Origin of the sequence: Bradyrhizobium rifense (genome assembly GCF_008123425.1) — a bacterium.
Classification (GTDB): Bacteria; Pseudomonadota; Alphaproteobacteria; order Rhizobiales; family Xanthobacteraceae; genus Bradyrhizobium; species Bradyrhizobium rifense.
Genome location: NZ_VSSS01000016.1, coordinates 166,485 through 222,465, shown reverse-complemented (window position 1 = coordinate 222,465; position 55,981 = coordinate 166,485). Strand labels below are relative to the sequence as shown.

The 55,981-nt window shown below is 64.3% G+C and carries 52 protein-coding genes and 1 other RNA gene (1 of these 53 running past the window's edge); 21 read left to right on the top strand and 32 right to left on the bottom strand.

Annotated elements, in window-relative coordinates; all coding sequences use genetic code 11:
• Positions 1-8 precede the first annotated feature (8 nt).
• Complete coding sequence (locus tag FXB40_RS10500; protein ID WP_148772124.1) at positions 9-848, bottom strand: protein-disulfide reductase DsbD domain-containing protein; 840 nt, start codon at positions 846-848, stop codon at positions 9-11.
• 142 nt (positions 849-990) lie between these two features.
• Here FXB40_RS10500 and FXB40_RS10495 point away from each other — a divergent pair, with 142 nt between their 5' ends.
• The gene (locus FXB40_RS10495; RefSeq protein ID WP_148772123.1) at positions 991-1,635 is read left to right on the top strand and encodes a YqgE/AlgH family protein; all 645 of its coding nucleotides are present in this window, start codon (positions 991-993) and stop codon (positions 1,633-1,635) included.
• 78 nt (positions 1,636-1,713) lie between these two features.
• Here the strand turns inward: FXB40_RS10495 and FXB40_RS10490 are convergent, their stop codons facing one another.
• Positions 1,714-2,601, bottom strand: a complete 888-nt coding sequence (locus tag FXB40_RS10490; protein WP_148772122.1) for a TauD/TfdA dioxygenase family protein — start codon at positions 2,599-2,601, stop codon at positions 1,714-1,716.
• A 97-nt stretch (positions 2,602-2,698) separates the two neighbouring features.
• The gene (locus FXB40_RS10485; RefSeq protein WP_187436769.1) at positions 2,699-3,478 is read right to left on the bottom strand and encodes an SDR family NAD(P)-dependent oxidoreductase; all 780 of its coding nucleotides are present in this window, start codon (positions 3,476-3,478) and stop codon (positions 2,699-2,701) included.
• Positions 3,479-3,576: 98 nt separating this feature from the next.
• On the opposite strand from FXB40_RS10485, the gene FXB40_RS10480 reads away from it, so the two are divergent.
• Both FXB40_RS10480 and FXB40_RS10475 read left to right on the top strand, forming a co-directional pair.
• The gene (locus FXB40_RS10480; RefSeq protein ID WP_148772121.1) at positions 3,577-4,314 is read left to right on the top strand and encodes an SDR family NAD(P)-dependent oxidoreductase; all 738 of its coding nucleotides are present in this window, start codon (positions 3,577-3,579) and stop codon (positions 4,312-4,314) included.
• Positions 4,315-4,432: 118 nt separating this feature from the next.
• Positions 4,433-4,807 (top strand): CsbD family protein, encoded by a 375-nt coding sequence (locus FXB40_RS10475; protein ID WP_148772120.1) that lies wholly within the window; start codon positions 4,433-4,435, stop codon positions 4,805-4,807.
• 155 nt (positions 4,808-4,962) lie between these two features.
• Here FXB40_RS10475 and FXB40_RS10470 read toward each other — a convergent pair whose 3' ends face one another.
• Positions 4,963-6,675: an SGNH/GDSL hydrolase family protein gene (locus FXB40_RS10470; protein WP_148772119.1), complete on the bottom strand. Its 1,713-nt coding sequence runs from the start codon at positions 6,673-6,675 to the stop codon at positions 4,963-4,965.
• Between the two features lie 149 nt (positions 6,676-6,824).
• A complete protein-coding gene (locus FXB40_RS10465; RefSeq protein WP_246207492.1) occupies positions 6,825-8,174 on the bottom strand; it encodes a lytic murein transglycosylase in 1,350 nt (449 codons plus the stop codon).
• Between the two features lie 252 nt (positions 8,175-8,426).
• On the opposite strand from FXB40_RS10465, the gene galU reads away from it, so the two are divergent.
• Positions 8,427-9,302 carry a UTP--glucose-1-phosphate uridylyltransferase GalU gene (gene galU, locus FXB40_RS10460; RefSeq protein ID WP_148772117.1) on the top strand — a complete coding sequence of 292 codons (876 nt, stop codon included), beginning with the start codon at positions 8,427-8,429 and terminating at the stop codon, positions 9,300-9,302.
• Between the two features lie 5 nt (positions 9,303-9,307).
• Here the strand turns inward: galU and FXB40_RS10455 are convergent, their stop codons facing one another.
• Positions 9,308-10,804, bottom strand: a complete 1,497-nt coding sequence (locus FXB40_RS10455; protein ID WP_148772116.1) for a sensor domain-containing diguanylate cyclase — start codon at positions 10,802-10,804, stop codon at positions 9,308-9,310.
• A gap of 145 nt (positions 10,805-10,949) precedes the next feature.
• Here FXB40_RS10455 and FXB40_RS10450 point away from each other — a divergent pair, with 145 nt between their 5' ends.
• Entirely contained in the window at positions 10,950-11,231 is a 282-nt protein-coding gene (locus FXB40_RS10450; RefSeq protein ID WP_148772115.1) for a DUF7662 domain-containing protein, read from the top strand.
• Here the strand turns inward: FXB40_RS10450 and FXB40_RS10445 are convergent.
• Positions 11,228-14,104 carry an EAL domain-containing protein gene (locus tag FXB40_RS10445; RefSeq protein WP_187436767.1) on the bottom strand — a complete coding sequence of 959 codons (2,877 nt, stop codon included), beginning with the start codon at positions 14,102-14,104 and terminating at the stop codon, positions 11,228-11,230. The genes FXB40_RS10450 and FXB40_RS10445 overlap by 4 nt on opposite strands.
• Positions 14,105-14,269: 165 nt before the next feature.
• Positions 14,270-15,268 (bottom strand): NAD(P)H-quinone oxidoreductase, encoded by a 999-nt coding sequence (locus FXB40_RS10440; RefSeq protein WP_148772114.1) that lies wholly within the window; start codon positions 15,266-15,268, stop codon positions 14,270-14,272.
• 111 nt (positions 15,269-15,379) lie between these two features.
• Here FXB40_RS10440 and FXB40_RS10435 point away from each other — a divergent pair, with 111 nt between their 5' ends.
• The gene (locus FXB40_RS10435; RefSeq protein WP_148756366.1) at positions 15,380-15,571 is read left to right on the top strand and encodes a DUF1192 domain-containing protein; all 192 of its coding nucleotides are present in this window, start codon (positions 15,380-15,382) and stop codon (positions 15,569-15,571) included.
• A gap of 515 nt (positions 15,572-16,086) precedes the next feature.
• Positions 16,087-16,596 carry a protease adaptor protein RcdA gene (gene rcdA / locus FXB40_RS10425; protein ID WP_148772113.1) on the top strand — a complete coding sequence of 170 codons (510 nt, stop codon included), beginning with the start codon at positions 16,087-16,089 and terminating at the stop codon, positions 16,594-16,596.
• Positions 16,597-16,983: 387 nt separating this feature from the next.
• Here rcdA and rpmE read toward each other — a convergent pair whose 3' ends face one another.
• Positions 16,984-17,211 (bottom strand): 50S ribosomal protein L31, encoded by a 228-nt coding sequence (rpmE, locus tag FXB40_RS10420; RefSeq protein WP_007599895.1) that lies wholly within the window; start codon positions 17,209-17,211, stop codon positions 16,984-16,986.
• Positions 17,212-17,411: 200 nt separating this feature from the next.
• Between rpmE and FXB40_RS10415 the strand changes: the two genes are divergently transcribed.
• The gene (locus FXB40_RS10415) at positions 17,412-19,241 is read left to right on the top strand and encodes an ABC transporter ATP-binding protein/permease (RefSeq protein WP_148772112.1); all 1,830 of its coding nucleotides are present in this window, start codon (positions 17,412-17,414) and stop codon (positions 19,239-19,241) included.
• On the opposite strand, the gene FXB40_RS10410 is transcribed toward FXB40_RS10415, so the two are convergent.
• Genes FXB40_RS10410 through FXB40_RS10400 form a run of 3 tightly spaced genes read right to left on the bottom strand, consistent with a single transcriptional unit; the run spans position 19,202 to position 21,885 of the window.
• Positions 19,202-20,455: a pyridoxal phosphate-dependent aminotransferase gene (locus FXB40_RS10410; RefSeq protein ID WP_148772111.1), complete on the bottom strand. Its 1,254-nt coding sequence runs from the start codon at positions 20,453-20,455 to the stop codon at positions 19,202-19,204. The genes FXB40_RS10415 and FXB40_RS10410 overlap by 40 nt on opposite strands.
• Positions 20,452-21,195 carry an HAD hydrolase-like protein gene (locus FXB40_RS10405; RefSeq protein ID WP_148772110.1) on the bottom strand — a complete coding sequence of 248 codons (744 nt, stop codon included), beginning with the start codon at positions 21,193-21,195 and terminating at the stop codon, positions 20,452-20,454. Before FXB40_RS10405 ends, FXB40_RS10410 begins: the two co-directional genes overlap by 4 nt.
• The gene (locus FXB40_RS10400; protein ID WP_187436766.1) at positions 21,196-21,885 is read right to left on the bottom strand and encodes a GntR family transcriptional regulator; all 690 of its coding nucleotides are present in this window, start codon (positions 21,883-21,885) and stop codon (positions 21,196-21,198) included. It abuts the gene before it with no gap.
• A gap of 106 nt (positions 21,886-21,991) precedes the next feature.
• On the opposite strand from FXB40_RS10400, the gene FXB40_RS10395 reads away from it, so the two are divergent.
• Positions 21,992-23,317, top strand: coding sequence for an MFS transporter (locus tag FXB40_RS10395; RefSeq protein WP_148772108.1), 1,326 nt, complete (start codon positions 21,992-21,994; stop codon positions 23,315-23,317).
• A 253-nt stretch (positions 23,318-23,570) separates the two neighbouring features.
• On the opposite strand, the gene FXB40_RS10390 is transcribed toward FXB40_RS10395, so the two are convergent.
• The 5 genes from FXB40_RS10390 to FXB40_RS10370 all read right to left on the bottom strand — a co-directional run bounded on the left by FXB40_RS10390 (position 23,571) and on the right by FXB40_RS10370 (position 26,823).
• Complete coding sequence (locus FXB40_RS10390; RefSeq protein ID WP_148772107.1) at positions 23,571-23,840, bottom strand: hypothetical protein; 270 nt, start codon at positions 23,838-23,840, stop codon at positions 23,571-23,573.
• A gap of 67 nt (positions 23,841-23,907) precedes the next feature.
• Positions 23,908-24,354 carry a GNAT family N-acetyltransferase gene (locus FXB40_RS10385; RefSeq protein ID WP_148772106.1) on the bottom strand — a complete coding sequence of 149 codons (447 nt, stop codon included), beginning with the start codon at positions 24,352-24,354 and terminating at the stop codon, positions 23,908-23,910.
• Positions 24,354-25,382: a peptidoglycan -binding protein gene (locus tag FXB40_RS10380; protein WP_148772105.1), complete on the bottom strand. Its 1,029-nt coding sequence runs from the start codon at positions 25,380-25,382 to the stop codon at positions 24,354-24,356. Before FXB40_RS10380 ends, FXB40_RS10385 begins: the two co-directional genes overlap by 1 nt.
• A 30-nt stretch (positions 25,383-25,412) precedes the next feature.
• Positions 25,413-25,784, bottom strand: a complete 372-nt coding sequence (locus FXB40_RS10375) for a VOC family protein (protein WP_148772104.1) — start codon at positions 25,782-25,784, stop codon at positions 25,413-25,415.
• 16 nt (positions 25,785-25,800) lie between these two features.
• Complete coding sequence (locus FXB40_RS10370; RefSeq protein WP_187436765.1) at positions 25,801-26,823, bottom strand: flagellar motor protein MotA; 1,023 nt, start codon at positions 26,821-26,823, stop codon at positions 25,801-25,803.
• Between the two features lie 181 nt (positions 26,824-27,004).
• Here FXB40_RS10370 and FXB40_RS10360 point away from each other — a divergent pair, with 181 nt between their 5' ends.
• Together FXB40_RS10360 and FXB40_RS10355 are read left to right on the top strand one after the other, a co-directional pair.
• Positions 27,005-27,814, top strand: coding sequence for a DUF1295 domain-containing protein (locus tag FXB40_RS10360; RefSeq protein WP_148772102.1), 810 nt, complete (start codon positions 27,005-27,007; stop codon positions 27,812-27,814).
• A complete protein-coding gene (locus FXB40_RS10355; protein WP_148772101.1) occupies positions 27,811-28,839 on the top strand; it encodes an SAM-dependent methyltransferase in 1,029 nt (342 codons plus the stop codon). Before FXB40_RS10360 ends, FXB40_RS10355 begins: the two co-directional genes overlap by 4 nt.
• A gap of 210 nt (positions 28,840-29,049) precedes the next feature.
• Here the strand turns inward: FXB40_RS10355 and FXB40_RS47740 are convergent, their stop codons facing one another.
• A complete protein-coding gene (locus FXB40_RS47740) occupies positions 29,050-29,274 on the bottom strand; it encodes a hypothetical protein (RefSeq protein ID WP_187436764.1) in 225 nt (74 codons plus the stop codon).
• A gap of 290 nt (positions 29,275-29,564) precedes the next feature.
• On the opposite strand from FXB40_RS47740, the gene FXB40_RS10350 reads away from it, so the two are divergent.
• From FXB40_RS10350 to FXB40_RS10335, 4 genes are all read left to right on the top strand, one after another.
• On the top strand, positions 29,565-30,758 hold the full coding sequence (locus FXB40_RS10350; protein ID WP_148772100.1) for an efflux RND transporter periplasmic adaptor subunit: 1,194 nt from the start codon (positions 29,565-29,567) through the stop codon (positions 30,756-30,758).
• A gap of 6 nt (positions 30,759-30,764) precedes the next feature.
• Positions 30,765-33,920, top strand: a complete 3,156-nt coding sequence (locus FXB40_RS10345) for a multidrug efflux RND transporter permease subunit (RefSeq protein WP_148772099.1) — start codon at positions 30,765-30,767, stop codon at positions 33,918-33,920.
• 113 nt (positions 33,921-34,033) lie between these two features.
• Entirely contained in the window at positions 34,034-34,285 is a 252-nt protein-coding gene (locus tag FXB40_RS10340; RefSeq protein ID WP_148772098.1) for a hypothetical protein, read from the top strand.
• 194 nt (positions 34,286-34,479) lie between these two features.
• Complete coding sequence (locus FXB40_RS10335; protein WP_148772097.1) at positions 34,480-35,607, top strand: AAA family ATPase; 1,128 nt, start codon at positions 34,480-34,482, stop codon at positions 35,605-35,607.
• Between the two features lie 250 nt (positions 35,608-35,857).
• Here FXB40_RS10335 and FXB40_RS10330 read toward each other — a convergent pair whose 3' ends face one another.
• From FXB40_RS10330 to FXB40_RS47735, 9 genes are all read right to left on the bottom strand, one after another.
• The gene (locus tag FXB40_RS10330; RefSeq protein WP_148772096.1) at positions 35,858-36,643 is read right to left on the bottom strand and encodes an inositol monophosphatase family protein; all 786 of its coding nucleotides are present in this window, start codon (positions 36,641-36,643) and stop codon (positions 35,858-35,860) included.
• Between the two features lie 84 nt (positions 36,644-36,727).
• A complete protein-coding gene (locus tag FXB40_RS10325; protein WP_148772095.1) occupies positions 36,728-37,816 on the bottom strand; it encodes a tetratricopeptide repeat protein in 1,089 nt (362 codons plus the stop codon).
• An 8-nt stretch (positions 37,817-37,824) separates the two neighbouring features.
• Entirely contained in the window at positions 37,825-38,493 is a 669-nt protein-coding gene (locus FXB40_RS10320; protein WP_148772094.1) for a thiamine phosphate synthase, read from the bottom strand.
• A 3-nt stretch (positions 38,494-38,496) separates the two neighbouring features.
• Positions 38,497-39,522 carry a class I fructose-bisphosphate aldolase gene (locus tag FXB40_RS10315; RefSeq protein WP_148772093.1) on the bottom strand — a complete coding sequence of 342 codons (1,026 nt, stop codon included), beginning with the start codon at positions 39,520-39,522 and terminating at the stop codon, positions 38,497-38,499.
• 289 nt (positions 39,523-39,811) lie between these two features.
• Complete coding sequence (gene fba, locus FXB40_RS10310) at positions 39,812-40,879, bottom strand: class II fructose-bisphosphate aldolase (RefSeq protein ID WP_148772092.1); 1,068 nt, start codon at positions 40,877-40,879, stop codon at positions 39,812-39,814.
• Between the two features lie 51 nt (positions 40,880-40,930).
• Positions 40,931-42,124: a phosphoglycerate kinase gene (locus tag FXB40_RS10305; RefSeq protein ID WP_148772091.1), complete on the bottom strand. Its 1,194-nt coding sequence runs from the start codon at positions 42,122-42,124 to the stop codon at positions 40,931-40,933.
• 166 nt (positions 42,125-42,290) lie between these two features.
• Positions 42,291-43,298 (bottom strand): type I glyceraldehyde-3-phosphate dehydrogenase, encoded by a 1,008-nt coding sequence (gene gap, locus FXB40_RS10300; protein ID WP_148772090.1) that lies wholly within the window; start codon positions 43,296-43,298, stop codon positions 42,291-42,293.
• Positions 43,299-43,468: 170 nt separating this feature from the next.
• Entirely contained in the window at positions 43,469-45,454 is a 1,986-nt protein-coding gene (gene tkt, locus FXB40_RS10295) for a transketolase (RefSeq protein WP_148772089.1), read from the bottom strand.
• 276 nt (positions 45,455-45,730) lie between these two features.
• A complete protein-coding gene (locus FXB40_RS47735; RefSeq protein WP_187436773.1) occupies positions 45,731-45,877 on the bottom strand; it encodes a hypothetical protein in 147 nt (48 codons plus the stop codon).
• Here FXB40_RS47735 and FXB40_RS10290 point away from each other — a divergent pair.
• The 5 genes from FXB40_RS10290 (at position 45,846) to FXB40_RS10270 (ending at position 48,546) form a co-directional block, all read left to right on the top strand.
• Positions 45,846-46,166, top strand: a complete 321-nt coding sequence (locus FXB40_RS10290; RefSeq protein WP_027530137.1) for a DUF4164 domain-containing protein — start codon at positions 45,846-45,848, stop codon at positions 46,164-46,166. The two genes, FXB40_RS47735 and FXB40_RS10290, sit on opposite strands and share 32 nt — an antisense overlap.
• Positions 46,163-46,546, top strand: a complete 384-nt coding sequence (locus FXB40_RS10285; protein WP_148772088.1) for a cell division protein ZapA — start codon at positions 46,163-46,165, stop codon at positions 46,544-46,546. Before FXB40_RS10290 ends, FXB40_RS10285 begins: the two co-directional genes overlap by 4 nt.
• 204 nt (positions 46,547-46,750) lie before the next feature.
• Positions 46,751-46,911, top strand: a non-coding RNA gene (gene ssrS / locus FXB40_RS10280) — 6S RNA.
• Positions 46,912-47,147: 236 nt separating this feature from the next.
• The gene (locus FXB40_RS10275; RefSeq protein WP_148772087.1) at positions 47,148-47,744 is read left to right on the top strand and encodes a 5-formyltetrahydrofolate cyclo-ligase; all 597 of its coding nucleotides are present in this window, start codon (positions 47,148-47,150) and stop codon (positions 47,742-47,744) included.
• Positions 47,722-48,546, top strand: coding sequence for a TIGR00282 family metallophosphoesterase (locus FXB40_RS10270; protein WP_187436763.1), 825 nt, complete (start codon positions 47,722-47,724; stop codon positions 48,544-48,546). Before FXB40_RS10275 ends, FXB40_RS10270 begins: the two co-directional genes overlap by 23 nt.
• 199 nt (positions 48,547-48,745) lie before the next feature.
• Here FXB40_RS10270 and FXB40_RS10265 read toward each other — a convergent pair whose 3' ends face one another.
• Positions 48,746-49,807, bottom strand: a complete 1,062-nt coding sequence (locus FXB40_RS10265; RefSeq protein WP_148772086.1) for a CobW family GTP-binding protein — start codon at positions 49,805-49,807, stop codon at positions 48,746-48,748.
• A 121-nt stretch (positions 49,808-49,928) separates the two neighbouring features.
• Here FXB40_RS10265 and FXB40_RS10260 point away from each other — a divergent pair, with 121 nt between their 5' ends.
• Positions 49,929-51,026 carry a cyclase family protein gene (locus FXB40_RS10260; RefSeq protein ID WP_148772085.1) on the top strand — a complete coding sequence of 366 codons (1,098 nt, stop codon included), beginning with the start codon at positions 49,929-49,931 and terminating at the stop codon, positions 51,024-51,026.
• Between the two features lie 253 nt (positions 51,027-51,279).
• On the opposite strand, the gene FXB40_RS10255 is transcribed toward FXB40_RS10260, so the two are convergent.
• The 4 genes from FXB40_RS10255 to FXB40_RS10235 form a co-directional block, all read right to left on the bottom strand.
• Positions 51,280-52,623: a c-type cytochrome gene (locus FXB40_RS10255; protein ID WP_148772084.1), complete on the bottom strand. Its 1,344-nt coding sequence runs from the start codon at positions 52,621-52,623 to the stop codon at positions 51,280-51,282.
• On the bottom strand, positions 52,620-54,800 hold the full coding sequence (locus tag FXB40_RS10250; RefSeq protein ID WP_187436762.1) for a xanthine dehydrogenase family protein molybdopterin-binding subunit: 2,181 nt from the start codon (positions 54,798-54,800) through the stop codon (positions 52,620-52,622). The genes FXB40_RS10255 and FXB40_RS10250 overlap by 4 nt, the downstream gene beginning before the upstream one ends.
• An 8-nt stretch (positions 54,801-54,808) precedes the next feature.
• Positions 54,809-55,273, bottom strand: coding sequence for a (2Fe-2S)-binding protein (locus FXB40_RS10245; protein ID WP_187436761.1), 465 nt, complete (start codon positions 55,271-55,273; stop codon positions 54,809-54,811).
• A gap of 656 nt (positions 55,274-55,929) precedes the next feature.
• Positions 55,930-55,981, bottom strand: the end of a protein-coding gene (locus tag FXB40_RS10235; protein WP_148772080.1) for a methyl-accepting chemotaxis protein. It continues 1,373 nt past the right edge of the window; only the last 52 of its 1,425 coding nucleotides appear in the window; the start codon falls outside the window, past its right edge — the gene reads right to left on this strand; it ends in the stop codon at positions 55,930-55,932.

The window sequence follows — 55,981 nt, the reverse complement described above, 5'->3', positions numbered from 1 at the left end:
ACGACGGACTACTCCAAATTCGTATTGAACTCGTACGATTTCTCCGGCCCCACCAGCGTGAACTTCAGCGCGGCGCCGTCAGGCTTGACGCCCGGCGGCAATCCGTCGAGCTCGAAGGAAAATCGCTTCACGCCGGGCGGGCTGTGCTCGACCGGATCAGGAATGGGCAACGACCACTCCGGCGTCGGCCCTTCCACGAACAGATTGACCTTGCTGTTCTCGGGCGCAACGACGTCGACCACCACATTCTTGGGCCCGTCGCGCCTGACGTCGCGGATGGTCAGCGGATTGGGATCGCCGATCGTGGCAGGCTTTGGCACGGTGTCGAGCGCCGTGCGCAGATTGGCATCTTCGGTCGAGGCGACGTTGTTGAAGCCGAGCTCGACATTGGCCTCGACGGGAATGCAGAGCTTTTCGCAGACGGCGTAATTGATCTCGGCGCGCAACGTCACCGGCTTGTCGGCGGCCTTGGCAACGATGCGCAAGGGCAGCACGATCTGGTCGTGATAGCCGATCGAATGGCCGCCCGCGCCGTCGTCGAACTTCAGCGGCGCCGGCCACATCACGGTCACCGCTTCGACATTGTCCGACTTGGAGAAGTCGAACCGCGGCGGCACGCCGGAATCGCCGGGCATGCGCCAATAGGTCTTCCAGCCGGGTTGGAGCTGGAAAGCGATACCGCCGAGCAGCACCGCGCCGCTGCGCGACCCCGCAAGCAACCGCACCGCGGAATGGCCGTCGCGCTGCCACAGTGAAGCATCGTCGGCATGGGCACCCATCGCCAGCGACGACGCAAGCAAGGTTGTCGCGACGCCAAGCGCCGCATGCAGGGGAACTCTTGTCAGCATGGTACGTCTTTACAGGGTCGGCCCTAGGCAAACCATTGAATTGCTTGTGATGGATGCACTTGATTCAAGTCTCTGCAAGCCTTGATTTGACAGCAGGGCGGCCCGACATCAGGATAGGAATTGAAACCGGAGTGCTTCATCCATGGCTCCCACAGGCAAGAGGACGGGCGAAAGCACCCGCAGCTCAGGTGCTGGGCTCCCCAATTCGGCCGGATATCTCGACGGCCGGCTCCTGATCGCGATGCCTGTCATGGGCGACTCCCGCTTCGAGCGCTCGGTGATTTATCTCTGTGCGCATTCGGCCGAGGGCGCGATGGGCATCATCGTCAATCATCCGGCCGGCAGTATCGATTTTCCTGAACTTTTGGAGCAGCTCGGCATCGTCAAGAAAGGCGAGCACATCAAGCTGCCGCAAAATGCCGAAAGCATGAAGGTGCTGGCCGGCGGCCCGGTCGACACCGGCCGCGGCTTCGTGCTGCATTCCAGCGACTTCTATATCGAGCACGCGACACTGCGGATCGACGACGGAGTCTGCCTCACCGCGACCGTCGACATCCTGCGTGCGATCGCCAACGGCTCCGGCCCCAAGCACGCCATCCTCGCGCTGGGTTACGCCGGCTGGGCCCCGGGCCAGCTCGAGACCGAGATCCAGAGCAATGGCTGGCTGCATTGCGACGCGGATGCGGATCTGATCTTCGGCGACGATGTCGACGAGAAATACGGCCGCGCCCTGCGCAAGATCGGCATCGATCCCGGCATGCTGTCGAACGAGGCGGGGCACGCGTAGCGCTTCGTCGATCGACCTTCCGCTGTCGTCCCGGATCTGCGCTGCGCTTGTCCGGGACGACAGCGGTGAGGGACGCCCCTACTCCGCCGCCTGCTGCTGCACCGTCGGCTCGGTCCCCGCCACCGTCGCCCTCCGCATATCGCGGGGCTGCGACTGGTCGTAGCGGCGGACGCGGTGCATGGTCTGGCGGTTGTCCCACATCACGAGGTCATGCAGCTTCCATTTGTGGACGTAGACGAATTCTGCGTTCGTCGCGTGCTCGTTGAGATCGCGCAGCAACAGCCGACCCTCCGGCACGCTCATGCTGACGATCTTGCCGGCATGCGATGAGAGATACAGCGACTTGCGGCGATGCACCGGATGCGTCCGCACCAGCCGCTGCAGCACCGGCTTGAACATCGCCTTCTCGTCGTCGGTGTATTCGGTGAAGCCGAGCGATCCCCGCGAATACATCAGCGAGTGCTCGCAGACGAGATCGTCGATCTCGGCCTTGGTCTCGTCGTCGAGCGCGTCATAGGCCGCGCGCATGTCGGCGAATTCGGTGTTGCCGCCCTTCGGGTTCACCACGCGTGCCGACAGCAGCGAGAATTTTGCCGGGATCGGGCGAAACGAGCTGTCGGAATGCCAGAGGCAATTGCCGAGATTGAACAGATGCGTGCGGCTGTCTTTCGGCAGCGGCTTGCCGTCCTTGCCGAGATTGCTGACATCGTTCAGGCCGGAATCGAGCCGGTAGTCCTTCGCCTTCGTCACTGTGCCGCCGCGGGCATCCTCGCGCTGACCGAAATTCAGTGCAAAGGCCATCTGCTGCTCGTCGTTGATGTCCTGGTCGTGGAAGACGAGCACCGCGTATGTGTCCATGGCGGCCTCGACCTCGCGGGCCTCGCTCTCGGTGAGAGGCTTTCGCAGGTCGAGGCCGGAAACCTCGCCGACAAAATGCTTCTGAAGCTGCCGGATGGCGATCGTCATGGCGTCTCTCCCGCGAACCGCGGGCGGTTGGCCCCGCTCTGTCGGTGAAAAAGCTACTCCCGCGCCGGTTGATGTCAACGCTCCGAGCGCATGGCTCTTACGCGTTGCGCGCCATCAACCCGCCGTCGACCGGGATCACCGCGCCGGTGAGGAAGGACGCCGCCGGCAGGCACAGGCTGAGCGTCATATGTGCGACCTCCTCGGGGTCGCCGTAGCGGCCGAGTGCGGTGCGGCGCTTGGCGTAGATGGTCTTGTGCTCCTCGGAGATGCGGTCGGTGATGGCGGTGCGGATCGGGCCCGGGCAGATGCAATTGACGGTGATGCCCTCGCGGCCGAGCTCGACGGCGAGCGAGCGGGTCAAGCTCGCGACGCCGCCCTTCGCGGCCGAATAGGGGCTGTGCAATGCGGTGGCGCCGAGCGCCTCGGTGGACGCGATGTTGACGATGCGCGGGGACTTCGATTTTCGCAGGTGCGGCAGGGCGGCGCGGATGATGCGCGGATGCGCCGTCAGCATCACCGCGATGCCCTTGGCCCAGGCGTCTTCGTAAGCCTCGTCGTCGATCGCGACGCGGACGGAGATGCCGGCATTGTTGATGACGATATCGAGCCCGCCGAAATGCGCCGCGACGTCACCAACCACGCGCTTGATCTCGCCGCCGTCGGCGACATCGAGCTTCCATGCGTTGGCCGAACCACCATTCGCTGCGATCTCCTTTGCAACCGCCTGCGCGCCTTGCTCGTCATAATCGGTGACGGCGACGTTCGCGCCTTCAGACGCGAACACGCGCGCAGTGGCGCGCCCCATGCCGCTGGCCGCGCCGGTGACGAGAACGGCCAGGCCTTTCACGGAGCGGCTGAGCTCTTTGAATTCGGACATGCTGTTTCCTCGCGGGCTCTTGTTTCTTGTTCTGGGATTGACCAGGCTGGCATCGATCCGCAGACAGGTCAAACAAGCAAAACAAGAGGGAGGCCGCGATGGCGAACGAGCTCGATTTCTCAGGCAAGCAGGTTCTTGTCGTCGGTGGTTCCAGCGGTATCGGCAACGGCATCGCGCAAGCTTTTCGTGCGAGGGGCGCAGCAGTTGCGGTGTGCGGCACGCGTGCTCGGCCCACGGAATATTCTGCGGAGGAAGGCTCCGATCTCACCGGTCTTGCTTATGCGCAGCTCGACGTCAGCAATACGGGGGCGATCGAAGCGTTCAAGCCGTCCTTCGACAAGCTCGATATTCTGGTGCTCGCGCAGGGCGCGGTGATCTATCGCCGCGGCGAATTCGAGATGGCGGGCTTCCGCAAGGTCGTCGAGGTCAATCTGATGAGCCTGATGGCGTGCGCGACGCGGTTTCATTCCATGTTGCGGGATTCGAAGGGTGCGCTGATCATGGTGTCCTCGACCGCGGCCTATCATTCCACCATGGGCAATCCCGCCTACAATGCGTCGAAGACCGGCGCGGTCGGATTGACCCGGACGCTGGGCGAGGCCTGGGCCGAAGATGGCATCCGCGTCAACGGCATCGCGCCCGGTCTGGTCGACACCAAGATGACGAAGGTGACAACCGACAATCCCAAGCGGCTCGAAGGTGCATTGTCACGCATTCCGCTGCGGCGATTGGGCACGCCCGCCGACATGGCGGGCGCAGCACTGTTCCTGGCCTCTCCGCTGTCGTCCTACATCATCGGCCAGACGCTGGTCGTTGACGGCGGACTCATTCTGTAGAGCATGATCCGGAAAAGCGTGCAGCGGTTTTCCGAAAAGATCACGATCAAACAATAGAGCCATTGGAACTGCGCTGCTCCTGATCGGTTACTCCGGTAGACCCCCGAGGAGGAGCATCATGGACAAAGACAGGATCGTCGGATCGGCCAAGGAATTCGCTGGACGCGCCGAAGGCGCCGTCGGCGATCTCGCAGGCGATGCGCAGACACAGGCGTCGGGCAAGGCGCGCGAAGCCGCCGGCACCGTGCAGAATCTCTACGGCCAAGCCAAGGACGCCGTGCGTGACGCGACGGACACCGCCACGAGCTACGCCAAGGATGCTTACCAGAATCCCGGCGACACGCTTCGGGACGGCTCGCAAGCGATCTCGCAAAAGGTGCAGGACAATCCGCTCGGCGCGTTGCTCATTGCCGGCGGCATCGGCTTCGCGCTCGCGCTGTTGATGTCGCGCCCCGCACGCCGCCCGCCGCCGCGCTGGCGCTATTACGGCTGAGTCAAAGCTCGATCTCTGTGCCCCGGACGCGCTGCAGCGCTAAAGCGCTGCTGCGCAGAGCCGGGGCCCATTCTTTGTCGATGTCGAAAGAAGCTGGGTCCCGGCTCTGCGTCGCATCACCAAGGTGCTGCGACGCGTCCGGGACACAAGACCAATTACCGCACCACTTCCGCCGCGCGCCCGATATTGCCGGGCGGACGCGGGATCGCCGGGTTCGGATTCGGGTTGCGCGGCGCCGGTGCCAGTTGACGCGGCGCGGGCTGCGGCGAGCCGAAGCCGAAGAAATCGCGAATTGACGGCTGAGCTTGCGCCGGCTGCTGCGGTGGCGCTGCCGGCTTCTTCGGTGCGAGTTTGGGCGGCGCGATCGCGGCGGCAGCGCCCGGCGTGCCGGGAGCTGCTGTGCCACCGTCAGGCGTCGTCGCCGCCATCGGCGTATCGCCCTTGGCCTGCTCGCGGCCGACTTCGCGGCGCGGCCAGGCGTAATCGTCGGCTCGGCCTGCGGGCGCGGCGAGCGGCTCGCCCTTCACCAGCGTCTTTGCGGCCAGCGCATCGACGGATGCGGGACGCGTGCCCGGTCCACCCAGCAATTGATCGGTCGAGATCGAGGCCGCGACCAGCGGCACGATCGGGCCCGCCAGTGGCCGCGGCGCCGGCTTGCCGGGCTCGGCACTGGTGTCCGGCGTGGCCGGTTCGCTCGGCAGCGCGATCGGGCCGGAGCGTCCCGCCAGCAGGCGCGTGATCTCGCGCTCGACATAATGGGCAAGCTTGCGCGCGCCCGGCTTGGTGAAGTAGACGCCGTCGCCGCTGCGCAGCTGGCGGATCTGGCCTTCGAAATCCGGGCCCTTTTGCAGGAAGCGGCCGGCCTCGTCGACAAAGCCGTCCCAGACGTCGACATAGGTGATGCCGGCCTTGGCCGCGCCTTCGCGATAGAGCGAATCCAGGAACAGCATGTCCGCGGTGCCCTTCGGTCCGCGGATCGCGGGCAGGCCGACCCAGAGCACCGGCACGCCCTTGGCCTTGAGGACGTTGGCGAGCTCTTCGATCTTCTTGCTGTAGAGCTCGACCCAGCGGTCGTCGCGGAATTCGTAGAGGCCGTTCGGATTGCGCGCGGTCTTTTCCGGCGCGGCGGCCGGCGTATCGGCGTTGTCGGCATCGTCCTGCGGCAGGTCGGTGTCGACCGGCTTGTCGTCGGGCTTGGCAGCAGTGTCCGGCTTGGCATCGCCCGGCTTGGCGTCACCCGGCTTTCCCGTCGGCTTGGCGCGCGCGCCCTTGTCGTTCTTCTTGTCTTTGTCCTTATCCGCCGGCTTGTCTGTTTTGTCGGGCGCAGGCTCGCGGATCGAGATGCGGTCGTTGAGGCCGAGCATGACGACGATGATGTCGGGCTTCTCGGTTTCCAATATGCCCTTCGCGGCCGCCGCCCAGTCCGAGGGCTCACCCTTCGGCTGGTATTTGATCAGGCCGGACGTGGTCTTGTGCTTGCGGATCACGCCCATGTCGGGCTGCTCGGTGTAGGCGTCTTCCAGGCCGTAGGCGAGCCAGTCGGCCATGGCGTCGCCGATCACCAGCACATTCTTGTCGGGAATGGTGTCGCGCTTGCCAGGTGCCGGCGCACGCGAAAAATCCTGGCGCGGCGCCTGCTGCTGTTGCTGCTGGAACGGTGCGAAGAAATCGCCGCCGAACCAACCGCCGCCTCCACCGTTTCGCGGCGGCGGGGCCTGGCGCTGCGGCGGGCCACCGAAGCCCGGGAAGTTGAAGAATTGCGCCGAAGCCGGTCCCGCGATCGAGACCATGATCGCAAGCGCCGTCCCCAGCGCGATCAGCGGGCCGGTTTCGGTCAGCGCCTTGAAAAAGGATTTTGGCTTCGACATGCGATCTCGGGCGCGCGCAACGGGGTCTGGGACAAGCTCAGTATAATAACGGAATCGGGCGCCAAACGGGCAAATTCTCTTGCAAAATCTTGGGGCAATACACTGTCGATCGGCCAAAATCCCCGCTCAGGGTTACTTTCGGCGCGATTTTACCGCCCGCGCAGCCGGTCCAGCGCGTCGGAGGATGCAAATCCGTCCGCGGGCACCCCGATCGAGGCCTGGAAGTTGCGCAGCGCGTCCCGGGTCTGGCCGCCGAACTGGCCGTCCGGGGTGCCCTTGTAGAAGCCGCGTTGGACCAGCAGCTGCTGGAGTTCCAGCCGCTCGCCCCTCGACAATTCCCGTTCCTGCCGCGGCCAGGGCTGTACGAAGGGCTGGCCGCCGCGCAGGCGGTCGGCGAAATGGCCGATCGCCATCGCATAGGCCTCGGCTGGATTGTATTTCATGATGACCCGGAAATTCTGCAGCATCAGGAAGCCGGGCCCCTGCGCGCCGGCCGGCGCCAGCAGATAGGCTTTTTCCGCCGGATGCGGGAAAGGCTGGTTGGTTGCGCGCTTGAGCCCGAGTTTTTCCCATTGCGCGATCGTCATCGCCTTGGCGCGATCGGCCAGCATGTAGTTGAAGCCCTGCGGCACCACGACCTCAAAGCCCCAGGTCTGGCCGCTTTGCCAGCCGTCCTTCTTCAGATTGTTGGCGGTGGAGGCGATCAGGTCGCTGGCGTTGTCGACGACGTCGCGCCGTCCGTCGCCGTCGCCGTCCACGGCGAAGCGCTTGAAGGCGGTCGGCATGAACTGGGTCGGGCCGAATGCGCCGGCCCAGGAGCCGCGCATCTGCTCAGGGCGCAAATCGCCGCGATTGAGGATCTCCAGCGCCGAGAGGAACTCGTCCTTGAAATAGGCCTGGCGACGACCGACGCAGGCGAGCGTCGCGGTCGATTGCAGCACGCTGCGGTCGCCCATCTGTGTCGAATAATTGGACTCGATGCCCCAGATCGCCGCGATGATGTAGCGGTCGACGCCATAGGCCTTCTCGGTTGCATCGAACTGCGCCTTGTACTTGGCGAGGACTTCCTTGCCCTTGGCGAGGCGGTTGTCATTCACGAGTATGTCGAGATAGTCCCAAATCGATTTGGTGAACTCGGGCTGCGAATCCATCAGGTCCATGATGCGCAGATCGGGCGAAAGGCCCGCGGTGAAGCGCTGGAAGTTTTCCTGCGTGATGTTTCGGCGTGCGGCATCAGGCCACATCCCGGCAACGCAATTGTCAAAATTGCCGGCCGCCTCGCGGATCGCGGCCGCTGTCATCAGCGGATGGCCGGAGGCGCCGTCCTCGCCGCTCCAAGGTTGAGCTCCCGTCTGGGCGCCGCCGGGGCCGGGCGGGGCTTGTGAGGGTGCCGGATTCGGGCCGGAGAAAATGCCGCCGAACAGGTTCGACAGGCCGTTTTGCCCTTGTTGCCCTTGAGCCTGCGCGGACACGGGGAACAGGAGCGCGGCCGCGAGCATTGTTGCGCCGGTCAAAGATAGAGCTACCGCTGTCACCAATTGCCTCATGTCCCACCCGTCCGGCCAAAAATCAGCCATCAGGAGGCCTTGTTACGGTTGCCAATATCTTAACAAAGGTGAAATTTTGCTGGTCACCTTTTTCTCGAATTCCAGGAGACCGAGCCCTACATCCGCCTTTGTTACCGGCTGCAAAACGGCTAGCAAGATGCCATTGCTCCTTTCACGTGCGCCTCAAGGTATTCGATCAATCACATGAAAATCCGCAAAGCTGTATTCCCCGTCGCCGGCCTCGGCACCCGCGTCTTGCCCGCCACCAAGGCGATGCCGAAGGAAATGCTCACCATCGTCGACAAGCCGCTGATCCAGTACGTCTATGACGAGGCGAGGGAAGCCGGCATCGAGCACTTCATCTTCGTCACCGGCCGCAACAAAAATGTCATCGAAGATCATTTCGACAAGATGTTCGAGCTCGACAGCACCTTGGCTGCACGCGGCAAGAAGGCCGAGCAGGAGATTTTGGCGCAGAACCAGCCGGAAGCCGGCGCCGTCAGCTTCACCCGCCAGCAGGCGCCGCTCGGCCTCGGCCACGCGGTCTGGTGCGCGCGCGACATCGTCGGCAATGAGCCGTTCGCGGTGGTGCTGCCCGACGAGCTCGTGCTCAACACGCCCGGCTGCCTGAAGCAGATGATCGAGACCGCGGGCAAGCTCGGCGAAAAATCCAACGTCATTGCGGTCGAGGCGGTGCCCGACCATCTCACCCATCAATACGGCATCTGCGGCGTCGGAAAGCGCACCGGCAAGATGTTCGAGGTCGACGGCATGGTCGAGAAGCCTGCCAAGGGCACTGCGCCCTCCAATCTCTCGATCACCGGCCGCTACATTCTCCAGCCCGAGATCTTCAAGATCCTGGAGACCCAGGAGCGCGGCGCCGGCGGCGAGATCCAGCTCACCGACGCCATGATCGGCCTCGCCAAGTCGCAAAAATTCTATGGCGTCGAGTTCGAGGGCGAGCGCCATGATTGCGGCTCCAAGCCCGGCTTCCTCCGCGCCAACATCGCCTACGGCCTCAAGCGGCCGGAATTGCGTGATGGCCTCATCGCTGAGATGAAGAAGTATCTGGGGCTGTAGGCCCCTTAAGCCACCAGCGACAACTTCGGCAGGCTCGCCACCACCGACTGATTGCGGCCGCCGGCTTTGGCCGCATAGAGCGCCTTGTCGGCGGCGGCGACCAGGATGGCCCAGTCCATGCCGCTGGTCGGCGCGAGGCTGGCGATGCCGCAGGAGACGGTCGATCCCGCGCCGCCGTCGGACCAGCCCAGCACCTTGGCCCGGATGGTCTCGGCGATCCTGAAGGCGTCGGTGGCCGACGTGTTCGGCAACAGCACCGCGAACTCCTCGCCGCCATAGCGCGCGGCGCAGTCGCCGGCGCGGTGCACTGAATCGGAGATGCAGATGGCGATGCCGACCAGCACCTGGTCGCCGGCCTGATGACCAAACGTATCGTTGTAGGCCTTGAAGTGATCGGCATCGATCATCAACAGCGCAACCTGTGTCTTCTGGCGCATGGCGCGGCGCCATTCGATGTCGATGACATGGTCGAACTTGCGGCGGTTGCGCAGGCCCGTGAGCGCGTCCGTCGTCGCCATCTCCTCGAGCTTGCTTTCGGCATCCGCACGGCGGCCGATCTCGCGGGCGAGCACGATGGCCGATCCGAGCACGAACAGTGCGAGCACCAGAACCACGGCGCCGATGCGGACAGCTTCCTTCTGCCACAGCGCGAACACCGTGCTCAGCGGCTTGCCCGCCACCACGAACAGCGGGCCGGTTTCGCCGCTGCGCACATAGAGCCGCGCGGTCGGATCGACCGGTCCCTGTCCCGTAAACGAGCCGCCGGCGCGGAGATTGTCGGCCTTCCAGGCCTGGCGGTCATTCAGATTCTTGCCGATGATGTCGAGATCGAACGGCCGCCGCATCATGATGGTGCGGTCGCGCTTGAGCACGGTGATGGTGTCCTCGGGGTCGAGGCTCAGCCGCTCGAACAATTCGTGGAAGTAAGTGAAGCGGATCGAGCCGGCGACGACCCCCATGAAGCCGCCGTCGGTATCGCTGAGACGCCGGCTCAGCACGATCGAGTAGGCGCCGCGAAACAGCATCGGGCGGCTGATGAAGAGGCCGGCATTGGGATTGTTGCGGTGGACCGTGAAATACTCCTCACTGCCGCGATTATCCGGAACCGGATCGAGCGTGGAAGCATCGATGGCCAGATTGCCGTCCGCATCGAACACCTGGATGGCGCCGAAATGCTTTGCGGTCGTGGCGTGGTCGAACAGGATGAGCTGGCGGATCGGCTTCGAGACCGTGTTGATCTCGGGCAGCAGCATGTTGTTGGCGACCGCCTTCAGCGACAGGTCGTAGATATCGATGTTGCGGCTGATGTCGGCGTCGATCGACGTGGCCAGGTTTTCCAGCGTCTGGCGGGCCAGCGCCTCCTCGCCGCGGCGCATGTCCAGCATGACGTTGACGCAAATGGCGGAAAAGCCGATCACCGTCACGACGGACGAGATGATCAGCAGCTTCGCCGAAATACGCCAGGGCCGGCGGGCCGTGGCTTCGCGCCATCCAGACAGCATCCTTTGCTCCCACCCTAGTGGATGCGCCTGAAATCTTGCGTAGTGTTTAAGCCGCGACGGCGCTGCTGCAATCAGTTAAGGATTGGTTTCCGCCGGTCCTGCTTTTGAGCAGACCAGATCGCGGACAAAGGGATAGAGGACGGCGGTGAACGACTACGACGCGCTACGCGATTACCTGATGCGGCAGAAGCAGACGGAGTTCATGCTGAGCTTCGAAGAGATCGAGGAGATCATCGGCGCGGCCCTGCCGCGGGCGGCGAACCGTGCCTCATGGTGGGATACCTCGCGCAGCCCGGATATCCAGATGCCGCAGCGCGAAGCCTGCCTCGCCGCGGGTTTCAAGGCCACGCGGATGCCGGACGGCCAGACGGTGCGGTTCACGAAGCAGAAGAGTGACCGGCGCAGGCCCGGCGTAAAGAGCGACTAGCTCGCCGCTTCCAGCCGCACTTCGGTCAGTAGCCGCATCGCGGCATCCGCGTCCATCGGCTCGCCGAAGGCGAAGCCCTGCGCGTATTCGCAGCCCAGCTGATACAGCTCGACCGCGTCGGAATCGGTCTCGGCGCCTTCCGCCACCACGTCCATGCCGAGATCATGCGCGAGCGCGATGATCGACTTCAGGATCACCGGCCGCGTGCCGCGGTTGGTGGTGCGGACGAAGGACTGGTCGATCTTGATGGTGTCGAACGGGAAACGCTGGAGATAGGCCAGCGACGAATGGCCGGTGCCGAAATCGTCGAGCGATAGTCCAGTTCCGAGCTCGCGGATCCGCGTCAGCATTTGGGCTGCGTGCTCCGGATTCTCCATCACCAGCGATTCCGTCAATTCCAGCTTCAGCGTGCCGCGCGCCACCGAGGAGCGCGACAGTACGGTGCGGATGTCGTGGATCAGGTCATGGCGCAGCAGCTGCCGCGAAGAGACGTTGACGGAGGCGAAGATCGGCTCGCGCGAGCGCATCGCACGCTGCCAGATCGAGAGCTGCTTTGCGGTCTGATCAAGCACGAACATGCCGAGGTCGACGATCAGGCCGGTCTCTTCTGCGATGGTGATGAATTCCGACGGCGCCATGCGGCCGAGTTTCGGATGATCCCAGCGCACCAGCGCCTCGAAGCCCGCGACCGAGCGATCCTCCAGCCGCACGATCGGCTGATAGAGGATCGTGAGCTCCTGCCGCTCGATGGCGCGGCGCAGCTCGCTCTCCAGCGTCAGGCGATCGGTCTTCCGCGCACGCATCGCGGGCTTGTAGACGTCGATGCGGTCGCCGCCGATGCGCTTGGAATGATACATCGCAAGCTCGGCGTCCTTGATGATCTCGTCCGTCAGTTGAACTTGCGGATCAGAAAGGGCGAGCCCGATCGAGGCGGTCAGGAAGATTTCGCGGTCGTTGAAGGCGATCGGCGCGCGGATGGTCTTGCGGATGGTTTCGGCGAAGGCGGTGATGCGGGCGGGATCCTGCTCCGAGAGCAGGATCAGGCCGAACTGGTCGCCGGCGAGCCGCGCCAGCGTGTCCTGCGGCTTCAGGATGCGGGTGAGGCGGCGGGCCAGCGTCAGCAGGATGGAATCGCCGACCGCGATGCCGACGGAATCGTTGACCTGCTTGAAGCGGTCGAGGTCGATCACCATCAGTGTCGGCCGCAGCGTCGGCATCGACTTGGCGAAATGCGCGACCGCGCCTAACCGGTCCATGAACAGCTTGCGGTTGGGCAGGCCGGTGAGGTTGTCATGCACGGAATCGTGCAGCAGGCGTTCCTCGGCGTTGCGGAGTTCAGTGACGTCGGTGAGCGTGCCGACCACGCGCGAGACTTCGCCGTCGGAGCCGACCACCGGGCGCGCCTTCAGCGCGAACCACATGAAATGGCCGTCAGGGGTGCGCAGGCGGAAATCCTGCACCAGCCGGCCGCGGCGCTGGTCGAGCACGCTGTCGAGCGCGGCGCGGAAACGGTCCTGGTCGAGCGGGTGCAGCACCTCCAGCCAGGAGGCGGCCGGGCCTTCCAGTGTGCCGCGCTTGAGGCCGAGCAGGGCTTCGGTCTCAGGGCTGGTGAACACCTTGTCGGCGGAAACGTCCCAGTCCCAGATCAGGTCGCCGGAACCGGCCAGCGCCAGCGCGCGCCGCTCGATATCGGAGACGACGCCGGTGGTGGCGCCGCCGCCGGCAAAGGCGTGCTGCATCACCGTGAAGCCGATCAGCATCACGATCAGCACGAGGCCGCCGAGCAGCGCCGGGCCGACGATGTCGTTGGTGACGGAACCGGCCACCGTCATGCCGGCCGCGACCACCCAGACCACGAGGAGGAACCAGGTCGGGATCAGCAGCACGGCGCGGTCGAAGCCGTGGGTCGAGAGATAGACGATCAGCGCGAAGCCGGCGAAGGCGATCAGCACCAAAGAGATGCGCGCGATGCCGGAGGCAACGGCCGGGTCGAACAGAGCGAGCGCGACCAGCGAGCCGAGGAACGCGAGCCAGCCCACCGTGATGTGGGAGTAGCGCACATGCCATCGACTGAGGTTGAGATAGGCAAACAAAAACACCAGCAGCGTCGCCGCCAATATCGCTTCACCGGCCGCGCGCCAGATGCGCTCGGCGTTGTTCGACATGTCGAGCACCTTGCCCCAGAAGCCGAAGTCGACGCCGATATAAACGAGCACCGCCCAGGCCAGCGCAGCCGCTGCTGGGAACATGATGCTGCCCTTCACGACGAACAGAATGGTCAGCACTAGCGCCAAAAGACCGGAAATGCCGATCACGATGCCCTGGTACAGCGTGAACGAGTTGACCTTGTCCTTGTAGGCTTCCGGCTCCCACAGATAGAGCTGCGGCAGCTTGTCGGTGCGCAGTTCCGCGACGAAGGTGACGACGGCGCCGGGGTCGAGCGTGATGCGGAACACGTCGGCGGTCGGGCTTTCCTGCCGCTCCGGCCGGTCGCCGGTCGAGGGCGTAATGGTCGCGATGCGCGACAGCCCGAGGTCGGGCCACAGCAGCCCTGACGACACGATGCGGTAATGCGGGGCGACGATCAGACGGTCGAGCTGGTCGTCGGTGTTGTTGGCGAGCGCGAACACCACCCAGTTCTGGCCGCCCTCGCGGGCGCGCACCTCGATGCGGCGGACGATGCCGTCGGTGCCGGGTGCGGTCGAGACCTGGATGCGGTCGGCGTCGCTGCGCTGATGCTCGAGCACGCCGGTGAGGTCGATGGCGGGCGCGTCACCGCGGACGCTGACAGCGTCAAGCGCGCGTGCAGGCGACGCGGCGACAAGAATCATGAGGCCCAGCGCGATGGGCGCGAGGCACCTGATCAGACGCAAGGTCAGTTCTCCGCGTTCGACGCAAACTCTGAGTGCGAGGCTAAGTGCAAGGCTGGCACGTAAAGACGATTTCAGACCGGACGGAATTGGTTCGGCATTTCGCGATAGATGGCACGAAAGCGAGGAAAATCAAAGGGTTTCCGGCGGGTCCGGTGGGCCAGCGGCCTAGACCTCCAACACAATTTTGCCAATATGTGCCGAGGTCTCCATGCGCCGGTGCGCGTCGGATGCCCTTTCCAGCGGGAAAGAGCTGTCCATCAGCGGTTTGACGCGGCCTTCGCGCAAAAGCGGCATCACTTTCGCTTCAATCGCAGCCACCATGGCTGCCTTGTCCGCATTACTACGGGGGCGCAAGGTCGAGCCGGTATGGGTCAACCGTTTCACCATCACCTTTGCGATGTTGACGCTGACCTTGGGGCCGTTGAGGGTTGCGATCTGCACGATGCGGCCGTCGACCGCGGCGGCGTCATAGTTGCGGTCGACATACTCGCCGGCGACCATGTCGAGGATCAGATTGACGCCGGCCTTGTCGGTCTCTTCCTTGACCACGGCGACGAAGTCTTCGGTCTTGTAGTTGATGGCGCGGTCGGCGCCGAGCTTGAGGCAGGCATCGATCTTGTCCTGCGATCCGACGGTGACGAACACTTTTGCGCCGAACGCCTTCGCGAGCTGGATCGCCATGGTGCCGATGCCGGAAGAGCCGCCATGGATCAGCAGCGTCTCGCCGGCCTTCAGGCCGCCGCGCTCGAACACATTGTGCCAGACCGTCATCAGGGTTTCCGGCAGCGCACCGGCTTCCGTGATCGACAGCGCCGGCGGCACGCTCATCGCCTGGGCGTCCTGCGCGATGCAGTACTGCGCATAGCCGCCGCCGGCGACGAGCGACATCACCTTGTCGCCGATCTTGTGCTTTTTGGCATTGCTGCCGACGGCGACCACTTCACCGGCGATTTCGAGGCCGGGCAGGTCGCTGGCGCCGGGCGGCGGCGGATAGGCACCGGAACGCTGCGCCACATCGGGTCGGTTGACACCGGCGGCCTCCACCTTGACCAAGATCTCGTCGGGACCGGGCTGCGGCAGGGCCCGTTGTTCCGGCACCAGCACCTCCGGTCCGCCGGGCTTGGAGATGGCGACCACGGTCATTTGCGCGGGCAGCTTGTCCATGATGTGTCCTTGAGCAAAGGTGCGAGGGGGAACGAGGCCTTTGATTAGCCAGCGCGGTCCGGGCTGGCAACCGCCTCAGCCGTGTGATCCGCGAACGCAGGAGGAACCACGATGCCGACCGAAGACGACGACCGCCCGCGCAAGAAGGTCACCCACGAGATCGGACAGGATCTCTCACTGTTGTCGGTCGAGGAACTGACCGAGCGCGTGACCCTGCTCAAGACCGAGATCGCAAGATTGGAAGAAGCCGCCACCAAGAAGCGCGCCTCGCGCGATGCGGCGAACAGCGTCTTCAAGTCGTAGAACTCGACGCTGGAGCGGGCCTGACCACCATCCATAGTCCTCATCCTGAGGAGACCGCGTAGCGGTCGTCTCGAAGGATGGCCGCGGGCGAGAGCGGGGGCCAGCATGGTTCGAGACGCGCGCGATGCGCGCTCCTCACCATGAGGGGCTGCCGCGCTTTGCCGTTCGTTCCGCAGCACACTCGGCCAGTGACCGACATGGCTAACGAACCCTCAAAAAAATCGTTCGTTTACTCCTGATTAAGCTTTCGAGTTTATGACTGGAACTGTCCTCGTTTGGACACCGAGTGGCTCCTGTCCACTCTGTTTGACGCCTCCCTGTTATCAACTTTCAAAGCCGCCGGTTTTCCGGCGGCTCTTTTTTGCGTCTAGACTCGGTTGAATTCCGAGGAATGACCCGCGGAAACCATATCCGCGCTTGCCGCTGGACTCCGCGGTTCGCTCGCGCAATGATTTGTTCATCATAAGCCGGCGCCAAAGCCGGACGGGTAAACAGTTGCGTAAGGGGCGTTAACCATGGAACGTTTGCAAGCCGACGGCGCTCTCGTTCAACTCAGCGAGCGGTTCACCAATTCTGCGGCCTTTGGCGCCCTGTTCCGTGAAGGCATGGATCTGGTCGAAGAGACCGCCGCCTATCTCGACGGCGCCGGCCGCAACGAGGCCAAGGCGCTCGATCGCGCCGTCAGCCTCACCTATGCGACCGAGAGCATGCGCCTGACCACGCGCCTGATGCAGCTCGCCTCGTGGCTGCTGCTGCATCGTGCGGTGAAGGAAGGCGAGATGACGCTGGTCCAGGCCAACCGCGAGAAGACCAAGGTCAAGCTCAGCGCAGCGGATCCCGGCCCCGCCGACACCATCGAGAAGCTGCCGTCAATGCTCCAGGAGCTGATCCATCGCTCGATGAGCCTGCAGACCCGCGTCCGCCGCCTCGACACCACCATTCACAACCCGCCGGTCGATCACCCCTCGATCGGCAATCCGCTGGTGCCGCATCTCAACGCGCTGAAGGCCGCGTTCGAGCGGTAAGGTCACAGCTGCCGTAGCTGTAAGCCCCGCTCTCGTCGAGTGGGCAAAGGCGCAAAGCGCCGTGCCCACCATTTCTCTCTAAAGACCGCGAAAGTCCGTGGGCACGCTTCGCTTTGCCCACACTACTGGTCTTTCGCCTTGTTCGACGACACGCCCACAAAACCAACACCGTCACCCTGAGGTGGCCGCTTCTTCAGCGGCGCTCGAAGGGCGACGGCCCGGCTCCGTCCCGGCCGTTCATCCTTCGAGGCTCCCCACGCGACGCGCTGCGCCGCGCGGCTCGCACCTCAGGATGACGGGTCTGGTAGCAACGCGACGGTGGTTCCCAAAACAAAAACGCCCCCGGTTTCCCGGGGGCGTTTTTCGTCTCCAGCCTTGCGGCCTGGATCAATCCTTTTTGAGGAAGCCCGAAAACTTCTTCTGGAAGCGCGAGACGCGGCCGCCGCGATCCATCAGCTGGGCGTTGCCGCCGGTCCAAGCCGGGTGCGACTTCGGGTCGATGTCGAGGTTCAGCGTGTCGCCTTCCTTGCCCCAGGTGGAGCGGGTCAGGTACTCGGTTCCGTCGGTCATCACGACCTTAATCGTATGATAATTCGGGTGAATCTCGGCTTTCATGGCAATTCCTAGGGCGACCGGCGCCGCTCGCTTGAGTGATGTCGATGACGGATTTGGCGGCTCTATACCCCACGGAGCCCCCTAAAACAAGTCATTGTGGGACAAGGAGAACCGGGCACCGCTTAAGGGACATCCCGGATTTGCCACAACCGGTCCCCCGGCCTATCTGGAGCAGACTTATCTCTTTTGGTCGGATTCCAATGAGCGCAGTAGAACGGCTTGAAACCGGGCCCGCAGAAGAAGCCCCGTCGATCGAAGCCGAGCTGATCGAGCAGCCTGAGAAGGGCCGCGCCAAGCTGCGGCCGCTGATGGCGCTTGCGCCTTACGTGGCCCGCTATCGCGGCCGGGCGGCGCTCGCCTTCGTCTCGCTGACGGTCGCGGCGCTGACCACGCTGCTGGTGCCGGTCGCGGTGCGTCGGATGATCGATTTCGGCCTGACGCCGGAAGGCATCGCGATGATCAACAGCTACTTCTCGGTGATGATCGCGGTGGTCGCCGTGCTCGCACTGGCAAGCGCGTCGCGTTACTACCTCGTGATGACGATCGGCGAGCGCATTGTTGCCGATCTCAGGCGCGACGTGTTTGCGCATCTGTTGTCGCTCTCGCCGGCCTTCTTCGATTCCGCGCGCAGCGGCGAACTGGTGTCGCGGCTCACCGCCGACACCACGCAGATCAAATCCGCGGTCGGCGCCTCCGTCTCGATCGCGCTGCGCAATCTGATGATGTTCTTCGGCGCGGCGACGATGATGGTGATCACCAGCCCGCGTCTGTCCGGCTTCGTGCTGCTTGCGATCCCCTTGATTGTGCTGCCCCTGGTTGCCTTCGGGCGCTGGGTGCGGCGGCTGTCGCGCAATGCGCAGGATACGCTTGCCGACGCGTCCGCCTATGCAGGCGAGCTGATTGGCGCGATCCGCACCGTGCAGGCCTATACCAGCGAAGGCCTGGCCGCGAAGCGTTTTGGCGGCGAGGTCGAGCAGGCCTACGAGGCCGCGCGCACGTCCACGCAAGCTCGCGCGGTTCTCACCGCCATCGTCATCTTCATCGTGTTCGCAAGCGTGGTCGGGATCCTCTGGATCGGCTCGCATGACGTGCTCACCGGCGCGATCACGCCGGGCCGGCTCGGTCAGTTCGTGCTCTATGCGGCCTTCGCGGCCGCAGGCCTCGGCCAGCTCAGCGAGGTCTGGGGCGAGGTTTCGGCTGCATCAGGCGCTGCGGAACGCCTGTTCGAGATCCTGCACGTGCAGCCCGACATCAGGGCGCCGGCGTCGCCGCGCGCGCTGCCGGTGCCCGGCCGCGGCGAGGTCGGCTTCGATCACGTCAGCTTCTCTTATCCGGCGCGGCCCGACGTCAACGTGCTCGACGCCGTGTCGTTCACGGTGCGGCCCGGCGAGAAGGTTGCGATCGTCGGCCCGTCCGGCGCCGGCAAGAGCACGATCTTTCATCTGCTGCTGCGCTTCTACGATCCGCGGGGCGGCGCGATCTCACTCGACGGCGTGCCGGTGAAGTCTTCCGACCCGCGCGATTTCCGGTCCCGCATCGCTTTGGTGCCGCAGGAATCCAACGTGTTCGCGGCGAGCGCGCGCGAGAACATCCGCTTCGGCCGGCCCGATGCGACCGATGCCGAGGTCGAGCGTGCCGCCGAGCTCGCGCATGCCACCGAGTTCATCCGGCGCCTGCCCGAAGGTTTCGACACCCCGCTCGGCGAGCGCGGCGTGACGCTCTCCGGCGGCCAGCGCCAGCGCATCGCGATTGCGCGCGCCATCCTGCGCGATGCGCCGCTGCTGTTGCTCGATGAAGCCACCTCCGCACTCGACGCCGAAAGCGAGACGTTGGTGCAGACCGCGCTCGAGGAGCTGATGAGCCACCGCACCACTCTGGTGATCGCGCATCGTCTCGCCACGGTGCTGTCCTGTGATCGCATCCTGGTGATGGACCAGGGCAAGATCGTCGAGCAGGGCACGCATGCCGAGCTTGTCGCTGCGAACGGGCTCTATGCGCGGCTCGCGAGGTTGCAGTTCGAGGGGGCGTGAGGCGGGCCTCGCCTCCGATACCGACGCGCCATCTCGACGATACGCTGTCCCGCCGCCACCGCCTCGGTGTGATCTTGAGAAAAATTCAGCCGGATACTGTTCGGGTAGGGACCGAACTCAGTACCGGGCGTCACGATGACGCCTGCCTGATGGCGCAGCAACCGTACGAAATCCGCTAGCTCGACCGCGAGCGGTGGCAGCGTCGGGAACAGATAACTCCCGGCCTGCGGCTCGCGGGTAGCCAGTCCTCCGTCGCGAAGAACACCAAGAAGATCGTTGCGGATCGCTTGATGTTTCAAGATCCGCTCTTCCAGCCAGCCCGCCGGCTCTCGAAACCATGTGCGAAGAACCGCCTGATTGTAGCCTGCGGCGCGCAGCGAGACGATAGCCTGCAGCTTCTCCATCCGCTCGATGACCGCCGGCGCACCGAATGCGATACCCAGCCTGTAGCCGCTCAGCGACTCCGTCTTCGATGGGCCCATGATGGTGATGATGCGCTCCGCCGGCAGTCCGGCGGCGCGGATATGCGCATAAGCCTCGTTCGGATAAAGAAGTCGGGCGTAGAGTTGATCGGCGATGATTGTCACGCCAAACGCGGCGGCGAGCCGGGCGATCTCCACGATTTCTCGCTTGGAATAGACAGCGCCGGTCGGATTGTTCGGATTCGAGAACAGAAATACGCGCGCGCCAGCTTCGAACGCGGCTTGAAGCTGTACGAGGTTGAGACCGGCTTCGTCGGAGCCGCAGAGATAATCCATCGTCACCGGTACCGGACGCCCGCCGAAGAATTCGACGAGCTTTCGGTTGGCAAAATAGTCCGGCTGGACAATCGCCACTTGATCGCCGGGGCTGACCAGCGACGCGACCGCCAGGAACAGGGCGCCTTGCGTGCCCGGCGTGACGATCGTGCCGTCGTCGGCGGAGACGGGCGCGCCTGTGAACGTGGCGAGCGCTTCGGACAGCCCGGCGCGGATGTCGGCCGTTCCGCGGTACTCTGTGTAGGCCTGCCGTCCTCCGGCCGCGAGCGCCTCCAAAAAATGATCGGAAGCACCGGGCGTCGGCAGGAAGGCATCGACGTCACCGTGCGAGAAATCGACCGGGCGTCCGGACAATTTCCGGCCACGCATCAGGTTGCCGACATCTCCCGCGGCCTGACGTACTTCCTGGCCCGGCGCGTGAGCGGTGGCCAGCGCGACGAATCTGTCGATGATCATTGCGGCAATGAGACCGGTCGCGACGCGACTTGCGCCGATTTGTGCAAATCGACCAGCTCGGCAAGCGAGTTGACGGTCAACGACGGATCGGCAGTGGCCGCCAGGGTCGCTCCGGTGCCTTTCTTTCCATGGCGGCGGTTCACCCAGACGGTCGTCAGGCCAAGCCGGTTGCCGGGTGTGATATCGTGGTGCTTGCTTTGGGCGACGTGGAGTATCTCTTTCCTTTCGATCCGGTGCCGCGCAGCTTGTTCGAATGCCGCATCGAAATGCGGTTGGCCGGGCTTGTAAGAGCTCACGTCTTCCGCCGTGACCGTGAACAGGAACGGCACTTCCAGCATCCTGAGCGTGCCTGCGAGCGAAGAATTGTCGACATTCGAGAGGATGCCAAGCGCGAAGTACTGGCTGAGATATCGCAGGCTCTCGACAGTGTCCGCGAATGGACGCCAGAACGGCACGGATCGCGCGAACTCGCCCGCGCGGGCAGGGTTTTCATCCCAGCCAAACTGCTCTTCGATGTCCCGCCACGAGCGTCGGAGCACTTCGGGGTAAAGCAAGGTCGGGCGCGTCTGCTGATGCTTGGCCTGCATGAGAGCGAATGTGCTTACGACGAGTTCCGGAGGGACCTGAGAATTCATCTCCAGGAGCCATGGCTGCACCAGCTTCGATATGGAGGTGTCCCAGTCGATCAGCGTGCCGTAGCAATCGAACGTCAGCAGTTTGAATTTTGAGAATTCGAGCATTTACTTCTCTTCCTTGGAAAGTTCTTCCCGATGCAGGTGCGCCTGCAAGCGCTTGGTCGACGCGTCTGTCTGATCGACAATCAAGCGGCAGGCGTCTTCGATGTCGCCATCGCGAATCTTCGAGACGATGAGGAGATGGCTGTCGACCCAGTCGGAGCTGAGGCCGGAATTGGCCCACTCCGGAAGCAGGTAACGGTTGATCCCCTGGTACAGGCCGCCAATTTGCGCGAGCAGACGCGGCCGCTCGGCACGCTTGTACAGGCTGCGATGAAACTCCCAGTGCAGGTTGGCGCGATCGAGCGAATCCGACGCCTGGGCGGCCCTGGCCAGAACGGCCTCGGAATATTGCAGGTCGGCCGTGGTGAGACGTGGGGCCGAGTGACGCAGCGCATGCGGTTCGAGCAGACTGCGCAACTCGGCGATCTCAAGAAAGTCTTGCTCCGAGATCTGAGAGACGGTCACACCGCGGTTGGGATGCAGCACCGCCAGTCCGTCGGCGATCAGCCGCTGAAGCGCTTCGCGCACGGGCGCAACGCTGACGCCAAACCGCGCAGCGACGTCGTTTTGCTTGAGCTGTGCGCCGCCGGAGATCGTTCCCAGGAGGATCGCACGACGCAACTGCTCGGCGATGAGGTCCGAGGTCGAGAGCTTGACGGCCGAGATGCCGGCGAGGGCGTCGGATAGGGTCATTCTTGACATTCCTGTCATATCGCGTGATCTTAGATTATCGATAATCGAAGATCGATACGAAATCAAGGGCCTTTCGAGGCGCAGTCAGCGCGTAAGGAGTTGAAATATGGCAGAGATCTCTGAGACGACGATAATTGCGACCGATGAGCGAGCCAGTTCGCTCTCCCGGACTGCTCTGGCAGCCACCGTCGGCACCACGATCGAATGGTACGACTTCCAAGTCTACGGCTTGGCCGCGGCGCTCATTTTCAACTCGCAGTTCTTCCCGAACTTCGACCCCTTGGCCGGCACGCTGCTCTCATTCGCCACTTTCGCTGTCGGTTTTCTCGCTCGCCCGATCGGAGCGATTATCTTCGGGCACATGGGTGATCGCATCGGTCGCAAGTCGACGCTCATCACGACGTTCCTGCTGACGGGGGTTGCGACCCTCCTGGTCGGATGCCTTCCGAACTACGCTACCATTGGCGTATTCGCGCCTATCCTCCTCGTGCTTCTCCGCCTCATCCAGGGTATCGGCTTGGGCGGCGAATGGGGCGGCGCCGTGCTGGTCATGACCGAAGGCGAGGCGCAAACGCGCCGCGGGCTCCTGGGCAGCCTTCCACAGTTGGGCTCTCCTGCGGGACTAGTGATCGCGACATTGGTCTTCGCTTCGACCACAGCATTGGTCGGTACTGAACAATTCGCCTCGTGGGGCTGGCGACTGCCTTTCCTCCTGAGTCTCGTGCTGGTGGTTGTCGGCGCGTTCGCCAGGTTCTCGATGCCGGAAAGCCAGGCCTTTGCGAAGGCGAAACGTACGAACGCAATCGCGGCATTTCCGCTGGTGGAAACGTTGCGGACCCAGTGGCGTCAGGTTCTGCTCGCGGGCGGGCTGTTTCTTGTGACCAGCGGCGGCTTCTACGTCTATGTGACCTTCATGGTCGCGTACGGCTCGACAAGTCTCGGCCTGCCCAGGGAGCTGATGCTCAACGGCGTTCTGACATTTGCGATCACCGAACTGCTGATCATTGTCCCGGTGTGCGCGTTTTCCGATCGGATCGGACGCCGGCCGGTCTTCATCGCGGCAGCGATCTTCACGATCCTGTTCGCCTTTCCACTATTTTGGCTGGTGAACACGAAGGTCACGTCGTTGATCTTCCTCGGCATGGCCATCGGCGGAATATCCAACGGTGTCCTGTTCGGAATCATGGGATCGTTCGGTCCCGAATTGTTCAAGACCAGTGTCCGCTACACCGGAGCTTCTCTCGGGTATCAATTGTCAGCCGCACTCGGCGGTGGATTGACCCCTCTGATCGCGACAGCCTTGGTCAAATGGGCCGGCGGAAATTATTGGCCGGCTCCGGCCTGGCTCGCAGGTCTCGCATTGGTGAGCCTTATCGCCGCGATTGTCGCACCCGAAACGCGATCCCGCTCACTGTCCGACGAGATCGGCTGAAAATCGAAGAGAGTGTGCCTGGAAACGGTCGGGCGCACTCTCAACCGCTTGGCCAAAGATCAGTGTGCCGGCCCTTTGTGGTATCTGCTGCAATGGAGCTGACCAAGGGCATCTGGCCCATGATCGATTTGTCTGCCTGTTTTGCCCGACGTGTCAATGTCTTCGGCGCCGTCAGCGTTAGCTGCCGGCGACTGCGGCGCTACTGTGCATGGGGTCGTTTTCGCCAATTTGGTTTTCGCGCACTTGACCGCGCTCACGGGCACTTCGGCGAGCCCATCGGCACGTTCGGCCACGGCCAGTTCTTCCAGCTGCCGCCTTCGCCGATACAGGGTGCTCCGCTGTTGGCCGGAGCCGGACTGTCTGTCGGAGCGGGCGTGCTCGTTGGCGCTGGCGAACTCGTCGTCTCACTTGGCGTCTTGGGCGGCGGCGCGAGGCGCTGGTCGACGTAGATCGTCGACACATAGCCGGCGACGATGACGCCCAGAAAGACCGAAGACCCCTTGGCCAGATCGCTCAGCCGCATCGATCTTCTCCATTTGCTTGCCGGTTGCGACACTAGCAAACCGCGCAGGGCTTCTCCGTGACATCAGTCACGGCCGCCACGCCATCTTCAGCACGGGCCGTCCCGAGGTCGGGTTCACATCGTCGCCGGCATGCGCAAAGCCGTTACGCTCGTAGAAGCGAACGGCGCGGGCGTTGTCCTTGTTGACCAGCAACGTGACGCCGGCGGGTGACAGACGCTTGGCTTCGTCGACCAGCAGCCTTGCCGCGTCCGAGCCCCAATGCTCGGGATCGACCACGAGCTGGTCGAGATAGCCGTCGCCGTCGATGGTGACGAAACCGGTCAGCGCGCCGTCCTGTTCGGCAACCACGATCGCGGCCGTCGGCACCAGCTCGTTGCGCCAGCGCTCGCGCCACCACTCCACCCGCGCGGCAAAATCGATCTGCGGATAGGCCTGCTGCCAGGTGCGATGCCAGAGGTCGATCGTCGCCGCTTCGTCGGCGTCTACGTAGGGGCGGAGGTGGAGCGCGCTCACTACCGCTCCGTCAGCTTCAGCTCGATGCGGCGGTTGCGTTTGTAGGCGTCCTCGGTGTTGGCGGTGTCGAGCGGCTGGAATTCGCCGAAGCCGGCGGCAACCAGGCGCTGGGCGGGTACGCCGAGCGTGATCAGATATTGCACCACCGAGATCGAACGGGCGGCCGACAGGTCCCAGTTGGATTTGAAGTTCGGACCGTTGACCGGCCGCACGTCAGTGTGGCCATCGACGCGCAGCACCCAGGGGATCTCGTTCGGGATCTTCTTGTCGAGCTCGATCAGCGCTGTTGCCAATGTATCGAGCTCGGCGCGGCCTTCCGGCAGCAGGGTCGCCTGACCGGTGTCAAAGAATACTTCGGACTGGAACACGAAGCGATCGCCGACGATTCGGATGTCGGGTCGGTTGCCGAGAATGGTGCGGAGGCGGCCGAAGAATTCGGAGCGGTAGCGCGACAATTCCTGCACGCGCTGCGCCAAGGCAACATTCAGACGAGAACCCAGATCGGCAATGCGGTTCTGCGATTCCTTGTCGCGCTTCTCGCTGGCATCGAGCGCCTCTTCGAGGGCCGCCAATTGCCGGCGCAGCGCGCTGATCTGCTGGTTCAGCACCTCGATCTGCGCCAGCGCTCGCGCCGAGACCGCCTTCTCGGAGTCGAGCGCCTTGCCGAGCTCGGAGCTCTTGCCCTGCGCGTCGTTGCCGGCGGCGGCGAGCCCGTCATAGAGGCCCTTGATGCGGTCGCGCTCGCTCTCGGCGGACGCGAGGCCGGCCTTCAATTGCGAGACCTGGTCGTCGAGCGTCAGCTTGCCGAGCTTCTCCAGCGACAAGAGCTCGTTGAGCTGGGCGATCTTGGCGTTGAGCTGCTCCAGCGCCTTGTCCTTGCCGGTCACCTCCTGCGACAGGAAGAACTGCACGACCAGGAACACCGACAGCAGGAAAACGATCGACAGCACCAGCGTCGACAGCGCGTCGACGAATCCGGGCCAGTAGTTGAAGCCGGTTTCGCTGCGGCGGGTACGGGCAAGAGCCATTCAGGTGCCTTTGCGTTGTCGTTGTCTGCCCTAGTCCTGCGGGAGGTGGCAGACTGCTTCAATGTTGTGGCCGTCCGGATCGAGCACGAATGCTCCGTAGTAGTTTGCATGGTAATGCGGACGCAATCCGGGCGGTCCGTTGTCCTTGCCGCCTGCGGCGATCGCTTCATCATAGAAGCGCTGCACGGTTGCCCGATCGGACGCCGCAAAGGCGATGTGTGCGCCGGTCTGGGTCGGCTCACGCAGGCCGATCCAGAAGAAGGCCTTCGGACGGATGCCATAGCCGGCGAAGCGCTCGCCTTCGGCGTACAGACGCGCGATCCCCAGGGGCTGCAAGGCCTGATCGTAGAATGCCTTCGATCTCTCGATATCGGTGATGCCGATGGTGACGTGGTCCAGCATGGCCGCTCTCGATCAGCTAACTCTTTTCCGGCTGGCGCGCGATGCGCTCCAGTAGGCGGCGGATCTCGCGGTTCTGCTCGCCCTGGCCGTCGGCCCATTCGCGGATCATCTGCTGCTCGGTCCGCATGTGCGAGACCAGCGCCTGGATGGCTTCCGCGAGACTCGCCATCGCCGCAGTGGTGCCGCGGCTGGCGCTGCCTTCCTCGAGCACGGAGCGTAAGCGCTCGACTGCGGCCTGCAGTTCGCCGCTGGCAACCCCACCGCCAGCGGGGGCGGCAACAGTGACGTCGCCGCTGCCGTACTCGCGCACGGTGGTGGCGAGCCAGTCTTCGAGGTCGGTGTAGAAACGGTTCTGCGCCTGGCTCGATTGCAGGTCGAGAAAGCCGAGGATCAGCGAGCCGGCAAGGCCGAACAGGGAGCTCGAGAACGAGATGCCCATGCCGCCGAGCGGGGCGGCCAAGCCCTCCTTCAGCGTGTCGAACAGCGCGCCGGAATCGCCGCCGACCTTGAGGCCGTCGATCACCTTGCCGACCGAGCCGACCGTCTCGATCAAGCCCCAGAAGGTGCCGAGCAGGCCGAGGAAGACCAGCAGGCCGGTCATGTAGCGGGAGATGTCGCGGGCCTCGTCCAGGCGGGTCGCGATCGAATCGAGCAGATGCCGCATGGTGGTCTGCGTGATCGACATCCGCCCGCTGCGCTCGCCGCCCAGGATCATCGCCATCGGTGCCAGCAGTTTTGGGTGCCGGGCCGGCGCCAGGCCGGGGTCGGCGATGCGGAAATTGTTGACCCAGGAGACCTCGGGATAGAGCCGGATCACCTGGCGGAAGGCCAGGATGATGCCGATGAACATCACGCCGCCGATCAGGGCGTTCAGCCCGGGATTGGCGAAGAAGGCCTGGATGATCTGCTTGTAGAGCACCACGCCGACCAGTGTGCACAGCACCAGGAAAACCAGCATCCGCACCAGGAAGACACTGGGGGAGGATAGTTTTGTGTATTCGATGTCGAGGGAGGAGCGGGGCGAGGCGCCAGACGGCATGGCCGGTATCATCCGTTACGAAGCTTGCTTGCATCTGCACTATGGCACAGCGCCAGCCCAAAAAAAGCGCCGGTTGTGCCGATTTCGGGGCCGGTTCGGGAACCCAAAGCTGAAACCGCGCTTTGATTGAGACGTATTTTGCAAAACATCGGCATTCCACAGGCTTAGCTCGGATTTTTGCATGGCGACGTATCTTGCGGGACTGGCGGCCATCGCGCTCTCGCTCGCGGTCCTGATGGCGATCGCCTGGGTTGTACAGCAGCGCACAGGCAATTCCGGCTGGGTCGATGCGATCTGGACCTTTGCGGTCGGGTTGGTCGGCGCGGGCAGCGCCCTGTGGCCGTTCGCGGGCGAGGGGCCCAATGAGCGGCAATGGCTGGTCGCCGGCCTCGTTGCGGTCTGGTCGCTCCGGCTGGGCACCCATATCGCGATCCGCACCACCGGGATTACCGATGACCCCCGCTACGCCGCCTTTGCCGCGGAGTGGGGCCTCAACGCGCCGCGGCGGATGTTCATCTTCCTGCAGAACCAGGCGCTGGGTTCGGTGCCGCTGGTGTTTTCCATTTTTGTCGCCGCGCACGTCCCTGTGCCCGCCTTGCGGATCCAGGACGTCCTGGGTGCCGCGATCCTGCTGATCGGGATCGCGGGCGAGGCGCTGGCGGATGCGCAGCTGCGCCGCTTCCGGCACGACCCCGCCAATCGCGGCAAGGTCTGCGATGCCGGGCTGTGGCGCTGGTCGCGCCATCCCAATTATTTCTTCGAATGGTTCGGTTGGCTCGCTTATCCCGTGATCGGCCTCGCGAGCGGATACCCCTGGGGCTGGGCCAGCCTGCTGGCGCCCATCTTCATGTACTGGATCCTGGTCCACGTCACCGGCATCCCGCCTTTGGAAGCGCAGATGCTGCGATCGCGCGGCGAGCGCTATCGCGCCTATCAATCCCGCACCAGCATGTTCTTTCCAATGCCACCGAGAGAGGGAATGGCCGCATGAGCGTCGTGTCCACGATCATCGGGACTGCCGAACGCGTGCCGCTGCCGGATCTCGTGGTCCGCGCCGCCATCCAGCGCCTGTGCTCGCGCACCGCAACGCGGCTCGCCGCGCACACCGGCGCCGACGATGCCGCCTTCGCCGGACGGATGATGATCAGGCCGATCGCCGAGCACACCGACGCAGCCAACACCCAGCATTACGAAGTGCCGCAAAGCTTCTTCGCGCAGGTGCTGGGCCCGAACCGCAAATACTCGTCCTGCTTCTATAGTAACGATGCGACGACGCTGCGGGAGGCCGAGGAGGAAGCGCTGCGCCAGACCGTCGAGCATGCCGGCCTCGCCGACGGACAGGCCATCCTCGAATTGGGCTGCGGTTGGGGCTCGCTGTCGCTGTGGATCGCGCGGCAATTTCCGCATGCGAAGGTGACGGCTGTGTCGAACTCGCAGTCGCAGCGCGCCTATATCGAGGACATCGCGCAGAGCCGCGGCCTGCTCAACTTACGCGTCGTCACCGCCGACATGAACGTGTTCGCGCCGGAGGGCCAGTTCGACCGCATCGTCTCGGTCGAGATGTTCGAGCACATGATGAACTGGCGCAAGCTGATGACGCGCGTGCGCGCGTGGCTTGCGCCGGAGGGGCGCTTCTTCATGCACATCTTCACCCATCGCGCCGGCTCCTATGCGTTCGACCGCGCCAATCGCGAGGACTGGATCGCGCAGCACTTCTTCACCGGCGGCGTGATGCCGAGCCATCAGCTGATTCGCCAATATGACGATATCTTCGCGATCGAGAAGGAATGGCGCTGGAGCGGCACGCATTATCAACGCACCGCGATCGACTGGCTCGCCAATTTCGATGCGCATCGCGACGCGATCGAAGCCTCCTTGCGCAACGTCTACGGCGACGAGACCTATCTGTGGATGCGGCGCTGGCGCTGGTTCTTTCTCGCCACCGCCGGCCTGTTCGGTTACGCCGACGGATCGGAGTGGGGCGTGAGCCACTACCGGATGAAGGCGGCGGGGTAGGGCGTGCGAATGAATTCCGCGCCGTAGTCCAAGCCTACCTAAGTATGGCGACTTCATACCTGCGCGCGATGGCAGCGACCAGATGTTCGGTGTTACCGATACATCCAGAGTGAAAAGCAACGGAACCGGTCTACGAGCCGGCAGTTGCGGGACAAGGCCGGCGGCGTAGCGCCCATCGGCCTTTCTCCCGATTGAGCCGCGCTTTGCCGCTCAACTGATGCTTACTGACACATCTGGTGCAGCGAGTACGCCATGAGAAACATCGCCGATCTCCTCATGCGGTTTTGGCTGGGAAGCCAGCCCGCGTCCAATACACAGGTTGCGGCTATGGCTGAAAACCGGGATCGATCCAGCATGGCTGATTTTGTCCGCATCCTGCAGGCTTACGATCAAGCCCAGTAGTTCGCTGGATGGGTCGAGCGAAGCGAACCCCATCAAACTCCATCCCCGCAATGACATCGAGCTGACAAGCACGAGCAGTGGCTGCGCCGCCGCGATGTTCTGTCGCAGCGCGCGACGATGGAACCCGACTCACAATCCAGTGAGTCCCCAAAATCAGCCTGAACTCAGCGCGATAGCGCATGTGGCATTGAGCCGCCTGCGAGACGCGTTGCGCCGCAGCAAGTCCATTCTATTTTGATGGCATCAGCCGCGCAGAAATTGTCCAGAACGGGCATTGCGCGAGACGCGTGATCAGTTTCAACAATTTTGGGGCACCCCACTTCATGTCAGGACTTCGAGCGCGATCGGCATGCGTTGCAATGATGCTCGCGGCCTTTGCGCCGCTGCTAGGCGCTTGCGACGAATCCTCCTCCGCCGTCGCCACTGCCCAAACTTCTGAACCCGATGTCAGCGTCGTCACCGTCAAGCCGCAGCCGCGCGCCGTGGTGCGCGAGCTGCCGGGCCGGATCTCGCCGACGCGCGTTGCCGAGGTGCGTCCTCGCGTGTCCGGCATCGTGGTCGAGCGGCTGTTCCGCCAGGGCAGCGAGGTGAAGGCGGGCGATGCGCTGTATCGCATCGATCCGCGCCCGTTCGAGGTCGAGGTGATGGCCAATGACGCGGCGGTCGACAAGGCCGAGGCTGCGCTGATGCAGGCGCAGCAGCAGGCGCGCCGCATCGCGACGCTGACCAGCCAGCGCGCCGCGCCCGAAGCCGAGAACGAAAAGACCATTGCGGCCGAGCGCCAAGCTCAAGCTGAAGTCGAGGGCCGCAAGGCCGACCTCGCGCGCGCAAAGCTCAATCTCGATTATGCCACCGTGCGCGCGCCGATCGACGGCGTGGTCGGTGCGGCCCTCGTCAGCGAGGGCGCGCTCGTGGTGCAGAACGAGACCAATCTTGCGACAGTCCAGCAGCTCGATCCGATCTATGCCGACTTCACCCAGTCGGTGACCGAGCTCAATCAGCTGCGCCGCGCTTTCGAAAGCGGCGACCTCGATCGCATCGAGTCCGATGCCGTCAAGGTGCGCCTCGTGCTCGACGACAACACGATCTATGGACTCGACGGCAAGCTGCTGTTCTCCGAGGCCAAGGTCGATGCGCATACCGGCCAGGTGACGTTGCGCGGCGAGTTCCGCAATCCCAAGCGCGAGCTGTTGCCGGGCATGTATGTCCGCGTCCGCCTCGACCAGGGTCTCGACTCCGACGCCATTGCCGTTCCGCAGCAGGCGGTCCAGCGCAATGGCGGCGGTGGCAGCGAGGTGTTCGTCGTCAAGGACGACAACCGCATCGCGGTGCAGCCGGTGCGCACCGGCTCGGTGCAGGACGGCGTCTGGTTCGTCACCGAAGGCCTGAAGGCCGGCGACAAGGTCGTGGTCGAAGGTTTCCAGAAATTCGCGGCCGGCGACAAGGTCAGGCCGCAATCCTGGTCCGAGGCCGAGGCGAGCGCGGACAACCGCCACGCCCTCAAGGCCGCGCGGTAACGCATCATGGCGAGCTTCTTCATCGACAGGCCGATTTTCGCCTGGGTCGTCGCGCTGTTCATCTGTCTGATCGGCGCGATCTCGGTCCCGCTGTTGCCGATCGCGCAATATCCGATCATCGCGCCGCCCTCGATCTCGATCTCGACGAGTTACCCGGGCGCGTCGCCGGAAAACCTCTACAACAGCGTTACCCGGTTGATCGAGGAGGAGCTCAACGGCGCCTCCGGCATCCTCAATTTCGAATCGACCAGCGATTCGCTCGGCCAGGTCGAGATCATCGCCAATTTCCAGCCGGGCACCGACACCAGCGCGGCATCGGTCGAGGTGCAGAACCGCATCAAGCGCGTCGAGGCACGCCTGCCTCGCGCGGTGATCCAGCAGGGCATTTTGATCGAGGAAGCCTCGAGCGCGGTGCTCCAGATCATCACGCTGAACTCGACCGACGGCAGCCTCGACGAAGTCGGCCTCGGCGACTTCATGATCCGCAACGTGCTCGGCGAAATCCGCCGCATTCCCGGCGTTGGCCGCGCCACGCTCTATTCGACGGAACGTTCGCTACGCGTCTGGGTCGATCCGGCCAAGCTGGTCGGCTATGGGCTGACCGCCGACGACGTCAACAAGGCGATCGCCGCACAGAACGCGCAAGTTGCTTCGGGCAGCATCGGCGCGGAGCCATCGACGGGCAGCCAGCGCACCTCCGCGCTGGTGCTGGTCAAGGGCCAGCTGTCGTCGCCGGATGAATTCGGCGCCATCATCCTGCGCGCCAATGCCGATGGTTCGACCGTGCGGTTGCGGGATGTCGCGCGCGTCGAGGTCGGCGGCCTCAGCTACCAGTTCAACACCCGCCTGAACGGCAAGCCGACCGCCGGTCTCTCCGTGCTGATGTCGCCGACCGGCAATGCGCTGGCGACCGCAAGCGCGGTCGAGGAGAAGATGAAGGAGCTGTCGCGCTTCTTCCCGGCCAACATCTCCTACGAGATCCCCTACAACATCACGCCCGTGGTCGAGGCCTCGATCAAGAAGGTGCTGACGACGCTGGTCGAAGCCGTGGTGCTGGTGTTCGTCGTGATGTTCGTGTTTCTGCAGAACATCCGCTACACCATCATTCCGACCATCGTGGTGCCGGTGGCGCTGCTGGGCGCCTGTACCACGCTGCTGCTCGCCGGCTATTCCATCAACATGCTCTCGATGTTCGGCATGGTGCTCGCGGTCGGCATCCTCGTCGACGACGCCATCGTCGTGGTCGAGAATGTCGAACGCATCATGACCGAGGAGGGCCTGCCGCCGAAGGAAGCGACGCGGAAGGCGATGTCGCAGATCTCGGGCGCCATCATCGGCATCACGCTGGTGCTGATGGCCGTGTTCGTGCCGATGGCGTTCTTCCCGGGCTCGGTCGGCATCATCTACCGCCAGTTCTCGGTGACCATGGTCGCGGCGATCGGCTTCTCCGCCTTCCTGGCGCTGTCGCTGACGCCGGCGCTGTGCGCGACGATTCTGAAGCCTGTCACGGCTGGTCACGGCCATGCCAGGAAGGGCGTGTTCGGCTGGTTCAACCGCATGCTCGAGGGCAGCAAGGAGGGTTACTCCCGCACCGTCGGCTTCTCGCTGAAGCGCACGGGTCGTTTGATGCTGGTCTATGTCGCGCTGCTCGCCGGCCTGTCCTGGGCCTTCGTCAATCTGCCCGGCGGCTTCCTGCCGGTCGACGACCAGGGTTTTGTCACCACCGACGTGCAGACGCCGTCCGACTCGTCCTACGGCCGCACCGAGGCCGTGATCGAAAAGGTCGAAAAATATCTGGCGCAGCGGCCGGGTGTCGACAACGTCACTTTCCTTACCGGCTTCAGCTTCTCAGGTCAGGGCATGAACACCGCGCAGGCCTTTATCACGCTGAAGGACTGGTCGGAGCGCGGGCCGAAGGAATCTGCTGCCGCGATCGTCAACGACATCAACCGCGATCTGTCGTCGTCGATCCGCGATGCCAAGATCTCGGCGCTGCAGCCGCCGCCGATCGACAATCTCGGCAATTCCTCGGGCTTCTCGTTCCGGCTCCAGGACCGCGGCCAGAAGGGCTATCCGGCGCTGATGCGCGCCGCCGACCAGTTGATCGCCGAGGCCAATGCGAGTTCGGTGCTCCAGAAGGTCTATGTCGAGGGCCTGCCCGAGGCGGGCGTGGTCAATCTCGTGATCGACCGAGAGAAGGCCGGCGCGTTCGGCGTCACCTTCGAGGACATCAACAACACCATCTCGACCAATCTCGGCTCGAACTACATCAACGACTTCCCGAACCGCGGCCGCATGCAGCGCGTCGTGGTGCAGGCCGACAGCCGCGACCGCATGAGGACCGAGGACATCCTCAACTACAACGTCAGGAACTCTCACGGCCAGCTGGTGCCGTTCTCCTCCTTTGCGACGGTCGAATGGTCGCGCGGTCCGACGCAGATTGCCGGCTTCAACTACTATCCCGCCGTGCGTATCTCGGGTGAGGCAAAACCCGGCTTCACGTCGGGCGACGCGATCGCCGAGATGGAGAAGCTCGCCGGCAAACTGCCGCGCGGCTTCGGTTACGAATGGACCGGACAGTCGCTCCAGGAAAAGCTGTCGGGCTCGCAGGCGCCGTTCCTGCTCGCGCTCTCCGTGTTCGTGGTGTTCCTGTGTCTTGCCGCACTCTACGAGAGCTGGACCATTCCGCTCGCGGTGCTCTTGACCGTGCCGCTCGGTATCGTCGGCGCTGTGGTCGCGGCGATGCTGCGCGGCCTGCCCAACGACGTCTATTTCACCGTCGGCCTCATCACCATCATCGGCCTCGCGGCCAAGGATGCCATCCTGATCATCGAGTTCGCCAAGGATCTGCGCAAGGAAGGCAAGCCGCTGGTGGAGGCCACCATCGAGGCCTGTCGCCTGCGCTTCCGCCCGATCCTGATGACCGGCCTTGCCTTCATCTGCGGCGTGTTGCCGATGGCGATTGCTCACGGCGCCGGCGGCGCCAGCCAGCAATCGCTCGGCACCGTCGTGATGGGCGGCATGATCGCGGTGGTGATCCTGGCGCTGCTGATGGTGCCGGTGTTCTTCGTCTCGGTGCAGCGCGTGCTGGCGGGTGACCGGGAGAAGGCGGCGGCAAAAGGCGGCGAAGCGTACGGGCCGCCGGCACCGGTGAAGCCATAGGCGCCGACGCACCCGCGCGAATCCTTACGAAAGCTTCACGTTTTCTGACGGAACCGCGCGCGGGCAAATGTGTTTGCCCGCGGGGTTAGGGGTTCCACGGAGAAACCGTCCACATGTTGAAGAAGATCCTTTCCGCTGCCGCTGTCGGCACCGGCGTGCTGATGATGTCGACCTTCACCGCATCGGCGGCGATCGTGTGCCAGGGCCACACCTGCTGGCACACGCAGGAAGCCTATGAGTTTCCGCACGAAGCGGGCGTCGTCGTCCATGAGGACAATTGGAAGTGGGGGCCGCGCGAAAAGTTTGCTTTTAGGGAGCACGAGGGACGCGGCTACTGGCACGGCCGCAAATGGGTGGCGTGGTAATACGCACGATTTGAGACCGGAGGCCGCGATTTGCGGCCTCCCTTTATCGGCGGCATGAGGGCCGGCCACTGACCGCCGGATCGGTCGGCTTGCTTTCTCGGGGTCGTCAATCCAGACTGCATCTCTGGATTGAAAGAGCATGTATTCGCATCGCAGCGCGAATGCACAGCCAACCCGCCGATTGAGAGCATGTGATGCGTCCGACCGACGTTGCGATCTCCAACTATCGCTCCATTCGGCAGCTCTCGATACCCATCCACCCCTTGTCCGTGTTTGTGGGTGAGAATGGTGTCGGCAAATCCAATCTCTACAAGTCCTTGTCACTATTGCGCGACGCGGCAACAGGTCGAATTACGCGCACGATCGCCGAGGAAGGTGGATTGAATTCCGTCTGCTGGTCCGGCCTTCGCAAGCGAGGCGAGGATGGGCGACTGCGTTTGTCGGCCAAGTTCGATCGTCTCAGATATTCCATTGAGCTCGGACATCCCGGCCCGGTTGAGGCGGCATTTTCCGGCGAGCCGATGATCAAGGCTGAAAGTATCGAGACGACACAAGGCAAACGTAAGGTTCAGCTGATGGCGCGAACGAATTCGCTCGTCAGCGTCCGCGGCGAGAGCGGCGCCTGGAACAGCCACAAGGATGCGGTGCTGCCGTCAGAGACGGCGCTTGCGGGTTTTTCCGATGGCAAGGAATGCCCTGAGATCGACCTGATCAGAAACGCGATGCTGGGCTGGCGATTCTATCATGACTTTCGCACCGATCCGGCGTCGCCGATACGAAAGCCGTGTCTGGCGATCACGACGCCCTCGCTCAGTGCCGATGGCACCGATTTGGCTGCCGCCCTGGCGACCCTCTATTCGATTCGGGAAGATGCCACCGACTTGCAGGACGCGATCGAGGATGCATTCCCGGGCGCAGAGCTCCGCGCATGGGAGCAAAATGGCTGGTGTGAATTCGATCTGCAACTGGCGGATATGCCGCGGCCGTTCAGGGCCCACGAATTGTCCGATGGGACGCTGAAATACATCTGCCTGCTCGCAGTATTCATGGGGTATCGGTTGCCGCCCTTCATCGCGCTGAACGAACCGGAGACCAGCCTGCATCCGTCGCTGCTGGCGCCATTGGCGCGGCTGGTCGCCAAGGCGTCACACCGCGCAGACATCTGGATTGTCACGCATTCGGAACAACTGATGGAGGCATTGCGAAGCGAGAGCTCGGTGCCGCCTCGCCGGGTGATCAAGCCGAAAGGCGCCACGACCATCGAGGGCCTGACCATTGGCGGTGAATATCGGGACGAGGAATCCGACGAAGACGACGCTTAAAGCGGAGTGTGTTTTGGTTGAATCGATGCGAACCGAGAGCTCAGGTCACCTCTCCCGTAGGGAGAGGTCGGATCGCATCGAAGATGCGGTCCGGGTGAGGGGTTCTGCTCTCACTGGTTGCCGCAGCCCCTCACCCGGATTGCTACGCAATCCGACCTCTCCCCGTCGGGGAGAGGTGATCCCGGACGCCGATCGAACCTGACTCCATCGTGCTCTGGTCGTTGCGGGTCGAGCCGTCGTCCTACGGCCCCTACTTCCGCAAAATCTTCACCAGCTCGCCGTGCACGAACTCGTTCCCGCACACGACGTCGCCGGTGACCAGGGCATCGCCCGGCGTGCTGATGTCGGTGACGGTCCCGCCGGCTTCGCGCACCATCAGCATACCGGCGGCGATGTCCCAGGATTGCAAATTGCGCTCCCAGTAGCCGTCGAGACGGCCGGCGGCGACGAAGGCCAGGTCGAGGGAGGCGGCGCCGAAGCGGCGGAGGCCTGCGACGCGGTCCTGGATCGCGGTCATCTCGCGGCGGAATTCCTCGTGGTCGCCGCGGCCGATATGGGGCAGGCCGCAGGCCACCACGCATTCGTTGAGCTGGCGGCGGCCGGCCACGCGCAGGCGCTGGTCGTTGAGGAAGACGCCCTTGCCGCGCTCGGCGATGTAGAGCTCGTCATTGGCGGGGTTGTAGATCACGCCGGCGATGATGGTGCCCTCGCGCACGAGACCGATCGAAATCGCGAATTGCGGGATGCCGTGCAGGAAGTTGGTGGTGCCGTCGAGCGGGTCGACGATCCAGGTGTGGCTCTTGTCGGAGCCTTCCCGCGTGCCGCCTTCCTCGCCGATGAAGCCGTAACCGGGCCGCGCCTTGGAGAGGTCCTGGTAGAGGATTTCTTCTGCGCGCTTGTCGGCGAGCGAGACGAAATTGGCCGGCCCCTTCAGCGAGACCTGCAGATGCTCGATCTCGCCGAGATCGCGCTTGAGGCTGCGGCCGGCGCGGCGCGCGGCTTTGACCATGACATTGATAGTGGCGGAATACAGCATGAGCTCTGGTCTTGATCGGGGGGAGCGGCGCGACAGGGCGCCATTTGAGGGGATTGGGTGCCCCGCGAGGGGGCAAACGTCAAGTCATTTGGTCCCGAGCCATTTCTTGGCCGCGGCCTCAGCCTTGGCGCGGTCGTCGGCGGGCAGATCGGACAGCTGCTTGTCGAGCTCCGGATCGCCCTTGCCGGAGGTTTTGGCCACCAGATGCCATTTGAACCCCTCGATCTTGTCCACGGTCGCGCCCACGCCGTTGATCAGGACCCAGGCGAGGCGGTTCTGCGCGATCGCGCTGCCCTGGCGGGACGCCTTGCGCAGCAAGGCCACGGCTGCGGGCTGGTTCTTCGGCGTGCCGGTGCCGTTGAACATGGCGATGGCATATTCGACCTCGGCATCGACATTGTCGGCCAGCGACGCCGCCTGCAGCAGCCGCACCGACCGTTCGGGGTCCTTCGGCACGCCGGTTCCTTCCTTGTAGAAGGTCGCGAGCGCGTATTGCGCCTCGGGCAGGCCGGCATCGGCTGCCTGGCGCAACAGCTCGGCGGAGCGCTTGACGTCCTGCGGCAGGGTTTGCCCGTCCAGATAAAGCAGAGCGAGGTTATAGGCCGCCTTGGGCTCGCCGAGCTTGGCGGCGGAGGCCATCAGCTTCACGGCTTCGCCCTTGTCGACGGGGCCGCCGCGGCCGGAGATGCGCAGCATGGCGAGCGCAAACATCGCCTCGCGGTCGCCGGCATCAGAAGCGCGCTTGTACCATTCGAGCGCCTTGGCGTAGTCGCGCCTGATGCCCATGGCATTGGAGTAGAGCTCGCCCAGCATGGTCATGGCCTTGGCGTCGCCGGTCTTGGCGCGCGCGCTGGCGAGGTCGAAGGCGGTCTTGTACTGGCCGCGCTGATAGGCGCCGAACACCAGATCGACGTTGGAATTGTCGGTCGCAGGCGCCGGGATCACGGTTGCCGGCAGCGTCGGGCTCGGCGAGGCCGACGGCTTTGGCGTGGCCTCCTTCTTCTTGGTGATCGTGTGCGGCGCGACCTTCGGCTTGTCCTTTGCTGGCTCCTTGGACTTCTGCTTTTCGGGCGCAGGGCTCGGGATCGTTGCCGGCGGCGTGATCTGGAGCTGCGCGGCCGCAGGCGCCGCCAGCAGCAGCGTGGTGAGAAGCGTGATGCGTGGGAGCGTCATGACGGGCGCTAGCCCTGGCCCGCGGCAACAGCCGTGAAGGCCCTCTTGATCGCGGCGTCGGCCTCGATAAGTGCGGCCTTTGGCCCGCGCGAATCCGCCCAGACGAGATCGCCGACCAGCACGAAATCGGCGCCGCTGGCGGCGAAATCGTGGGCCTCCTCGAACGAAGTGGCAAAACCGACGCAGGGTGGCTCGAACAGCTCGGCCCACCAGTCCAGCCGCTCGGCAATGGCTTGTGCCGACGGCCGCTGGCCGTTCGCGTCGGGCTCACCGAACAGCAGATAGTCCGCGCCTATCTCGCCCGCATCCATGGAATGGTGCCGCGTCGTCAGTCCGCCGACACCGGCGATGCGATCGGGCTTGAGCGACGGCATCGCCTCTTTCAGTGCGGCGATGCCCGGCAGATGTGCGCCATCGGCGCCGCCGCGCGCGACGATCTCAGGGTGGCCGTCGACGAGCAGGGCCGCGCCCGCGTTCTGCACGATCGGCGCCAGGGCCTTGACCCGCGAGATCATGGTGCGCTGGTCGGTCTCCTTCAACCGCACCAGCACGGCCGCGACATCGGCCGCTGCGAGCAGCGCCGGCAATTCGGCGAGCAGCGAGGCGGGATCATCGACAACAGGCGTCGCGAGATAAAGGCGCGGCGCCGGGCGCGGCGGAGGCGATTTGTTCGACAAGATCTAGGCTGCCTTCTTTTCCAGGCTGCTTTGCCATTCGCCCCTGGAGGCGAGGCCATTCATGCGCGCACGATGACTGAATGCGTTCTGTCCGGCCGCGATGTTCTCGGTCTTGCCCGACCAGGCCTTCTGCGGCGCGGCCTGCAACGCGCGGCCATAGGAGAACGTCAGGCCCCAGGGCAGCGGGCCCAGCCTGTGCATGGCGTTGAGATGCGCGGTCGCCTCTTCGTCCGACTGGCCGCCGGAGAGGAAGGCGATGCCGGGCACTGCCGCGGGCACGCACGCCTTCAGCAGCCGGATCGTCTTCTCCGCGACCTCCTCGACGGAAGCCTGCTTCGCGCATTTCTTGCCTGAGATCGCCATGTTCGGCTTCAGCACCATGCCTTCGAGCGCGACGCGCTGCACCCGCAATTCCTGGAACGTCTTGTTGAGTACGCGCTGCGTGACCTCATAGCAGCGATCGATGTCGTGATCGCCGTCCATCAGCACTTCCGGCTCGACGATCGGCACGATCTGCGCGGCCTGGCACAGCGCGGCATAGCGCGCCAGCGCATGGGCATTGACGCTGATCGCGGTCATCGAGGGGATGCCGCCGCCGATATCGATTACCGCGCGCCATTTGGCGAAGCGCGCGCCGCGTTCGTAGTATTTCGCCAAGCGCTCGGCGAGCTTGTCGAGCCCGACGGTGACTGTTTCGCCGGGGCACATCGGCAGGGCTTGCGTGCCTTCGTCGACCTTGATGCCGGGGATGGCGCCGCTCTGCTCGATCAGCTTGACCAGCGGCGTGCCGTCCTTTGCATCCTGCCAGATCGTCTCGTCATAGAGGATCACGCCCGAGATGTACCGGCTCATGGCTTCCTTGGCGCGGAACAGCATCTCGCGATAGTCGCGGCGGTTGCCTTCGGTCGATTCCACGCCGATCGCGTCGAACCGCTTCTTGATGGTGCCGGAGGATTCGTCGGCGGCAAGAATGCCCTTGCCGGGTGCGACCATGGCGGTCGCGATTCCGTTGAGCTCAGTCAGATTCATCGAGAGTTCCTCCCAAAACGATTCTGCCCTTGCCTGTGAAAATAGACGGTTCTCGGGCAATTGCCGAGTTATCGTTCGTCGGAGGGTAAAAGGGGGGAGGTCGTCGGGTAAAATGGCTCGCCCGGCTGGGCTACCCTTCACCTCGCCCCGCTTGCGGGGAGAGGTCGGTCGCGAAGCGACCGGGTGAGGGGGTACAGGTCTATCGATAGGGGACAACTCGCCGAGAGAGCCCCTCACCCCGACCCTCTCCCCGCGAAGGGCGGGGCGAGGGAGCGATAGAGCGCGGTTCTTACGCCACCTTCGGATCCAGCTCGCCCTTGGCGTAGCGCTTGGCCATGTCGGCGGGGGGCAGGATCTTCTTGAACTTGGAGGCCTGGCCTGCTGTGTTGAACTCCTGGAGCCGCTGCTTGCACAGCTTGACCATGGCTTCCATCGCCGGCTTCAGGTACTTGCGCGGATCGAACTCTTCCGGATTGTCCGTCAGCACCTTGCGGATCTGGCCGGTCATGGCCATGCGGTTGTCGGTGTCGATGTTGATCTTGCGCACGCCGTGCTTGATGCCGCGCTGGATCTCGGCGACCGGCACGCCCCAGGTCGGCTTCATCTTGCCGCCATAGGCGTTGATGATGTCCTGCAGGTCCTGCGGCACCGAGGAGGAGCCGTGCATCACCAGATGCGTGTTCGGCAGCTTGCGGTGGATCTCCTCGATCACGTTCATGGCGAGGATGTCGCCGTCAGGCTTGCGGGTAAACTTGTAGGCGCCGTGTGAGGTGCCCATCGCGATCGCGAGCGCGTCGACCTTGGTCTCCTGGACGAACTTCACGGCCTCGTCGGGATTGGTCAGCAGCTGGTCGTGGCTCAGCTTGCCTTCGGCGCCGTGGCCGTCTTCCTTGTCGCCCATGCCGGTCTCGAGCGAGCCGAGCACGCCGAGCTCACCCTCGACCGAGATACCGCCGAGATGGGCCATGTCGGTCACGGTCTTGGTGACGCCGACATTGTAGGTCCAGTCGCCGGGGGTCTTGCCGTCGGCCTTGAGCGAGCCGTCCATCATCACCGAGGTGAAACCGGCCTGGATCGCGGTCATGCAGGTCGCGGCCTCGTTGCCGTGGTCGAGATGCACGCAGACCGGGATGTGCGGGTAGATCTCGGTCACCGCGTCCATCATGTGCTTGAGCATGACGTCGTTGGCGTAGGAGCGCGCACCGCGCGAGGCCTGGATGATGACGGGCGCGTCGACCTGGTTGGCCGCGTCCATGATCGCCAGCGCCTGCTCCATGTTGTTGATATTGAAGGCCGGGACGCCGTAATCGTTCTCCGCCGCATGGTCGAGCAATTGACGCAACGTGATCCGAGCCATCTGTCTTTTTCTCCGTTCGGGCCCCAGGGCCGTTTGTTTCTTGCCGTCTGATTACTTGATGCGCAGAACTTCGACGCCGGGCAGGGGCTTGCCCTCCATCCATTCAAGAAATGCGCCACCGGCGGTCGAGACATAGGTGAATTGACCTGCCACATGGGCCTGGTTGAGGGCCGCAACGGTGTCGCCGCCGCCCGCGATCGAGATCAGTTTCCTGGCCTTGGTGCGCTCGGCGGCATGCTTGGCGGCCGCCATCGTGCCGCGGTCGAACGGCTGCATCTCGAAGGCGCCGAGCGGTCCGTTCCAGACCAGCGTCGCGGCGTCGTCGATGGCCGCGTGGATGCGCGCGATCGACTGCGGGCCGACGTCGAGGATCATGCCGTCGGCCGGGATCGCATCGAGCCCATAGGCATGCGACGGCGCATTGGCGGCGAAGTGATAGGCGACCGTGGCATCGACGGGGAGAATGATGGCGCAGTTGGCGGCTTCCGCCTTCTCCATGATGCGCAGCGCCGTGGGCGCGAGATCCTTCTCGGCCAGCGACTTGCCGACGCCGACGCCCTGGGCGTGCAGGAAGGTGTTGGCCATGCCGCCGCCGATCACCAGCGCGTCGACCTTGTTGACGAGGTTTTCGAGCAGGTCGATCTTGGTCGAGACCTTTGCGCCGCCGATGATGGCGATGACCGGCTTGGTCGGCGAACCCAGCGCCTTTTCCAGCGCATCGAGCTCGGCCTGCATGGTGCGGCCGGCATAGGCCGGCAGCTTGTGGCCGAGACCTTCGGTCGAGGCATGGGCGCGGTGCGCCGCCGAGAACGCGTCGCTGACCCAGATGTCGCCGAGCTTTGCCAATTCCGCGACGAAGGCCGGATCGTTCTTTTCCTCTTCCTTGTGGAAGCGGGTGTTTTCCAGGCAGAGGATGTCGCCGTCGCTCAGCGCGGCCACGGCCTTGGCCGCGGGCTCGCCGATGCAATCGTCGGCAAACGCGACGGGCTTCTTCACGACCTTCGACAGCGCTTCAGCAACGGGCAGAAGCGAGTCCTTGGCATCGCGGCCCTTCGGCCGGCCGAAATGCGCGAGCAGGATGACCTTGCCGCCCTTGTCGGAGATTTCATTGATGGTCGGCGCGACGCGCTCGAGCCGGGTCGCGTCGCTGACGCGGCCGTTGTCCATGGGCACGTTGAGATCGACGCGCAGCAGCACGCGCTTGCCCTTCACGTCGACGTCGTCGAGGGTGCGGAATTTGGCCATGTCCTGATCACTCGTTGGCTGGCGACGCTATGAACCATCGCGCTCGGGTGGATTGCCTTCCTGCCTGGTCGTCACCTTGTCTCCCTGGCGCATGCCATACGCGATCAATGCGAACAGCAGAATGACGCCAGGAATTCCGATCCAGGCAGGAAGCATAACGCTCCCCTTAGATCACCTTCGCGAACGCAACGGCGGTGTCCGCCATGCGGTTCGAGAAACCCCACTCGTTGTCGTACCAGGCCATCACGCGCACCAGCGTGCCGTTCTGCACCTTGGTCTGGTCCTCGTGGAAGGTCGAGGAGTGCGGGTCGTGGTTGAAGTCGATCGAGACGTTCGGCTGATTGGTGTAGCCGAGAATGCCCTTGAGCTGCTGCTCGGAGGCGCGCTTCATCGCCGCGTTGATTTCCTTGGCGTCGGTGGCGCGCTTGGCGACGATCTTGAGGTCGATGACCGAGACGTTCGGCGACGGCACGCGGATCGAGACGCCGTCGAGCTTGCCCTTCAGCTCGGGCAGCACCAGGCCGATCGCCTTGGCGGCACCGGTCGAGGTCGGGATCATCGACATCGCCGCCGCACGGCCGCGATAGAGATCCTTGTGCAGCGTGTCCAGCGTCGGCTGGTCGCCGGTGTAGGCGTGGATCGTGGTCATGAAGCCGGTCTCGATGCCGACGAGGTCGTTCAGCACCTTGGCGACCGGCGCCAGGCAATTGGTGGTGCAGGAGCCGTTGGAGACCACCATGTGGTCCTTGGTCAGCGTGTCGTGGTTGACGCCGTAGACGATGGTGGCATCGGCGCCGTCGGCCGGCGCGGAGACCAGCACGCGCTTGGCGCCGGCGGTCAGATGCGCGGAGGCCTTGTCCTTCGCGGTGAAGATGCCGGTGCATTCCATCGCGATGTCGACGCCGAGATCCTTCCAGGGCAGTTTTGAGGGATCGCGCTCGGCGGTCACCTTGATCTTGCCGTTGCCGAGGCTGATCGAGTCGCCGTCGACGGTGACGGTGCCGGGGAAGCGGCCATGGACGCTGTCGAAACGGAGGAGATGGGCGTTGGTCTCGACCGGGCCGAGGTCGTTGATGCCGACGACCTCGATGTCCTTGCGGCCGGACTCGGCGATAGCCCGCAGGATGTTGCGGCCGATGCGGCCAAAACCGTTAATTCCGACGCGGACTGCCATGTTCCATCTCCTTATGACCGTTCAATGACGGGCTCGATAACGCCTAGTCTTCCCGCACAACGCGCTGTACGCGCCTGCGAGGGTTTTTTAGGGGCGGACGCCCGGTTCAGCCGGGCGGTGCTTGATCATATGAGAGATTACGTAGTCCTTTTTTTTGGCAAGCTCAACTCTCAGGTAACGCGCTTCAGCACAGCGTTAACCGCAGCCTCGGCGGTAATGCCGAAATGCTTGTAAAGGTCCTTCGCCGGCGCGCTCGCGCCGAAGGAATGCATGCCGATAAATTCGCCATCCTGGCCGATCACGGCATCCCAGCCCCAGCGCACCGCGGCCTCGATTGCGACCTTCACCGGCGCATTGCCGATGATGGCGGCACGCTTGGCCTCTGGTTGCGCTAACAACAGCTCGAGCGAGGGCACCGACACCACCCGCGACGGGATGCCGCGTTCGGCGAGCTGCTTCTGGGCGGCCACCGCGATCTCGACCTCGGAGCCGGAGGCGAACAGCGTCGCCTTGGCTTCGCCCTGGGCTGCGACCAGCTCGTAGGCGCCGGCCGCGCAGGGAACGTCGTTCGGCGCGGAGGTGCGGAGCTGCGGCAGGTTCTGACGCGTCAGCGCCAGCACGGTCGGACCGTCGATACGATTGAGCGCAAGCTCCCAGCACTCGGCGACCTCGATTGAGTCTGCGGGGCGGAACACGCGCATGTTCGGAATGGCGCGAAGGGCTGCGAGATGCTCGACCGGCTGATGGGTCGGGCCGTCTTCGCCAAGCCCGATGGAATCGTGCGTCATGACGTAGACGACGCCGGTGCCCATGAGTGCCGCGAGACGCATCGCAGGACGCGCATAGTCGGTGAACACCAGGAAGGTCGCGCCGTTCGGCGCAAAGCCGCCGTGCAGGAAGATGCCGTTCATCGCGGCACACATGCCGTGCTCGCGGATGCCGTAGTGAATGAAGCGGCCTTTTGGCGTCTTGGCGGAGAAGGCGCTCGCCGACTTCGCCTTGTTGTTGTTGGAGCCGGTGAGGTCGGCCGAGCCCGCGAGGAATTCCATCGGCATCGCGCCGGCGATCACCTCGATCACGGCTTCCGACGATTTGCGGGTGGCCGCATTCATCGGCTTTTCCAGCAGCTCCTTCTTGTAGGCGCGCACGGCCTTGGCGAGCGAGGCCGGACGCTCGTGGCGCAGGCGGCGCTCGAATTCGGCGCGCTTGCGGCTGCCGAGCTCACCGAGCCGGCCTTCCCATTCCTGTCGTGCCGTCGCGCCACGCGAGCCGGCTGCGCGCCAGGCCTTCAGCACGTCATCAGGCACGGAGAACGGCTCGAGCGAGATGCCGAGATTTTCCTTGGCGGCCTTGAGCTCGTCGGGGCCGAGCGCTTCGCCATGCGCCTTCGACGTGCCGGCCTTGTGCGGCGCGCCGAAGCCGATGGTGGTTCGGCAGGCAATCAGCGTCGGCTTGTTGGATTTTTGCGCGCGGGTGATGGCGGCAGCGATCGCAGCCTGATCATGGCCGTCGATCTTCTCGGCGGCCCAGCCGCAGGCTTTGAAGCGCTTCACCTGGTCGACGGAATCGGAGATCGAGGTCGGGCCGTCAATCGAGATGCCGTTGTCGTCGTACAGCACGATCAGCTTGCCGAGCTTCCAATGCCCGGCCATCGCGATCGCTTCCTGCGACACGCCTTCCATCAGGTCGCCGTCGGAGGCGAGCACATAGGTGTGGTGGTCGACGATCTTCTTGCCGAACTCGGCGGCGAGCATCTTCTCGGCGAGCGCCATGCCGACCGCAGTCGAGATGCCCTGGCCGAGCGGGCCGGTGGTGGTCTCGATGCCCTTGGTGTGGAAGTTCTCAGGATGACCCGGCGTCAGTCCGCCGAGCTGGCGGAATTGCTTGAGCTGGTCCAGCGTCATGTCGGCGTTGCCGGTCAGATACAGCAGCGCATAGAGCAGCATCGAGCCGTGGCCGGCCGAGAGCACGAAGCGGTCGCGGTCGGGCCAATTGACTGCGGCGGCGTCGAATTTCAGGAACTGCGTGAACAGCACCGTGGCCATGTCGGCGGCGCCCATCGGCAGGCCGGGGTGGCCCGATTTCGCTTTCTCCACACCGTCCATGGCGAGGCCGCGGATCGCGTTGGCCATACGGTTGGGATCGACCTGCGTCATGTCTGAAATCCGTCTGAAATGAGGCGCTTGGCGGCGAACTGCGCCCGCGCGGAAGGGAGCCTTTCGGCCACTGAAAGTCGGGGCTGGGATAGCATCTCGGTTCCGGCAGGCCAAGGCAATCAAACGCCGGTTTGGCCGTAAAAGTTGCTTACGGCATGATCCGGAAAAGTGGCGAGTCGGTTTTCCGGCGAGATCATGCCCAAGAGGAGCTGCTGGATCGGGATGAATCCCATCCCGATCTAGCAGTGCATAGTTTCGCGGCGGCGTTGCGCTCCGCTAGCTTGCCACGTAAATTTCTGCTTCTAACCGTTTGCCGAACCGAGTCTTTTGCCGGCCGGCAAGCCCCGATGCAAAGGCCACGGGCAAGGCCCACAGGTTCGCCGCTGACTGCATGAACGATCGCGTTTCCAACAGTTCCGCCATGACGGAGTCCTCTGCCGTCGAGATCGAGATCGCGACCCGCAGGCTCACGGCGGCGCTCGACGCGCTCGAAAGCGCGGTCGAGCGAAGGCGCGATGCTGACCGCGACGAGAACGAGCTCGCGACGCGAATCCAGGCGCTGGGCGCGGATCGTTCGCGGCTTGCCGACGAGCTCGACGGCGCATTGGTGAAGGCGCGCAAGCTCGAGCGCACCAACCGCGAGATCTCCGATCGGCTGGATTCCGCGATCGTCACGATACGCTCGGTGCTCGATACCGGAGAGGATGGATGAGCCACATCAACGTCACCATCAACGCCCGCCAATACCGCATGGCCTGCGAGGAGGGCCAGGAGGTGCGGCTGTTGAAGCTCGCCGAGGGCCTGGAGACGCGGATTCAGTCGCTGCGCGGAAAATTCGGCGAGATCGGTGATGCGCGCCTCACCGTGATGGCGGCGCTGACCGTCTGCGACGAGCTGATCGACGCCGGCAACCGCATCCGCACCATGGAGCAGGAGCTGACCGAACTGCGGGATTTCCGCAACGCCGCCGTCGAGCGCGCCCGGATGACCCAGACCGCCGTGGTCAACGCGCTGAACGCCGCCGCCGAGCGCATCGAGAAGTCGACCCAGGTCCTGAACCGGACCGTCGGCAACGGGATCGCGATCGGCTGACGGTGTGCGTGCTTGCGGCCATCCTTCGAGACGCCCGCTTTGGCGGGCTCCTCAGGATGAGGTCGTGCTTCGCGGCGATATCTTGGACCCTCATGGTGAGGAGCCCGCCCTAAGCGGGCGTCTCGAACCATGCAGGCCGAGCACTTTCCCAGCACCCGCTTCGCCGGGCTGGTGATTCGTCAGTATCGTTGTTACATTGGCCAGGCGAGGCTGCTACGCGCGTCAGGAGCCATATATCCCCGGGGCCTTATCGATCCTTTAGGGAACTGTCCCTGGCCGGGCCCGTGGGCCCGGACATATGGTGCCCACCTACTTTCGTAGGGAACTCCGGGATCGAGCGCTTCAACGGCGTCTGCGGCTTCGCACTTTTGCTTGCTTGGTTTGTGCTTGTTGAAATTGCGTCCCCGACACGCTGGCGGTTCAGTCTCGGTGTCATGCCCCCTAGTGCGCACTTGCGCACGGAGGACCGGGGCACCCAGTACGCCGCGGCGTCAAGGTTCAAGCACTGGCGTCTCTGGAATACTGGATCTCCCGCTCCAGTGCGCAAGTGCGTACAAGGCGGGTGATGACGGCAGACAGGTCTGCCTCGGGACCGAAGCACATGACCAACACCAAATCCGAACTCCGCGCCAAAGCCCTCGCGGCGCGCGACGCGCTGAGCGAAAAGAAACGCATCGCGGCCGCTGCAAAACTTGCCAAGCGCGGGCTGCCGTTCACGCTGCTGCCCGGCAGCATCGTCTCCGGCTACTCTCCGATCCGCAGCGAGATCGATCCGATGCCGCTGCTCAAGAAGCTCGCCGAGGAGGGCGCGAAACTCGCGCTGCCCTGCGTCACCGCACGCGGCCAGGCGCTGGTCTTCCGCATCTTCCATCCGAACGACCGCCTGATGCTCGGCCCGCTCGGCATTCCGGAGCCGTCGCCGGCCGCGGCCGAGGTTATCCCCGACATCATGCTGACGCCGCTCGCCGCCTTCGACCGTCTCGGCCATCGCATCGGCTATGGTGCGGGGCACTACGACCACACCTTCGCGCACCTCCGCAAGACCAAGCAGATCGTCGGCATCGGGCTCGCTTTTGCAGCGCAGGAGATCAAGGCGGTTCCGGCACTGGCCCACGACGTGGCGCTGGATTATGTGCTAACGGAATCGGACGTGTTTGATTTCCGGAGTTCTGAAGTTGCGCATTCTCTTCGTGGGTGATGTCGTCGGCCGTAGCGGCCGCAACGCCATCGCCGAATATCTGCCCGGCATGGTCAAGGACTGGTCGCTCGATTTCGTCGTCGTCAACGGCGAGAATTCGGCCGGAGGCTTCGGCATCACGGAAGCGATCTATCAGGAATTTCTCGATGCCGGCGCCGATGCGGTGACGCTCGGCAATCACTCCTGGGACCAGCGCGAGGCGCTCGTCTTCATCGAGCGCGCCGAGCGCCTGGTGCGACCGGCGAACTATCCGCGCGGCACGCCCGGTCGCGGCGCCGCCCTGGTCGAGACCAAGAACGGCAAGCACGCGCTCGTCGTCAACGCGCTGGGCCGCGTCTTCATGACCCCGTTCGACGATCCCTTCGCCGCACTCGAGCGCGAGCTCGGCGCCTGTCCGCTCGGCGTTGCCGCCGACGCCATCGTGGTCGACTTCCATTGCGAGGCGACCAGCGAGAAGCAGGGCATCGGCTTCTTCTGCGACGGCCGCGCCAGCCTCGTCGTCGGCACGCACACCCATGTGCCGACCGCCGATCATCAGATCCTCACCGGCGGCACCGCCTACATGACCGACGCCGGCATGACCGGCGACTACGACTCCATCATCGGCATGCAGAAGGAAGAGCCGCTGCGTCGGTTCACGTCGGGGATTCCGTCGGGCCGCTTCGAGCCGGCGGCGGGCGTGGCGACGCTCAGCGGCGTCGCAGTGGAGACGGATGACGCGACGGGTCTCGCACTGCGGATCGCGCCGGTGCGTGCGGGCGGCCGGCTGGAGCCGGCGACGCCGAAATTCTGGTTGAGCTGAAATCTCGCAGCGCTGACGGTGCACCCTCGCGCCTTGTGGGAGAGGATGGCTCGCCGCGAAGCGGCGAGACGGGTGAGGGGTTCTATCCGCGCGTGAGCCTCTCGCATTTGAATTCGCGGAGACAACCCCTCATCCGGCGCTTCGCGCCACCTTCTCCCGCAAGGGGAGAAGGGGCAGCGTCGCCTCATTTCGACGCATGTCACGCCGCGGCGCGAACCGCCTGCCAGAGGCCCAGCACATCCGCGCGCGAAATCCCGCGCGTGATGAAGACAATGCGCGAGCGGCGATCGTTGTCGGGCCAGCCGCTCAGCGCCACCGGCGGATGGAAGACATGGTGCACGCCGTGGATCACGATGGGCGCCGGCTCGCCCTGAAGATTGAGAATCCCCTTCACCCGCAACAGATCCGCACCGCGCGCGTTGCGCAAGTGTGCGAGCCAGTGGGTCACGGCCATCCAGTCGAGCGGTTCGTCGAATGCCAGCATGAAGCTGATGATGGACGCGTCATGATCATGATGGTCATGGGGCGCGTGATGATCGTGATGCGAATGGCCGGCATGTGCGTGCGGCCCGGTGAAGGCGTGCTCGTTGAGCCAGCGTGCGACGTCGATCCTTTTCTTCTCGGGATCGATCAGGCCGGCGCCGAACAGGTTTGCCGGATCGATCTCGCCGTGATCGACGGCTTCGATATTCGCGCCGGGATTGAGCTGGCGTAAACGCTGCTCCAGCGCGCCGACGTCCTCGACCAGGTCGCGCTTGGTGACCAGCAGGCGGTCCGCAAGCGCGACCTGCTTCACCGCCTCGTATTGACGATCGAGCTGATGCGGTGCGTTGACCGCGTCGACCGTGGTCACGATCGTGTCGAGCCGCAGGAAGTGCGAGACGAGCGGGTTGTTGAGCAGCAGCTGCACGATCGGCGCGGGATCGGCGAGCCCCGTGGTCTCGACCAGGATGCGGCGGAACGGCGGAATCTCGCCGCGGTCCCGCTTCACCAGAAGATCTCGCAGCGTCTGCTCCAGGTCGCTGCGGATGGTGCAGCAGATGCAGCCGCTTGCGAGCACGGCAACCTCGCCATCGACGCGCTCGACCAGCAAATGATCGAAGCTGACTTCGCCGTACTCGTTGATGATGACGGCGCTGTCCGTCATGTCGTCGTGGCGCAGCAGGCGATTGAGCAACGTGGTCTTGCCGCTGCCGAGAAAGCCGGTGATCAGCGACACCGGTAGCCGCTGCGCGGATTTGTCGCTTTCAAACAAACTCATGGGAAAGCTCTCGCGTCGACTGTCTTATTTTTGCCGCTGGACAACAGCGTAGCGGAGGAGGAGGCTGGCGGAAACAATTTCAGAGTCAGATTATAGTCTGACCACAACCTGGGAGGGTGCAATGTCTAACGAGATCAATAACGTAGATCAAGACGGCGGCGGCTCCACGACGGACCGCCGGACCCTGCTCCGCACCGCGGGCATCGCCGGCGTTGCCGGAGCCGCGCTCGCCGGCTCGATGCACGGCAAGTTCTCCCTTGCACCGATCAGCGAAGCCCAGGCGCAAACTGCAACCTCCATGCCCAAGGGCACCGACAAGCCGTGGTGGCCGTCGAAATGGGGCAAGGACGACGAGTGCGGCGCATCAAATCACATCACGCCGGAGAAAGTTCTCGACACCGCGAAATGGATCAAGGACGGCAAGATCTACAAGATCGGTCGCGTCTACGAAGGTGGCATGCCGTTGTTCGGTCCGCGCGCCTTCACGCTGCGCATTCCCGGCAGCCCGACCGGCGGCCCGTTCGGCGACAACAAGATGGTCTATCACGACGAATTCCTGACCACCGAGATCGGCCAGACCGGCACGCAGTTCGACGGCCTCGGCCATATCGGTATTCAGCTGGGCCGCGACGGCGACAAGAACGAGATGAAGTTCTACAACGGCTTCACCGCCCAGGAGATCAGTGATGCCTACGGCCTGAAGAAGCTCGGCGTCGAGAAGCTCAAGCCGCTGTTCACCCGCGCGCATCTGGTCGATATGGTCGCGCTCAAGGGCGGGATGATGGACGCCGGCCAGGAAATCTCCGCGGCCGATATCAAGGCCGCGCTGGCGAAGCAAAACATTCCCGAGAGCGACATCAAGCCGGGCGACGCCATCATGTTCCACACCGGCTGGGGCTCGCTGTGGATGAAGAACAACGATCGCTTCAACAGCGGCGAGCCGGGCATCGGCCTCGATGCCGCGAAATGGGTGATCGAAAAGGATCTCGCGCTGACCGGCGCGGACACCTGGGCGGTCGAGGTGGTGCCCAATCCCGACAAGTCACTCGCGTTCGTGGTTCACGCCGAGCTGCAGACCAAGCACGGCATCCACAACCACGAGAACCTCTTTTTCGACGATCTGATCGCCGACAAGAAGTACCAGTTCGTCTATTGCTTCGCCCCCGCCCCGATCAAGGGCGCCACGGGCAGCAACGGTTGCCCGATTGCGATGACGTGACGGGGATAGATCGGCGCGGGCAAATGAGGCGTCCGCGCCGATGTATTGACTGAGCTGAGAGCGGCGCCACACCCTCGATGTCATCCCCGCGAACGCGGGGACCCATAACCACAGGGAGCAGTGTGAGGCAAACCTCCCACTCCGAATCTTCGCCAAACTACTCCCTGTGGGTATGGGTCCCGGATCTGCGCTTCGCTTGTCCGGGACGACAGTTGAGATTGATGCGCGATCGCGCGTCAATCTCGTCGTGCGCTTACTCCGCCGTCTGCTCCCGCAGCTCCGCCACATCCTTCGCCGTCAGCTTCGAACCCTTCGTCCCGAACCGCGCCGTTACGTAGTTCGCCACCGCGGCGATCTCGTCGTCGGTATAGGCATTGCCGAACGCCGGCATCGAGAGCGCGCCGTCGGGCGTGTGACGTTTGGTGCCTGACAGCACGATCTGCGCGACGTTGGTGGCGGCGGGGTCGTTGACGGCCCAGGTGCCGGTCAGCGTCGCCATCGGCGAGACCGGGCTCTCGCCGCTCCAGCCGTGGCAGCTGGCGCAGGCGCTGGCGAACACCTTCTTGCCGCGCGCGTCCGCCGTGACGCCGTCCTTGTGCGAGGCGGGTGCGACGGGCGCCGTGGTGGCCGGCAGGTCGGGCGAGGGCACTGGCGGCACGCTGCGCAAGTAAGCAACGATGCTGCGGATGTCCTCCGGCGCGAACTGGCTGAAACTGTGGTCGACGGCTTCGCCCATCGGACCCGAAGCCGAGCCATGGCCCGGCGCGTGGCCGAGCGACAGATAGGCGATCAGATCCGCGTCGCTCCAGTTGCCGACGCCGGTGGCCTTGTCGGAGGAGATGTTAAAGGCGTGCCAGCCGGCCGTGATGGCGCCCGCGAACTTCTTGCGGTTGTCCAGCGCGAAGCCGAGATTGCGCGGCGTATGGCACTCGCCGCAATGGGCGAGCGCTTCCGCCAGATACGCACCGCGATTCCACTCCGGGCTCTTCGAGTTATCGGGCGCAAAGCGCGTATCGGGATTGAACACGGCGGACCAGAAGATCATCGCCCAGCGCTGGTTGAACGGAAACGACAGCGTGTTCTCGGGCGCCTTGGCGCGCACCGCCGGCAGGCTGAACAGATAGGCCTTCACCGCCAGCACGTCTTCGTCGCTCATATAGGTGTAGGACGTGTACGGCATCGCCGGATAGAGGCGGGCACCATCATGACGCTTGCCGCGCTGGACCGCGTTGAGAAAATCCTGGTCGCTGTAATTGCCGATGCCGGTGTCCTTGTCCGGCGTGATGTTGGTCGAATAGAGCGTGCCGAACGGCAGCTTGAAGCCGAGCCCGCCGGAATAGTCCTTCTCGCCGGGCTTGGTGTGGCAGACCATGCAGTCGGCCGCCTTCGCCAGATATTCGCCGCGCTCGACCAGGCTTGCCTTCTCGAGCTTGGCAGGCACGCCCGTAGGCTTGGCCGCACGGTAATCGGCCAGCGCCACCTTGGTGCCGCCGGCGAAATCGAGCGGACCGGGCCCGCGGATGATGAAGACGCCGAGCGCCACCGCGACGATGGCGATCACGACGAGGCTTGCAAGGATACGCATTGTCCGGCTCATGCCTTCTTCCCCACAGCCAGGAGTTTCCTGTCGATCGGCAGGCGCCGCAGCGCCACGCCGGTTGCGGCGTAAATCGCGTTGCGCAGCGCCGGTGGTCCGGCATTGACGCCGGCTTCGCCGATGCCGCCGGGGGCCTCGCCGCTCTTCACCACGATGACCTCGACCTTCGGGGTCTCGTTGATGCGCATCATGCGGTAGTCGTGGAAGTTCGACTGCTGCACGCGGCCCTTCTCGATGGTGATCTCGCCATAGAGCGCGGCGGTGAGGCCGAAGATCAAGCCGCCCTCGATCTGCGCCTTCACCGTATCAGGGTTGACCGCTATGCCGGTGTCGACCACCGAGGTGACACGGCGGAGCACGATCTCGCCGATGTCGTCGATCTCGGCTTCCACCACGGTTGCGATGAAGCTCGCGAAGGACGGCTGCACGCAGACGCCGCGGCCGACGCGGGCCGGTAACGGCTGGCCCCAGCCGGATTTTTCCGCGACGAGGTTGAGCACCGCAAGCATCCGCGGGTTCTTGGTCAGCATGGATTTCCGAAACTCGATCGGATCCTTGCCGGCCTTGCGCGCGAGCTCATCCATGGCGCATTCGATCGCGAACACGTTGTTGTTCGGACCGACGCCGCGCCAGAAGCCGGTCGGTACGGCCGGCGGCTCGGCGCGGACATATTCGACGTGGAAGTTGGCGAAGTCGTAGGGAGCATCGACCGCGGCATCGATCGCGTCGATATCGATGCCCTTCTGGAACGCCGGCGGCAGCCAGCGCGCGATCACCGCGGAGCCGGCGATCTTGTACTTCCACGCCGCGACCTTGCCGTCGACCAGCGACGCCGTGATCTGGTCGCGATAGACCGGACGATAGACGTCGTGCTGGATGTCCTCCTCGCGGGTCCAGATCACCTTGACGGGATAGTCGACCTGTTTTGCGATTTTCACCGCTGCGACGACCATGTCCGGCTCGAGCTTGCGGCCAAAGCCGCCGCCGAGCAGATGCTGGTTGACGATCACCTTGTCGACGGGGAGGCCGGCCGCCTTCGCGGCCTCCGACTGCACGCGCGTCATGATCTGCGTGCCGGTCCAGATCTCGCAGGCGTCCGGCCTGACATGAACGGTAGCGTTGATCGGCTCCATCGACGCATGCGCCAGGAAAGGCAGCTCGTAGGCCGCCTCGAACCTGTCGCCGGTTGCGAGCGCCTTGGCGATGTCGCCGGTCGATTTCGCGACTGCGCCGTCCTTGGCGCTGGCATCGCGCAGGTTCTGCCAGATGTCCTTGGTGCTGATCCCTGCGTTCGCTCCCTCGTTCCACTCGATCTTGAGCGCCGCGAGGCCCTGTTTGGCCGCCCACATGTGATCGCCGATCACGGCGACCGCGTCGTCGAGCACGACGACCTTGCGCACGCCCGCGACCTTCATCGCTGCGCTGTCGTCAACCTTGCCGACCTTGCCGCCGAACACCGGGCAATTGGCGATCGCGGCGATCTTCATGTCGGGCAGGATCGCGTCGATGCCGTAGAGCGCCTTGCCGTTGACCTTGTCCGGCGTGTCGAGCCGCTTCAGCGGCTGGCCGATGAGGACGAAGTCCTTGGGGTCCTTGACCGCGACGTCCTTCGGCGGTGTCTGGCTCTGCGCGGCAAAGGCCAGCTCGCCATAGCCGAGCTTGCGGCCGCTCGCGGCATGCGCGACCTCGCCCTTTGACGCCGTGCAACTCGCAGGCTCGACGCCCCATTGGCTGGCCGCGGCCTGCACCAGCATCGCGCGCGCGGTGGCACCGGCCTTGCGCAGCGGCAACCACCAGGCGCGGATCGAGTTGGAATTGCCGGTGACCTGGAGGCCGAAGGTCGGATTGGCGTAGAGCTTGTCGCTGGGCGGTGCGTGCTGCACCTCGACCTTGCTCCAGTCGGCATCCAGCTCTTCGGCGAGCACGGCCGAGATCGAGGTGTAGGTGCCCTGGCCCATCTCGACCTGCGGCATCATGAGGATGGTGCGGCCGGTCTCGTCGATGCGGATGAAGGCGTTGGGCGCAAACTTGCCGTCGGTCGTATCCTTCTGCACCGGCTCGTTCGCGGCAGCGCGCAACGGCACATGGAAGGCGAGCAGGAACCCGGTGGCGAGGCCGCCGGTCAGAAGCACGCGGCGGGAGACGCTGTCATGTGCATTGCTATTATGTGCATTCATTGCGGACCTCACGACTGACGGCCGGAAGCGGCGAGCTTGATCGCCTCGCGGATGCGCACATAGGTGCCGCAGCGGCAGATGTTGCCGGCCATGGCGGCGTCGATGTCGGCATCGTCAGGGTTGGGCGTCGCCGCCAGCAGGGCCGCTGCCGACATGATCTGGCCGGACTGGCAGTAGCCGCACTGGATCACCTCGGCCTCTAACCAGGCTTTCTGCACCTTCGCGCCTGAGGGCGTGCTGCCGACATGCTCGATGGTGGTGATGGCGCGGTTTTCGACCGCGCTGATCGGGAGCACGCAGGAGCGTACCGCCTTGCCGTCGACATGCACCGTGCAGGCGCCGCATTGGGCGATGCCGCAGCCGAACTTGGTGCCGGTCATGCCGAGGATGTCGCGCAGCACCCACAGCAGCGGCATTTCGGGCGGCGCGTCGAAGGATTTGGTTTCGCCATTGATGGTGAGAGTTGTTGCCATATGCATCCCCTTCTTCGCCAGATCGCTTACGGCGATCTAGTGGCGAACTCGTGCGCGACAATAATCATACTGGTGTGAAATGATGAAGCGCCGAAATTTCTGGCGATGCATATTTGCGTTGCCGGAGCATCAGGCCATGACGTTCACGAATTTGTGCGGCGATCCCTGCGGTGCTTTTGGGCTAATTGATATGATAAGCGTCATTTTCTGACGCTTTTGCATCGTGCGCGTCTTTGGCCTTCGCACATCACCGTGCGAACGCGCAAAACCGTGCGAGGATGAAATTCGTGCGATTGTGAAAGTCGGGTGAGGGCGAGCGCATTGCCCGTCTGATGGGATCAGCCGCAACGACGCGAGAGCCGACGTGCCCGATGATGGCATCGTGCTCCTGTTTTGCCCGACGGGTCAACGGCTACATCGAGCGTTTGCTCGACCTCTCCCGCTTGCGGGAGAGGTCGCGCCGAAGGCGCGGGTGAGGGTTCTCTCCTCTTGGGGTTCTCGGTTGCGGAGACACCCCCACCCCAGCCCTCCCCCGCAAGCGGGAGAGGGAGTGCACCTTCTCCTTGGAAACCAGGCAAGCCTGATTTCGTCCCGCTAACCCATTGATTCCGCGCACCCCGGCTACTGTGCATGGGGTTGTTTTCGAGGTTCTTGATTCAGCCTTGCCGAAAACCCATCCGGAAGGCGCCCCAGTGCTTGCCGCGGACC

Excerpts from the sequence above, each read along its gene's own strand:
- FXB40_RS10500 (WP_148772124.1), bottom strand. The coding sequence starts at position 848 with ATGCTGACAAGAGTTCCCCTGCATGCGGCGCTTGGCGTCGCGACAACC.
- FXB40_RS10495 (WP_148772123.1), top strand. The coding sequence starts at position 991 with ATGGCTCCCACAGGCAAGAGGACGGGCGAAAGCACCCGCAGCTCAGGT.
- FXB40_RS10490 (WP_148772122.1), bottom strand. The coding sequence starts at position 2,601 with ATGACGATCGCCATCCGGCAGCTTCAGAAGCATTTTGTCGGCGAGGTT.
- FXB40_RS10485 (WP_187436769.1), bottom strand. The coding sequence starts at position 3,478 with ATGTCCGAATTCAAAGAGCTCAGCCGCTCCGTGAAAGGCCTGGCCGTT.
- FXB40_RS10480 (WP_148772121.1), top strand. The coding sequence starts at position 3,577 with ATGGCGAACGAGCTCGATTTCTCAGGCAAGCAGGTTCTTGTCGTCGGT.
- FXB40_RS10475 (WP_148772120.1), top strand. The coding sequence starts at position 4,433 with ATGGACAAAGACAGGATCGTCGGATCGGCCAAGGAATTCGCTGGACGC.
- FXB40_RS10470 (WP_148772119.1), bottom strand. The coding sequence starts at position 6,675 with ATGTCGAAGCCAAAATCCTTTTTCAAGGCGCTGACCGAAACCGGCCCG.
- FXB40_RS10465 (WP_246207492.1), bottom strand. The coding sequence starts at position 8,174 with ATGCTCGCGGCCGCGCTCCTGTTCCCCGTGTCCGCGCAGGCTCAAGGG.
- galU (WP_148772117.1), top strand. The coding sequence starts at position 8,427 with ATGAAAATCCGCAAAGCTGTATTCCCCGTCGCCGGCCTCGGCACCCGC.
- FXB40_RS10455 (WP_148772116.1), bottom strand. The coding sequence starts at position 10,804 with ATGCTGTCTGGATGGCGCGAAGCCACGGCCCGCCGGCCCTGGCGTATT.
- FXB40_RS10440 (WP_148772114.1), bottom strand. The coding sequence starts at position 15,268 with ATGGACAAGCTGCCCGCGCAAATGACCGTGGTCGCCATCTCCAAGCCC.
- FXB40_RS10435 (WP_148756366.1), top strand. The coding sequence starts at position 15,380 with ATGCCGACCGAAGACGACGACCGCCCGCGCAAGAAGGTCACCCACGAG.
- rcdA (WP_148772113.1), top strand. The coding sequence starts at position 16,087 with ATGGAACGTTTGCAAGCCGACGGCGCTCTCGTTCAACTCAGCGAGCGG.
- rpmE (WP_007599895.1), bottom strand. The coding sequence starts at position 17,211 with ATGAAAGCCGAGATTCACCCGAATTATCATACGATTAAGGTCGTGATG.
- FXB40_RS10415 (WP_148772112.1), top strand. The coding sequence starts at position 17,412 with ATGAGCGCAGTAGAACGGCTTGAAACCGGGCCCGCAGAAGAAGCCCCG.
- FXB40_RS10410 (WP_148772111.1), bottom strand. The coding sequence starts at position 20,455 with ATGATCATCGACAGATTCGTCGCGCTGGCCACCGCTCACGCGCCGGGC.
- FXB40_RS10405 (WP_148772110.1), bottom strand. The coding sequence starts at position 21,195 with ATGCTCGAATTCTCAAAATTCAAACTGCTGACGTTCGATTGCTACGGC.
- FXB40_RS10400 (WP_187436766.1), bottom strand. The coding sequence starts at position 21,885 with ATGACCCTATCCGACGCCCTCGCCGGCATCTCGGCCGTCAAGCTCTCG.
- FXB40_RS10395 (WP_148772108.1), top strand. The coding sequence starts at position 21,992 with ATGGCAGAGATCTCTGAGACGACGATAATTGCGACCGATGAGCGAGCC.
- FXB40_RS10390 (WP_148772107.1), bottom strand. The coding sequence starts at position 23,840 with ATGCGGCTGAGCGATCTGGCCAAGGGGTCTTCGGTCTTTCTGGGCGTC.
- FXB40_RS10380 (WP_148772105.1), bottom strand. The coding sequence starts at position 25,382 with ATGGCTCTTGCCCGTACCCGCCGCAGCGAAACCGGCTTCAACTACTGG.
- FXB40_RS10375 (WP_148772104.1), bottom strand. The coding sequence starts at position 25,784 with ATGCTGGACCACGTCACCATCGGCATCACCGATATCGAGAGATCGAAG.
- FXB40_RS10370 (WP_187436765.1), bottom strand. The coding sequence starts at position 26,823 with ATGCCGTCTGGCGCCTCGCCCCGCTCCTCCCTCGACATCGAATACACA.
- FXB40_RS10360 (WP_148772102.1), top strand. The coding sequence starts at position 27,005 with ATGGCGACGTATCTTGCGGGACTGGCGGCCATCGCGCTCTCGCTCGCG.
- FXB40_RS10355 (WP_148772101.1), top strand. The coding sequence starts at position 27,811 with ATGAGCGTCGTGTCCACGATCATCGGGACTGCCGAACGCGTGCCGCTG.
- FXB40_RS47740 (WP_187436764.1), bottom strand. The coding sequence starts at position 29,274 with ATGGGGTTCGCTTCGCTCGACCCATCCAGCGAACTACTGGGCTTGATC.
- FXB40_RS10350 (WP_148772100.1), top strand. The coding sequence starts at position 29,565 with ATGTCAGGACTTCGAGCGCGATCGGCATGCGTTGCAATGATGCTCGCG.
- FXB40_RS10345 (WP_148772099.1), top strand. The coding sequence starts at position 30,765 with ATGGCGAGCTTCTTCATCGACAGGCCGATTTTCGCCTGGGTCGTCGCG.
- FXB40_RS10340 (WP_148772098.1), top strand. The coding sequence starts at position 34,034 with ATGTTGAAGAAGATCCTTTCCGCTGCCGCTGTCGGCACCGGCGTGCTG.
- FXB40_RS10335 (WP_148772097.1), top strand. The coding sequence starts at position 34,480 with ATGCGTCCGACCGACGTTGCGATCTCCAACTATCGCTCCATTCGGCAG.
- FXB40_RS10330 (WP_148772096.1), bottom strand. The coding sequence starts at position 36,643 with ATGCTGTATTCCGCCACTATCAATGTCATGGTCAAAGCCGCGCGCCGC.
- FXB40_RS10325 (WP_148772095.1), bottom strand. The coding sequence starts at position 37,816 with ATGACGCTCCCACGCATCACGCTTCTCACCACGCTGCTGCTGGCGGCG.
- FXB40_RS10315 (WP_148772093.1), bottom strand. The coding sequence starts at position 39,522 with ATGAATCTGACTGAGCTCAACGGAATCGCGACCGCCATGGTCGCACCC.
- fba (WP_148772092.1), bottom strand. The coding sequence starts at position 40,879 with ATGGCTCGGATCACGTTGCGTCAATTGCTCGACCATGCGGCGGAGAAC.
- FXB40_RS10305 (WP_148772091.1), bottom strand. The coding sequence starts at position 42,124 with ATGGCCAAATTCCGCACCCTCGACGACGTCGACGTGAAGGGCAAGCGC.
- gap (WP_148772090.1), bottom strand. The coding sequence starts at position 43,298 with ATGGCAGTCCGCGTCGGAATTAACGGTTTTGGCCGCATCGGCCGCAAC.
- tkt (WP_148772089.1), bottom strand. The coding sequence starts at position 45,454 with ATGACGCAGGTCGATCCCAACCGTATGGCCAACGCGATCCGCGGCCTC.
- FXB40_RS10290 (WP_027530137.1), top strand. The coding sequence starts at position 45,846 with ATGAACGATCGCGTTTCCAACAGTTCCGCCATGACGGAGTCCTCTGCC.
- FXB40_RS47735 (WP_187436773.1), bottom strand. The coding sequence starts at position 45,877 with ATGGCGGAACTGTTGGAAACGCGATCGTTCATGCAGTCAGCGGCGAAC.
- FXB40_RS10285 (WP_148772088.1), top strand. The coding sequence starts at position 46,163 with ATGAGCCACATCAACGTCACCATCAACGCCCGCCAATACCGCATGGCC.
- FXB40_RS10275 (WP_148772087.1), top strand. The coding sequence starts at position 47,148 with ATGACCAACACCAAATCCGAACTCCGCGCCAAAGCCCTCGCGGCGCGC.
- FXB40_RS10265 (WP_148772086.1), bottom strand. The coding sequence starts at position 49,807 with ATGAGTTTGTTTGAAAGCGACAAATCCGCGCAGCGGCTACCGGTGTCG.
- FXB40_RS10260 (WP_148772085.1), top strand. The coding sequence starts at position 49,929 with ATGTCTAACGAGATCAATAACGTAGATCAAGACGGCGGCGGCTCCACG.
- FXB40_RS10255 (WP_148772084.1), bottom strand. The coding sequence starts at position 52,623 with ATGAGCCGGACAATGCGTATCCTTGCAAGCCTCGTCGTGATCGCCATC.
- FXB40_RS10250 (WP_187436762.1), bottom strand. The coding sequence starts at position 54,800 with ATGAATGCACATAATAGCAATGCACATGACAGCGTCTCCCGCCGCGTG.
- FXB40_RS10245 (WP_187436761.1), bottom strand. The coding sequence starts at position 55,273 with ATGGCAACAACTCTCACCATCAATGGCGAAACCAAATCCTTCGACGCG.